This is a genomic window from Streptomyces sp. LMG1-1-1.1 (assembly GCF_040815545.1).
Taxonomy (GTDB): Bacteria; Actinomycetota; Actinomycetes; order Streptomycetales; family Streptomycetaceae; genus Streptomyces.
The window spans coordinates 56435-106303 of the sequence record NZ_JBFPNH010000016.1 but is presented as its reverse complement, the minus strand read 5'-3'; the positions used below and the strand labels follow the sequence as shown (position 1 = coordinate 106303).

52 protein-coding genes and 1 tRNA gene (1 of these 53 running past the window's edge) are annotated in these 49869 nt (G+C 69.6%); 43 read left to right on the top strand and 10 right to left on the bottom strand.

From position 1 onward, the window contains the following. The first annotated feature begins 642 nt into the window (after positions 1-642). A complete protein-coding gene (locus MRBLMG1_RS07785; RefSeq protein WP_367822079.1) occupies positions 643-1971 on the top strand; it encodes a Fic family protein in 1329 nt (442 codons plus the stop codon). 603 nt (positions 1972-2574) lie between these two features. Here the strand turns inward: MRBLMG1_RS07785 and MRBLMG1_RS07780 are convergent. From MRBLMG1_RS07780 to MRBLMG1_RS07770, 3 genes are all read right to left on the bottom strand, one after another. Beyond that, positions 2575-3336 carry an AbiV family abortive infection protein gene (locus tag MRBLMG1_RS07780; RefSeq protein ID WP_367822077.1) on the bottom strand — a complete coding sequence of 254 codons (762 nt, stop codon included), beginning with the start codon at positions 3334-3336 and terminating at the stop codon, positions 2575-2577. Positions 3337-3445: 109 nt separating this feature from the next. Next, positions 3446-4126, bottom strand: coding sequence for a YdcF family protein (locus MRBLMG1_RS07775; RefSeq protein ID WP_367822075.1), 681 nt, complete (start codon positions 4124-4126; stop codon positions 3446-3448). Beyond that, positions 4123-4917 (bottom strand): GntR family transcriptional regulator, encoded by a 795-nt coding sequence (locus tag MRBLMG1_RS07770; protein WP_367822073.1) that lies wholly within the window; start codon positions 4915-4917, stop codon positions 4123-4125. Before MRBLMG1_RS07770 ends, MRBLMG1_RS07775 begins: the two co-directional genes overlap by 4 nt. A gap of 153 nt (positions 4918-5070) precedes the next feature. Here MRBLMG1_RS07770 and MRBLMG1_RS07765 point away from each other — a divergent pair, with 153 nt between their 5' ends. From MRBLMG1_RS07765 to MRBLMG1_RS07710, 12 genes are all read left to right on the top strand, one after another. Continuing rightward, on the top strand, positions 5071-5403 hold the full coding sequence (locus MRBLMG1_RS07765; RefSeq protein WP_367822071.1) for a hypothetical protein: 333 nt from the start codon (positions 5071-5073) through the stop codon (positions 5401-5403). 2 nt (positions 5404-5405) lie between these two features. Next, entirely contained in the window at positions 5406-6752 is a 1347-nt protein-coding gene (locus MRBLMG1_RS07760) for an FtsK/SpoIIIE domain-containing protein (protein ID WP_367822069.1), read from the top strand. An 81-nt stretch (positions 6753-6833) separates the two neighbouring features. Next, the gene (locus tag MRBLMG1_RS07755) at positions 6834-7025 is read left to right on the top strand and encodes a hypothetical protein (protein WP_367822067.1); all 192 of its coding nucleotides are present in this window, start codon (positions 6834-6836) and stop codon (positions 7023-7025) included. Positions 7026-7045: 20 nt separating this feature from the next. Then, complete coding sequence (locus MRBLMG1_RS07750) at positions 7046-7723, top strand: DUF2637 domain-containing protein (protein ID WP_367822065.1); 678 nt, start codon at positions 7046-7048, stop codon at positions 7721-7723. 19 nt (positions 7724-7742) lie between these two features. Next, positions 7743-7931, top strand: a complete 189-nt coding sequence (locus MRBLMG1_RS07745; RefSeq protein ID WP_367822063.1) for a mobile element transfer protein — start codon at positions 7743-7745, stop codon at positions 7929-7931. 20 nt (positions 7932-7951) lie between these two features. Then, positions 7952-8107, top strand: coding sequence for a hypothetical protein (locus tag MRBLMG1_RS07740; protein WP_367822061.1), 156 nt, complete (start codon positions 7952-7954; stop codon positions 8105-8107). A gap of 11 nt (positions 8108-8118) precedes the next feature. Continuing rightward, positions 8119-8430: a SpdD-like protein gene (locus tag MRBLMG1_RS07735; RefSeq protein ID WP_367822059.1), complete on the top strand. Its 312-nt coding sequence runs from the start codon at positions 8119-8121 to the stop codon at positions 8428-8430. Positions 8431-8435: 5 nt separating this feature from the next. Continuing rightward, positions 8436-8981, top strand: a complete 546-nt coding sequence (locus MRBLMG1_RS07730) for a GGDEF domain-containing protein (RefSeq protein ID WP_367822057.1) — start codon at positions 8436-8438, stop codon at positions 8979-8981. Between the two features lie 94 nt (positions 8982-9075). Next, positions 9076-9255 carry a hypothetical protein gene (locus tag MRBLMG1_RS07725; protein WP_367822055.1) on the top strand — a complete coding sequence of 60 codons (180 nt, stop codon included), beginning with the start codon at positions 9076-9078 and terminating at the stop codon, positions 9253-9255. Positions 9256-9260: 5 nt separating this feature from the next. Then, on the top strand, positions 9261-10661 hold the full coding sequence (gene repSA / locus MRBLMG1_RS07720; RefSeq protein WP_367822053.1) for a replication initiator protein RepSA: 1401 nt from the start codon (positions 9261-9263) through the stop codon (positions 10659-10661). Then, positions 10658-10843 (top strand): helix-turn-helix transcriptional regulator, encoded by a 186-nt coding sequence (locus MRBLMG1_RS07715; protein ID WP_367822051.1) that lies wholly within the window; start codon positions 10658-10660, stop codon positions 10841-10843. The genes repSA and MRBLMG1_RS07715 overlap by 4 nt, the downstream gene beginning before the upstream one ends. Further along, positions 10840-12213 (top strand): tyrosine-type recombinase/integrase, encoded by a 1374-nt coding sequence (locus tag MRBLMG1_RS07710; protein ID WP_367822049.1) that lies wholly within the window; start codon positions 10840-10842, stop codon positions 12211-12213. The genes MRBLMG1_RS07715 and MRBLMG1_RS07710 overlap by 4 nt, the downstream gene beginning before the upstream one ends. Positions 12214-12872: 659 nt before the next feature. On the opposite strand, the gene MRBLMG1_RS07705 is transcribed toward MRBLMG1_RS07710, so the two are convergent. After that, positions 12873-12944 (bottom strand) — tRNA-Arg (locus tag MRBLMG1_RS07705). A 162-nt stretch (positions 12945-13106) separates the two neighbouring features. On the opposite strand from MRBLMG1_RS07705, the gene MRBLMG1_RS37290 reads away from it, so the two are divergent. From MRBLMG1_RS37290 to MRBLMG1_RS07580, 25 genes are all read left to right on the top strand, one after another. Next, positions 13107-13763, top strand: coding sequence for a response regulator (locus tag MRBLMG1_RS37290; RefSeq protein WP_414721508.1), 657 nt, complete (start codon positions 13107-13109; stop codon positions 13761-13763). Between the two features lie 222 nt (positions 13764-13985). Continuing rightward, positions 13986-15089 carry an ArgS-related anticodon-binding protein NrtL gene (nrtL, locus tag MRBLMG1_RS07695; RefSeq protein ID WP_367822047.1) on the top strand — a complete coding sequence of 368 codons (1104 nt, stop codon included), beginning with the start codon at positions 13986-13988 and terminating at the stop codon, positions 15087-15089. 10 nt (positions 15090-15099) lie between these two features. Continuing rightward, the gene (lysA, locus tag MRBLMG1_RS07690) at positions 15100-16491 is read left to right on the top strand and encodes a diaminopimelate decarboxylase (RefSeq protein WP_367822045.1); all 1392 of its coding nucleotides are present in this window, start codon (positions 15100-15102) and stop codon (positions 16489-16491) included. A gap of 140 nt (positions 16492-16631) precedes the next feature. Further along, positions 16632-17924, top strand: a complete 1293-nt coding sequence (locus tag MRBLMG1_RS07685; RefSeq protein WP_367822043.1) for a homoserine dehydrogenase — start codon at positions 16632-16634, stop codon at positions 17922-17924. A gap of 6 nt (positions 17925-17930) precedes the next feature. Next, positions 17931-19001: a threonine synthase gene (thrC, locus tag MRBLMG1_RS07680; RefSeq protein WP_367822041.1), complete on the top strand. Its 1071-nt coding sequence runs from the start codon at positions 17931-17933 to the stop codon at positions 18999-19001. Positions 19002-19303: 302 nt separating this feature from the next. Continuing rightward, a complete protein-coding gene (gene thrB / locus MRBLMG1_RS07675; RefSeq protein ID WP_367822039.1) occupies positions 19304-20221 on the top strand; it encodes a homoserine kinase in 918 nt (305 codons plus the stop codon). A gap of 430 nt (positions 20222-20651) precedes the next feature. After that, positions 20652-22700, top strand: a complete 2049-nt coding sequence (gene rho, locus MRBLMG1_RS07670; RefSeq protein ID WP_367822037.1) for a transcription termination factor Rho — start codon at positions 20652-20654, stop codon at positions 22698-22700. Positions 22701-22895: 195 nt separating this feature from the next. Continuing rightward, positions 22896-23987, top strand: coding sequence for an LCP family protein (locus MRBLMG1_RS07665; RefSeq protein ID WP_367822035.1), 1092 nt, complete (start codon positions 22896-22898; stop codon positions 23985-23987). A gap of 134 nt (positions 23988-24121) precedes the next feature. Then, positions 24122-24343: a 50S ribosomal protein L31 gene (gene rpmE, locus MRBLMG1_RS07660; RefSeq protein ID WP_367822033.1), complete on the top strand. Its 222-nt coding sequence runs from the start codon at positions 24122-24124 to the stop codon at positions 24341-24343. Between the two features lie 93 nt (positions 24344-24436). Further along, positions 24437-25513 (top strand): peptide chain release factor 1, encoded by a 1077-nt coding sequence (gene prfA, locus MRBLMG1_RS07655; RefSeq protein WP_367822031.1) that lies wholly within the window; start codon positions 24437-24439, stop codon positions 25511-25513. 37 nt (positions 25514-25550) lie between these two features. After that, positions 25551-26396 (top strand): peptide chain release factor N(5)-glutamine methyltransferase, encoded by an 846-nt coding sequence (prmC, locus tag MRBLMG1_RS07650; RefSeq protein ID WP_367822029.1) that lies wholly within the window; start codon positions 25551-25553, stop codon positions 26394-26396. A gap of 34 nt (positions 26397-26430) precedes the next feature. Continuing rightward, complete coding sequence (locus MRBLMG1_RS07645) at positions 26431-27078, top strand: L-threonylcarbamoyladenylate synthase (RefSeq protein ID WP_367822027.1); 648 nt, start codon at positions 26431-26433, stop codon at positions 27076-27078. Beyond that, positions 27075-27722 carry a protein-tyrosine-phosphatase gene (locus MRBLMG1_RS07640; RefSeq protein ID WP_367822025.1) on the top strand — a complete coding sequence of 216 codons (648 nt, stop codon included), beginning with the start codon at positions 27075-27077 and terminating at the stop codon, positions 27720-27722. The genes MRBLMG1_RS07645 and MRBLMG1_RS07640 overlap by 4 nt, the downstream gene beginning before the upstream one ends. Before the next feature lie 36 nt (positions 27723-27758). Further along, on the top strand, positions 27759-29006 hold the full coding sequence (gene glyA, locus MRBLMG1_RS07635) for a serine hydroxymethyltransferase (RefSeq protein WP_367822023.1): 1248 nt from the start codon (positions 27759-27761) through the stop codon (positions 29004-29006). Between the two features lie 107 nt (positions 29007-29113). Continuing rightward, positions 29114-30427 carry an MraY family glycosyltransferase gene (locus MRBLMG1_RS07630; RefSeq protein ID WP_367822021.1) on the top strand — a complete coding sequence of 438 codons (1314 nt, stop codon included), beginning with the start codon at positions 29114-29116 and terminating at the stop codon, positions 30425-30427. A 264-nt stretch (positions 30428-30691) separates the two neighbouring features. Then, on the top strand, positions 30692-31105 hold the full coding sequence (locus MRBLMG1_RS07625; RefSeq protein WP_367822019.1) for a hypothetical protein: 414 nt from the start codon (positions 30692-30694) through the stop codon (positions 31103-31105). Between the two features lie 222 nt (positions 31106-31327). Then, positions 31328-32137 carry a F0F1 ATP synthase subunit A gene (atpB, locus tag MRBLMG1_RS07620; protein WP_015036204.1) on the top strand — a complete coding sequence of 270 codons (810 nt, stop codon included), beginning with the start codon at positions 31328-31330 and terminating at the stop codon, positions 32135-32137. Between the two features lie 91 nt (positions 32138-32228). Further along, entirely contained in the window at positions 32229-32462 is a 234-nt protein-coding gene (gene atpE / locus MRBLMG1_RS07615) for an ATP synthase F0 subunit C (protein ID WP_010474382.1), read from the top strand. Between the two features lie 38 nt (positions 32463-32500). Next, positions 32501-33046 carry a F0F1 ATP synthase subunit B gene (locus MRBLMG1_RS07610; protein ID WP_367822016.1) on the top strand — a complete coding sequence of 182 codons (546 nt, stop codon included), beginning with the start codon at positions 32501-32503 and terminating at the stop codon, positions 33044-33046. Continuing rightward, entirely contained in the window at positions 33043-33858 is an 816-nt protein-coding gene (locus MRBLMG1_RS07605) for a F0F1 ATP synthase subunit delta (RefSeq protein WP_367822014.1), read from the top strand. Before MRBLMG1_RS07610 ends, MRBLMG1_RS07605 begins: the two co-directional genes overlap by 4 nt. Before the next feature lie 140 nt (positions 33859-33998). Then, positions 33999-35597, top strand: coding sequence for a F0F1 ATP synthase subunit alpha (gene atpA, locus MRBLMG1_RS07600; RefSeq protein ID WP_033206791.1), 1599 nt, complete (start codon positions 33999-34001; stop codon positions 35595-35597). Between the two features lie 20 nt (positions 35598-35617). Beyond that, positions 35618-36535: a F0F1 ATP synthase subunit gamma gene (locus MRBLMG1_RS07595; RefSeq protein WP_367822011.1), complete on the top strand. Its 918-nt coding sequence runs from the start codon at positions 35618-35620 to the stop codon at positions 36533-36535. Further along, positions 36535-37977: a F0F1 ATP synthase subunit beta gene (gene atpD / locus MRBLMG1_RS07590; RefSeq protein ID WP_367822009.1), complete on the top strand. Its 1443-nt coding sequence runs from the start codon at positions 36535-36537 to the stop codon at positions 37975-37977. The genes MRBLMG1_RS07595 and atpD overlap by 1 nt, the downstream gene beginning before the upstream one ends. A 112-nt stretch (positions 37978-38089) precedes the next feature. Next, the gene (locus tag MRBLMG1_RS07585; RefSeq protein ID WP_366307668.1) at positions 38090-38464 is read left to right on the top strand and encodes a F0F1 ATP synthase subunit epsilon; all 375 of its coding nucleotides are present in this window, start codon (positions 38090-38092) and stop codon (positions 38462-38464) included. A gap of 146 nt (positions 38465-38610) precedes the next feature. After that, a complete protein-coding gene (locus tag MRBLMG1_RS07580; protein ID WP_367822007.1) occupies positions 38611-39057 on the top strand; it encodes a DUF2550 domain-containing protein in 447 nt (148 codons plus the stop codon). A 190-nt stretch (positions 39058-39247) separates the two neighbouring features. Here the strand turns inward: MRBLMG1_RS07580 and MRBLMG1_RS07575 are convergent, their stop codons facing one another. From MRBLMG1_RS07575 to MRBLMG1_RS07565, 3 genes are all read right to left on the bottom strand, one after another. Next, the gene (locus MRBLMG1_RS07575) at positions 39248-41002 is read right to left on the bottom strand and encodes a glycosyl hydrolase family 18 protein (protein WP_367822168.1); all 1755 of its coding nucleotides are present in this window, start codon (positions 41000-41002) and stop codon (positions 39248-39250) included. Between the two features lie 210 nt (positions 41003-41212). Then, positions 41213-41866, bottom strand: coding sequence for a response regulator (locus MRBLMG1_RS07570; protein ID WP_367822005.1), 654 nt, complete (start codon positions 41864-41866; stop codon positions 41213-41215). Continuing rightward, complete coding sequence (locus tag MRBLMG1_RS07565; RefSeq protein WP_367822003.1) at positions 41863-43059, bottom strand: sensor histidine kinase; 1197 nt, start codon at positions 43057-43059, stop codon at positions 41863-41865. Before MRBLMG1_RS07565 ends, MRBLMG1_RS07570 begins: the two co-directional genes overlap by 4 nt. Positions 43060-43221: 162 nt before the next feature. Here MRBLMG1_RS07565 and MRBLMG1_RS07560 point away from each other — a divergent pair, with 162 nt between their 5' ends. Further along, positions 43222-43893 (top strand): hypothetical protein, encoded by a 672-nt coding sequence (locus tag MRBLMG1_RS07560; protein WP_367822001.1) that lies wholly within the window; start codon positions 43222-43224, stop codon positions 43891-43893. On the opposite strand, the gene MRBLMG1_RS07555 is transcribed toward MRBLMG1_RS07560, so the two are convergent. The 3 genes from MRBLMG1_RS07555 to MRBLMG1_RS07545 are packed head-to-tail and all read right to left on the bottom strand — an operon-like array spanning position 43810 to position 45927. After that, complete coding sequence (locus tag MRBLMG1_RS07555; protein WP_367822000.1) at positions 43810-44382, bottom strand: cob(I)yrinic acid a,c-diamide adenosyltransferase; 573 nt, start codon at positions 44380-44382, stop codon at positions 43810-43812. The two genes, MRBLMG1_RS07560 and MRBLMG1_RS07555, sit on opposite strands and share 84 nt — an antisense overlap. 13 nt (positions 44383-44395) lie before the next feature. Then, positions 44396-45145, bottom strand: coding sequence for an ABC transporter permease (locus MRBLMG1_RS07550; protein ID WP_367821998.1), 750 nt, complete (start codon positions 45143-45145; stop codon positions 44396-44398). Positions 45146-45153: 8 nt separating this feature from the next. After that, complete coding sequence (locus MRBLMG1_RS07545) at positions 45154-45927, bottom strand: ABC transporter ATP-binding protein (protein ID WP_367821996.1); 774 nt, start codon at positions 45925-45927, stop codon at positions 45154-45156. Positions 45928-46025: 98 nt separating this feature from the next. Here MRBLMG1_RS07545 and MRBLMG1_RS07540 point away from each other — a divergent pair, with 98 nt between their 5' ends. From MRBLMG1_RS07540 to MRBLMG1_RS07525, 4 genes are all read left to right on the top strand, one after another. Next, a complete protein-coding gene (locus MRBLMG1_RS07540) occupies positions 46026-46664 on the top strand; it encodes a TetR/AcrR family transcriptional regulator (protein WP_367821995.1) in 639 nt (212 codons plus the stop codon). Between the two features lie 139 nt (positions 46665-46803). After that, positions 46804-47652: a 3-hydroxyacyl-CoA dehydrogenase family protein gene (locus tag MRBLMG1_RS07535; RefSeq protein ID WP_366307683.1), complete on the top strand. Its 849-nt coding sequence runs from the start codon at positions 46804-46806 to the stop codon at positions 47650-47652. 126 nt (positions 47653-47778) lie between these two features. Then, on the top strand, positions 47779-48102 hold the full coding sequence (locus MRBLMG1_RS07530) for an STAS domain-containing protein (protein WP_030210572.1): 324 nt from the start codon (positions 47779-47781) through the stop codon (positions 48100-48102). Between the two features lie 196 nt (positions 48103-48298). Next, on the top strand, positions 48299-49869 hold the 5' portion of the coding sequence (locus MRBLMG1_RS07525) for an ATP-binding protein (protein ID WP_367821992.1). Its footprint extends 1072 nt past the window's final position; the window shows 1571 of its 2643 coding nt (coding positions 1-1571); it begins with the start codon at positions 48299-48301; the stop codon falls past the right edge of the window.

The window sequence follows — 49869 nt, the reverse complement described above, 5'->3', positions numbered from 1 at the left end:
AGTGCCGCGGTGAGGCGTGGGCTGTCTGGCTTGCGTGCCAGGGTGCAGGGGGCTTTGAGCTTGCTGGTGGTCGTCAGAGTCTTTGCGGCCATCCGTGTGCCGGCCTGTGTTGCAGTCAGGCTGACCTGCGTCGATGAGGCAACGATCTACTAGTCTGGGGGCTAGTAGTAGCTCGCTAGTAGTTCGGTCCCAGTCTTTGCGAGTGCCGCGGTGAGGCGTGGGCTGTCTGGCTTGCGTGCCAGGGTGCAGGGGGCTTTGAGCTTGCTGGTGGTCGTCAGAGTCTTTGCGGCCATCCGTGTGCCGGCCTGTGTTGCAGTCAGGCTGACCTACGTCGATGAGGCAACGATCTACTAGTCTGGGGGCTAGTAGTAGCTCGCTAGTAGTTTGGTCCCAGTCTTTGCGAGTGCTGCGGTCAGGCGGTCGGCCGTCAGGCTTGCACGCCAGGGCAGCCGCCTTGAAGCCCGTGGCTTCCAGTGTCGGCCTGCGGCGCGGCAGTGCTGACGCTCTTCCGTAACTTGCTCGGGAAGGCTGCACTAATGCGCCGAGTGTCCGTAGAGGTCATGCGTAAGGGCAGGGTAGCCCCTTAAGGAGCGGGAGATGCGTATGAGAAGGCCGATGCCACCTCCTCCATCGGAGGAAACTATGCAGCTCATTGTGAAGTCTGAATCTGGGAAGTTGGCGCGCATTCTGACCGCCCCTGGGGCGGGTCCTACTGACCCATATCTCCCATGGGACAAACTTCGTTATAAGAACCCACCGGAAGGTCTGACGCACGAAGAATGGTGGGCTGGAATCAAGCTCGCTCGCCGCCGAGTGCAGCGCATCCTGCCCCTGGTGGATACTGATGGAAATCCTTTTCGCTTCGCCCTCCCTGATGTTGTGCTTAAATCCTTGGAGGAGGTAACTCGGGATGCTAGTGGAAAGATCACCATTAGTGAGGAGGTGACTAACCCTGCTACCCGTGACCGCTACCTGATCAATTCTTTGATTGAGGAGGCGATCAACTCTAGTCAGCTCGAAGGCGCTTCGACGAGTCGCAAGGTCGCCAAGGAGATGATTCGCACTCAGCGTCAGCCCCGTGACCGCGACGAGCGAATGATCTACAACAACTACCAGGCGATGCGCATGGTGGGCGAGTTGCGAAATCAGCGACTAACGCCTGAAATGATTTGCGAGATTCATCGAGTGGTTACAGATGGGACCCTCGATAATCCTGATGCATCCGGCCGTTTCCAGCGTCCGGATGAGGATCGTGTGGCCGTCTGGCATGGGGAAATGCTTCTGCATGAGCCCCCACCTGCCGAATCACTCCCTGAGCGAGTGCAGAGATTGTGCGACTTCGCAAACGGTGAACTAGATGAGGTGTACGTGCCGCCTGTTCTGCGGGCGATCACGGTACATTTTATGATCGGATACGATCATCCATTCGAGGACGGCAATGGGAGAACCGCAAGGATCTTGTTCTACTGGCTGATGCTGAGGCAAGGGTATTGGCTGACTGAGTATGTAGCCATCTCGCCCATCCTTAAGAATGCGCCTTCCAAGTATGCTCACAGCTACCTGCATTCCGAGGATGATGAAAATGATCTCACGTACTTCCACCTGTATCAGCTAGGTGTCTTGCAGAGATCGATTTCTCAGCTGCATGACTATCTATTCAGGAAGGCGGAAGAGGTTCGCGAGCTGCAGCAGAGCATTTCGGGCGCACAGAAGGTCTTTAATCATCGGCAGATTGCCCTGCTTAATCACGCATTGAAGAACCCGGGTTCATCTGTTTCGGCCCAGTCGCATATGACGAGTCATATGATCGTCTATGAGACCGCGCGGCAAGATCTTATTGGCCTGGAGAAGTATGGCCTGCTTCAGAAAGGTAAATTGGGGCGGTCCTATGTATGGACGCCTGTTGATGACCTAGCGCAGCGGTTGCGTGGCATGAACGGTGAGGGTAGTGCTGGGATTGGCTCAGCCTGACTCTTCCAGTGGACCTGTGGCATCCCCTCTGGCCTGTGTCTCTCTGGGGTTACTGAGCTTCTTCGAAGGGTGCGCAAGCTGTATCGGGCGGCGAAGTGGCTTTGGGCGGGAGCTGTCGCATGACGCTCGCAATCTCAGCCCACCGCCGCCGCAACTCCCATCCCGTCTGCCGTCGACCCACACTCCGTGGAGCAGGCGCGGTGCCGGGCGTCCAGGTGGAGCGCGCCACTGTACGAACGACCTGGACGCCCGGTGCCGTGTCTGCTCGGCTCTGCCTGGGTCGACGGCAGACGGGATGGGAGTCCCCCACCGCCACACCCCACGGCCGGCACCCGCGCACGGGCCCCCTCCATCCCGGAGCCTGAGCGCCCCCGCCGGAGGCATCGTCCTGAGCCGCACTCGCGCACGGCCTCGGCCACGCCGTGGGTCCGTCACCCATCAACCCGAGCTGTCAGGCGTGCGGACGGCGGCCGGGCTGGAGCGGGGCGTAGACAGGAGCGCAGGCCCGGGCGACGGGCCGCGCGCGCCGCGCCGTGCGCGGCGGGTGCCTTGATGAGGTAGAGAAACCTGTAACACCTTGCTGTGGCCTCGTGCTCGGTACGCCTAGACGGGTTCCTTCTGATCATCGGATGCGGGCCCAACCGTCTGCATGGGGACGAGACCGTCCAGAAGCGCTCCTAGGCCGGTCGCCTTCAGCGCCTCCTGCGGGGACAGTTCGTCCCGGGCGATCGCTGATATGGCGGGCAGGATCTCGTCCATGCCTTCTGCCAGGTCCTGCCACACGTCTGCAGAGCCGTACGTGTCACGGAGCTGGCGGATGAAGGACAAGTAGATCTCGGGCTGCCCCATGGCGTCCTCGGCATCTGCGGAGAGGGTGAGGACCCTGTCAACGGTGGAAATCAGCTCGCTGGCCTGGGCCTTCGTGATGTCGCCGGGCCTGAGAAGGTGGCCAGTATTCTTGTAGTCCACGTACAGACCGCGGAACTTGTTCTTATTCGTGCGCTTCGCGTCCCGCTCGGCGCGCTTGAAGATCTGTTCCATGCCCTCGGTCGCGCCCTCCTCTGCGATCCGCAGGACGAGGTGCGCGGAGAAGGACTTGGCCTCATGGCTGGTGAACCTGTCGGGGAAAGCGTCGACTTCCGCCTGCCGCTGGGCGAGGGGCATAGGCAGAATCGCAGAGCAGAGCGCCGCCTTGCCGATCTCTTCCAGAGCGAGAGCCGCGTTGGCGTAGGCGACCGACCAGATCTCTGCGTCGAGGATCAGTCGGGCGGCATGCAGCAGGTCTCGGGCGTGCTTGAACGCCTCTCGCCCGATGCCTATCAGGATCCGGTCCGCCATCTCGGGATCGCTGGGCAGGGTGGTCATTGGATCACCTTGGCAGGGGGCGACGGCTCCTGCACGGGTTTTCGTTCTTCGAGGTCCGCGTGAAGGTTCGCCAGCCGCCACGACCGCGACGTGATCCAGCAGCCAGGCCCTAGTGGGAAGGCCGGAGGGGCTGTCCCTCCATGTCTCGGAGCAGGCGGCTCGTGAATCCACCTTGGCAGAGGCGTTCGTACGAGGCGAGCACGCCGGCAGGTACGTCCTGACTGATCATGAAGCCCTGTTCTGGGTAGACCAGTAGTCGTTGGAGAGCGCCTACAAGCATGTCGATGACCATGCGGGCGTCGCCGATCGAGTCGACATAGTCCTGGAGTGTCATCGGGCTCGAAGCGCTGACGATCTCGACTTCGGGCCATAGCTTCCGCGCCGTGGCGTAGGCCCGCCGCTCCTCGTAGGGCTTGCTGATCAGCAGGACTGAGGACACCTTGATGCCGGCCTCGGCGAGGAGGTCCCGTGAGAAGCGGATGTTCTCGCCCGTGTTCCGGGCCCGTGGCTCCACCATCACTGCCGAGCCGGGGACGCCGAGTTCGATCGCCCGCTCGCGGTAGTGCACGGCCTCGCCGCGGGGCATGCGTTCACGCGTCGTCGGGCTCGTTGCCCCGGTGAACACGAGGAGTGGGGCCATGCCGCGCTTGTACAGGTCGGCTGCGGCGTCGGCCACGCCCAAGTCGTGGCTGCCGAGTCCGATCGCCACTGAGCAGGGCCGCGGTGTGTGGCCCATCTGGTGGTAGTCCCACAGGCGCTGTGTGTCGGCCCAGTCCTGGGTGGAGATCACTGCTGGCCGTCCCTGTCCTTCGCCGAGTCCGGGACCTTGAAGTCGTACTCCCAGGCGAAACGGGAAGCGGCATGTACCCCGATGGCGAACTCGACCACTGTGCCGTCAGCCGTGTACGTCGTCCGATGCAGCTCGACCACGGGTTCGCCCGGGGGGAGCTGGAGGAGCTTCGCCTCGTCCGCTGTCGGAGTGCGGGCGAAGAGCGACTCCTTCATGTGGTCGATCTCGTAACCCGCGTCGTAGAGGACTCGGTAGCCGCCGCCTCGGCCGGCCGGACCGGGTGTGGGGTCGACGATCCGAGTGCCCTCGACGTGCTCGGGGCGGTAGTAGCTGGTCAGTGTGTGCGTCGGCTGGTCGCCTTCCTTCACCAGCCGGGCCCGGGCGTAGACCGGAGCTCCGGTTTCCAGGCCGTGGGCAGTTGCTACCGCCGGCGGGGCGTCGACGAGGCTCACCGTCTGCGTCTGTTCGTTGCGGCGGTACGCCCGCCCTGAGGCGACCCGGTCCGCGATGAACGCCACCTCGTCGCCGTCGCGCCACTTCGCCTTGTCGTACCGGGCGATGCCGAGTCGCTTGAGGGGCACTTGCTGACGTACGACAGTCCCATGGCCGCGCGTGGAGGTGACCAGACCCTCCGCCTCCAGGGCCTTGTACGCGGCATGGACGGTGGCCTTGGAGCCTTCGCCTGCATCGACCTGCGCTCTGATCTGCGGCAAGGCCTGGCCCGGCTCGTAGTCACCCCTCCTGATTTGCTCGGCCAGCTTGTCCGCCAGCTCCCGCCACTTGGGCGCCATCACGTACCCCTCTCGACAGGAACAAGTCAAACACAGTCCTAGGACTGTTGACAGTCCTAGGACTACGGGCCACTATCTACTCAGTCGCTCGCAGTCCTAGGACAGCGAGTTGGCAGTTCCAGTTCGGGCTGCCCAACAACGTAGGGAGTGCTGATGCCGTCCTTCAAGATCGACACGTCGACTGCTGTGGTGTTCGTGGCCACGGCCCCCGCCCCGAAGCTCGTCAGCAAGCAGACCGGTGAGCGCGCCATGGACCGGGAGACCGGTGCCGGGCTGTCCACGGTGGGTCTGCTGATCTCGGACGAGGGGGAGGGCAACCTCTACCAGGTGACCGTTCCGGAGACCGGTCTCCCCGACGGGCTCGCCCCGGGCATGCCGGTCTCGGTCATCGGCCTCAAGGCCCGGGACTGGGAGAACACGTTCAACGGCCAGACCCGTCACGGCATCTCGTTCCGCGCCGTCGCGATCACCCCGATGGGGGCCTGACCATGACCGACATCTCGACGTTATGGGAGGTCGGTCTCCCGCTCGCCGGTGCGGGCGGTGGCCTCGGATACGCGAAGGTCCGCGCGCCGCGCGTGTTCTGGTCGCTGGCCGGACTGCCGGTGGCGGCCACGCGGTTCGCGGTGACGTACCGCTCGACGATGGACGTGTGCGGGCTGACGGTGCAGCCCTCCCGCCTGCGGGCGTTCATGGTCCGCAACCTCGCCCGCCGCCCGGATGTTCAGCCGGTGCCGCCGAAGATCCGCCGGGTCCGGGTGTCCTCGACCGGGCTGCGGGTCACTCTGCGCCTCCCGGCCGGTCTGGAACCCGCCGACGTGATGGCGGCCTCCGAGCGGCTGCGGCACGCCTGGGGCGTCCACTCCGTCAACGTGATGGAGACCAAGCCCGGGTTCGTCGAGCTGCGCATGACCGGCTACGACGTTCTGCGGAAGGTGAAAATGCCCCGCAGCATTCCGGCCGGACCGATGGCCGTTGCGGTCGCGCTGCGGGAGGACGGCACCCCGTTCGTCCGGGACTACTTCAAGGTCCCGCACGCGCTGACGCTCGGCGCGAACCAGTCGGGCAAGTCCATGTACCAGCGCAACCTGATCGCCGGGCTCGCCCGGCTGCGGGTGGCCCTGGTCGGCATCGACTGCAAGCGGGGGGTCGAGCAGAAGGGATTCGCGCCCCGGCTGTCCGCCCTCGCCATCACCCCCGACGAAGCATCCGGGCTGCTGGACGCCCTGGTGGCGGAGATGGAAACCCGCTTCGACCTGCTGAGCAACCTGGGCGCCTCCGACGTGTGGGAACTGCCCGACAGCCTCCGCCCGGTACCGATCGTGCTCCTGGTGGACGAGGTCGCGGAACTCTTCCTCGTCGCCACGAAGAAGGACGAGGAGCGCCGGGACCGGATGGTCACCCAGTTGATCCGGCTCGGGCAGATGGCCCGCGCGGCCGGCATGTTCCTGGAGATCTGCGGACAGCGCTTCGGCTCCGACCTCGGCAAGGGCGCCACCGCGCTCCGCGCCCAGCTCACCGGCCGCGTCGTGCACCGCGTCAACGACAAGCAGACCGCGGAGATGGGTCTCGGCGACATCGCCCCGGACGCGGTCGTGGCCGTGACCGCGATCCCGCCCGACAAGCCGGGCCTCGCGGTGGCGGGTGACACCTCCGGCGGCTGGTCCCGCATCCGCACCCCGGAACTCGCCGCCGCCGAAGCCGCCGCCATCTGCGCCGAGCACGCACACCTCACCCCGGACATCCCGGCCCTCTCCCCGTACCGGCCGAACATCCCCACCCTCGCCGGGCCTGCGGCGCCCGTGCTGGTGAAGCCGGTTCCGGCAACGAGCTGACGCTCCTCTTCCCTCGGTCGGCGTGACCGTCTCACGCCAGGTCCCTACCCGACCCATGCCCGAAGCCGAAAGGGAACCGCCATGAGCACCGTGAAAAAGACGCCGGCTCCGCGCCGCCGCTTGCCCAAGCCCCCGCCCGTCCCGCCGCCCTGCGGCACCTGCGCCGGCACCGGCGAGACCACGACGACCGTGCTCGTCGGACGTAAGCACCGGGCGATCAACGCCACGCAGACCGGACTGTGCCCGGACTGCTTCGGCACCGGCACCACCTGACCCAGGAAGGAGACGACCTCGTGTTCCGCACCCTCCGCCTCGACGCCGTGCTCATCCAGGCCGTCATCGCCGGTGCCCTGTCCTTCGCCCACCTGCACGACCTGGCAGCCGCGGCCGGACAGGACGGCTGGAAGGCCTGGGCCTACCCGGTCAGCGTCGACCTGCTGCTGGTGGCCGCCTGGCGCCGGATGCGCAAAGACGGCGGCAACCGTGACGCCTGGCTCTGGTTCGCCATCGCCCTGATCGCATCCCTCGGCGCCAACGTCGCCACCGCCGGACTCCTCGACATGAACGACGTCCCCGACTGGCTGCGCATCCTCGTCGCCGGATGGCCCGCCCTCGCCTTCCTCGGCGGCACCCTCCTCGCCCACGCACCCGCCCCGACCCCCGCACCCCTGCCGGAACCCGAACCCGTCGAAGAACCCGAAGTCGCTTCGGAACTCACCGTGGAGCGCGTCCCCAACCCGGCGCCCGAGCTGCCGTCGGCCGAACCCGCTCCCGCCGGGACAGCGCCCCAGCCCGATCTCGTTCCCGCGCCGCCCGCCGTATCGGTGCCGCCCGCCCTGATGGCTCACGCCCAGAAGATCGCGGACGCCCATCGGGCTCAGACCGGCCAGCCGATCGACGCGGAAACCCTCCGCGCCCGCCACGGCATGCCCCCGGCCCTCGCGGACTCCATCGCCCTCCAACTCGCCTGACAAGAAAGGAGGCAGGCCCATGCGTCCGAACCGCTTCCACAACGTGACCCGGTTCGGCCCGGTGCAGGTCGGTACCCACCGCGACGGCCGGGGCCGCACCAAGCACACCGCCGTGTGCACCGCCCCGCGCTGCGAGTTCTCCGCGGACTACAACACCCGCGCCGCCGCCGAACTCGCCGCCAGCACCCACCGCTGCAACCCCCGCTGACCTTCAAGGAGACCCGCGCCATGGACGTTCCGCTCTCGCTCGCCCTGATCGTCGTCGGCGGCCTCGGCATCAAGCTCATCCGCCCGCCCTGGTGGCTCGTCGCCGTACTCCTCCTCGGCGGCTACCTCCTCGCCGACAGCCTCTTCGCCCCGCTCATCGACCAGATCGCCAAGTAGGGAGACCCGTCATGCTCCAGCCCCGCATCCCGGTCAACCCGCTCCCGACCGGCCACACCATCCCGATCCACAAGCCCGCCCCCGCGGCCGACATCGAGCCGACCCAGACCGCCGTCCCGGCGCCGGTCGCCACGCCCCGGACCACGGTTCAGCTCACCCCCGGCAGCGCGCTCGCCCTCGCCGCCGGCGGTGGCGCCGTCGTCCTGGTCGTTGGCGCCGTCCTGGTCTCGATGCTCCTCGCGGTCGCCATCACCGGGGTTTCCGTCGCCCTGATCGCCGTCGTCCTGCGCCTGGTCGTCCGCGACATGCAGAAGGGCCGGTGACCTCCATGGACACGCAGACGATCGCGGCGGCTGGCTTACCGGCTCTGGGCTGGGCCCTCCACGGCGGACTGCTCTGGCACCGCCTGGCCACCGCCCGCCGCGACCCGCTGACCGGCCTGCACACCCGCGCCGGATGGACCGCCCGCGCCGAACGCCTCATCGCCAAACACCCCACCGCGCTCGTCCTCCTGGTGGACCTGGACGACTTCAAGGCCGTCAACGACACCCACGGCCACGCCGCCGGGGACGCGGTACTCACCGCCACCGCACAGCGGTTGAACGACTGGTGCGGACGCCACGGCATCGCCGCCCGCCTCGGCGGAGACGAGTTCGCCGCCATCACCACCCTCGGTACCGCCGACCTCTTCGGCCTCCGCCTCGCCCTCGACGAACCGGTCACCCACGGCAGTCACGTCCTGCCGGTCTCGGCATCGGTCGGCCACTGCTACCCCGACCAACTGCCGGTCCCCACCCTCACCGACGCCCTCTCGGCCGCCGACGCCTCGATGTATGCGGCCAAGGGCCACGGCAGGCGCAACAACACACGCTGAGCGGCCCCCGGGACGGCCTCGGTCGCCAAACTTCCGCCGCCCCGGGCGCCTGAACACCCTCCAGATCCAACGGACCCGAAAGGGAGTACTCATCATGTCCCAGACCCCGGCCCAGCGCGTCTGCTCCCACTGCGACGGCTTCCCCGTCGTCCACATCACCACCGGAAACGTCACCCCCGAGGGACAGCGCCGCACCCTCGCCGCCACCTGCCCCCTCTGCCAGGGCACCGGCACCCGCACCGCCCCGGCCACCCTCGTCCGCGCCGGGAAGTGACCGCCTTGACCGACACCGCCACCGCGGCGGGCCTGGACCCGGCCACCCTGAGCGACCTGCTCCGGCTGGCCGGGTCCCCCGGCTTCGACCGCCTCACCGAACAAATCCGCCGCACCCAGGGCTGCACCGCCCCCATCCGCCTCACCGGCGGCACCAAAACCCTCGACCCCGCCACCAAGACCGTCCTGCACGCCTACAACACCGACGCCGAACCCGGCGGCGTCCTGCGCGTCGCCTGCGGCAACCGCCGCGCCTCCCGCTGCCCCTCCTGCGCCTGGACCTACGCCGGAGACACCTACCACCTCATCCGCGCCGGACTCATCGGCAACCCCGACAAGGGCACGCCGGAGACGATCCGGGATCACCCTCGCGTCTTCGCCACCCTCACGGCCCCGTCCTTCGGCCCGGTCCACAACCGGCCCGGCACCCGCCCCTGCCGTTGCGGGAAGCAGCACCAGGAGGACGCGCCCGAACTCGGAACCCCGCTCGACCCGTCCTCGTACGACTACGCGGGCGCGGTGCTGTGGAACAACCACGCCTCCGAGCTGTGGCGCTACTTCACGATCTACCTCCGCCGCGAGATCGCCGCCCGCGCCGGCCTCACCCAGAAAGCCGCCCGCGAACAGTCCCGGGTGTCCTTCGGCAAGGTCGCTGAGTACCAGAAGCGTGGAGCCGTCCACTTCCACGCCGTCATCCGCTTCGACGGCCCCCAAGGTCCCGTCACCCCGCCCCCGCGCTGGGCCACCCTCGACCTCCTCACCGACGCCATCCGCGCCGCCGCCGCCCGCGTCCGCGTCGTCGTCCCGGCCAACGAGGAGTACGGCTTCGTCAACGACTGGGTCCTCCAGTGGGGCACCCAGCTCGACGTTCAGCCCATCGGCGCCTTCGGTAACGGCGAGGAACTGACGGAACAGGCGGTCGCGGCCTACGTCGCCAAGTACGCCACCAAAGCCGCCGAGACGACCGGCTCCGTCGACCACCCTGTCGGCAACAAGGAGGCCCTGATCCTCCTCGACGTCCCGGACCACCCGCGGCGCTTGATGGAAGCCTGCATGGACCTCGATGCCGCCTACCCGGACCGGCGCCTGCGGGCCTGGGCTCACATGCTGGGCTTCCGCGGCCACTTCTCCACCAAATCCCGCCGCTACTCCACCACCCTCGGCGCCTTACGCCAGGTCCGCGCCGACTACCGCGCCGCCCAGCAACGCGCCGCCCTCGGCCTGCCCGACCCCGGCGACCACCCGGAAGCCACCGTTCTCGTCGTCGCCCACTGGTCCTACGCCGGCCACGGCGCGACACCGGGAGAGTCCTGGCTCGCTGCCAACATCCGCCGCGACATCCAGCACAGCCGCGAACACGCACGGGAACTGCGCGCCGAACTCGACCTGGAAGGAGAGCGGGCATGAGAGACGAGCTTATGACCACTCGTCAGATTCTGACCGAGCTGAACGGAGTTTCGCGGCGCACCTTCTATCGCTGGCGTGAGTTGGGGCAGGGGCCGGCTGCGTTCAAGCTTCCCAACGGAGAGCTTCGAGTGTGGCGGAGCGACTTCGACACCTGGCTCCGCGGATTGGAGACGGCCGCGTGAAGTCCCTCGATGTGAAGGTCTGGAGCGTCCGTAAGCGCGACACCAAGACGCCGTCGTACGGTGTCCGCTGGTCCGTGGCGGGCAACGTCTTCTCGGAGTCGTTCCGCACCAAAGCGCTCGCCGATCACTACCGCACGAAGCTCATGCGAGCGATGCGGGACGGCGAAGAGTTCGATACGGAATCCGGCCTCCCTGACTCGATGGAGGAGAAGAAGTCGGCCGTATCGTGGTACGACTTCGCCCTCACGTACCTCGCGATGAAGTGGCCCCATGCCGCTCCCAATACGCGAGACGGCATCAATGAATCGCTGACCAGCGTCACGGTTGAACTCCTTGGTGATCGCCCCGGGCGTCCGACCGACGAGTCGATCCGTAGAGCCCTACGGAACTGGGCCTTCGTGATTCCGGGGCCCGCAGAGCGAGAAGTGCCGGACGATGTGGAGAATGTCCTTCACTGGGTGTCCAAGGCATCTCGGCCACTCGCTGATCTTGCTGAGCCGGCAACGGCTCGTGCGGTGCTCGACTCTCTGAAACTGAAGCTCGACGGGACCGCGGCCGCTGCGGAAACCGTGCGGCGCAAGCGTCGGACCCTCGTCAACGCAGCGAACTATGCGTTGGACCTGGGGGAACTGCGGGAGAACCCGATCACGGCCGTCCGCTGGCAGAAGCCGAAGGTCTCCAACCAGGTCGACCCTCGCGTCGTCGCCAACCCGGAGCAGGCTCGCAACCTGCTGACGGCCGTTTCCTACATCGGTGGGTACCGGCGTGCTCGCGGTCGTCGCCTCGTCGGCTTCTTCGCGACGATGTACTTCGGTGGCCTTCGCCCGGCAGAAGCCGTCGGCCTGGTCGAGACGGACCTCACCCTCCCCGAGCAAGGCTGGGGCTCGGCACTCCTTCATCGGACTCGACCGACAGCCGGCAAGCAGTGGACTGATTCGGGGGAGACCCACGACGACCGCGGGCTGAAGAACCGGCCGACCGAGGACGTTCGGCGTGTGCCCATCCCGCCCCACCTGGTTGCCGTTCTCCGTGAGCACCTGAACACCTTCGGCACAGCGGACGACGGGCGCCTGTTCTTCAGCGAGAAGGGCTCGGTGGTTCCGTCCTCGACCTACTACCGCGTCTGGCAGGAGGCCCGGCTTCTCGCGCTTCCGCCGGCCGTTGCTGCCTCGCCGCTAGCGAGTCGGCCATACGATCTTCGGCACTCGGCGCTGTCGACCTGGCTCAACGCGGGTGTCGACCCGACTGAGGTGGCGGAGCGCGCCGGCAACAGCGTCGAGGTCCTGCTGACCCGCTACGCGAAGTGCCTCGACGGGCGCCAGGACGTCGCCAACCGGCGCATCGAGGACCTACTCCGCGAATACGAGTGAGCCGTCCGTCCCAGCACTGAGGCCCCAGGCGTGTCGTCTGGGGCCTTCCTCGTTTTGAGCCCTACTCGCGGTGGTGCTTCCTCACTTGCGCGGGCAGTTTCGCTTGTCATGCCCGCGGTAGTCACACACACTGCACTTCCCAGCGTTGGGAGAGACGTCGCACGACCGTCTGTCGTGCCCTCCCTCGCCGCACCAAGAGCAAGTGCGGGTCCCGCTCGCGCTCATTCTTGTCCTCCGTGTTGTCCGTCGCTGACCACCGTCGCGAGGGAGTCTAACGTTGCGAACCTTGTCAGTTCGGCACTTTGTCAGACGAACAACCATATGAGGCAGGCGAGTTAGCCGCTGCGCGAGTGTCCGCCCACCAGCCGCTTCAGTCCAACCCAAGATCCTCCCCTCGCGAGAGCGATCTTTTCGCGGCACGCCGGCGTTACCCGTATCGACGGCATCCACGGCCTGCCCGCCCGCCGGGGTTGCATGGCACTGCTAGGCCGTCACCGTCGCCTGTGCTCACCTGCGGCGATGCTGCAAGATCCCGTCCACGCCTCGTCCACAGACCTCGACATACGGCGGCTCAGCGCTGCACACGCCTGCACATACAACAAGACCCCGCGTCCAGCGTTTCCGCTGATCACGGGGTCTGTTTGGCACTTCTTGCGAAGTGCCCCCGGCAGGATTCGAACCTGCGCACACGGCTCCGGAGGCCGTTGCTCTATCCCCTGAGCTACGGGGGCGTTCGTCGCTGTGGTTGTGGCGACGGGTAGAACCCTACCAGCTTGGGGGGTGTGCCTGTGAACAGGGATTTCGGGGGTGTCATGGGGGGTGGGGTCCCTCGCACGGGTCAGAAGTGGGTAAAACCCGGACGCAGCTGGTGGGGGGGTCCTACTCTCGTGTGTGTGTCAGGCGTGTCCGGTCGGGTGCTCGTTGTCGATGACAACAAGGTGATCCGGCAGTTGATCAGGGTCAATCTCGAACTCGAGGGGTTCGAGGTCGTGACCGCGGCCGATGGTGCCGAATGTCTGGATGTCGTGCATCGGGTTTGTCCTGATGTCGTCACCCTGGACGTCGTCATGCCTCGTTTGGACGGGATCAAGACCGCGGAGCGGTTGCGGGCGGATCCGCGGACCAGTCATCTGCCTGTGGCGATCATCAGTGCGTGCGGGGAGCACGAGGTGGCCGGCGGGCCGGTTTCCGGTGTCGATGCCTTTCTCGCGAAGCCCTTCGAGCCATCCGAGCTCGTGCGCGTGGTGCGTCAGTTGATGCATCGCGAGCGACGGGAGCGGAGGGAGGCGAACGGGCAGGACGGGGGAGAGGAGCCGGCCGCAGCCGACGCACGACGGCAAGACTCGGTCGGTGTCCCGGACGGAGTGAATGTCCGGCAGGACCCCGGCGGTGGGCGGGAAGCCACTCACGTACGGCAGGACCCCGGCGGTGGGCGGGAAGCCACACACGGGCGGCAGGACTCCTGTGGTGGGCGTGAAGGTGCACGCGCACGGCAGGACTCCGGTGGGAGGCAGGACGCTGCCGGACTGATGGACAAGTTCGGGCGGTAGGGCTGGCCGGGGTGGGGTGAGTGAGGGTGACGCCCCGGGAGCCCGCGCCCCTACGTGGGTGACGCAGCCCGTTCCTCCCCCCCCGAGGTGGGCGCCACGCCCCCCGAGGTGGGCGCCATGCCCCCCGAGGTGGGGAGGGGAAGAGTGCTGGTCGTGGGTGTGGGTGACCGGATGGCGAAACCGGTTCGCGTGGGGACCCCCCTTCTCCCCTAGGCTTGGAGCGTGACCCCCGCGGACCTGTCCCTGACCGTGCTGCACGCCGTGCGGCGTGCGGTCGATGAGGGTGCGCTGCGGGTCGAGGTGCCGTCGCGGGTGAAGGTCGAGAGGGCGAGGCCTGGGGGTGCCGGGGAGTACGCGAGCAACATCGCGTTGACGCTGGCGCGGCCGGCCGGCCGGAGTGGGCTCGAGGTCGCCGGGATCATCGAGGAACGGCTGCGGGATGTGCCGGGGCTCGCGGGTGTGGAGATCACCGGGCCCGGGTTTTTGAACTTCACTCTTCGGGGCGATGTGGGGCGCGGGCTCGTCCGCGCGATCGTCGGTGCGGGGAGTGCGTACGGACATGGCACCGCCCTCGCGGGGACCCGTGTGCGCTTCGCCGAGGTGAGCGAGGCGCGGGCCGCGGTCGTCGTCGAGACCGTCGTGCGGCTGTTGAGCAGCCAGGGGGCGGAAGCCGCGTACGGCGGCGGCGACGAGCGGATGTACGTGCGTCCCGGGGTGTACGCGGTCGACGAGTTCGGGGTCGACGCCGCGCGGTGGTCGCTGCTGCGGGCCGCACCGCAGGACCGGCCCCTGGAGGGCGCGCCGCTGCTCGTCCAGCATGAGCGCAACGGTCTGTTCCGGGTGCGGTACGCGTACTCGCGCGTGCGGAGGCTCCTGGTCAACGGCGAGCAGCTCGGTGTCACCCCCGCGTACGAAGACGACATGCCCGGCGAGACGTCCGGCGGCACCACCCCCGTGCCGTCCGGCGGCACCACCCCCGTGCCGTCCGGCGGCACCACCCCCGTGCCGTCCGGCGGCACCACCCCCGCGCCGTCCGGCGGCACCACCCCCGCCCCGCCCCCCGAAGCCCGCGAGCTGGTTTCCGCGCTTGCCGACTACCCGCTCGTGTTGCTTGCCGCGGCGCGGCTCAGGGCTCCTGACCGGGTGGCGCGGCACCTGGAAGTGGTGGCGGACGGGTTGCTGGGGTTTCAGTACTCGGTGCTGCCGCTCGGAGGGGAGAAACCCTCGGCCGCCCATCGTTCCCGGCTGGCGGTTGCCGAAGCCGCCGGGGCGGTGCTTGCCGGTGGCCTGTCCGTGCTCGGCATCAGCGCACCCGATCGGATCTGAAAGAGCAGACATGAGCCGTTCCGCCCACCCCGCAGGACCCCGTCACGCCGATGTCCTTCCCGAGGGGCACTACTCCGCGCCGCCCGCCGACCTGAACGTCCTCGACCCGAAGGTGTGGTCGCGGACGGTCGCGAGGGACGAGCGGGGGGTGGCGACCGTCGGCGGGATCGGTGTCGACGCGCTTGCCGAGGAGTTCGGCACGCCCGCGTACTTCCTCGACGAGACCGACTTCCGGGCGCGGTGCCGGGCGTGGGCGGAGGCGTTCGGCAAGGACGCGGACGTGTTCTACGCGGGCAAGGCGTTCCTGTCCCGGGCCATCGTGCGGTGGCTGAAGGAGGAAGGGCTGAACCTGGACGTGTGTTCCGGTGGTGAGCTGACGACGGCGCTGTCCGCCGGGATGCCCGCCGAGCGCATCGCGTTCCACGGGAACAACAAGAGCGAGGAGGAGATCCGTACGGCCGTGGAGGTCGGGGTCGGGCGGATCGTGCTCGACTCGTTCCAGGAGATCGTGCGGGTCGCCCACGTCGCGCAGTCGCTGGGGAAGCGGCAGCGGGTGCAGATCCGGGTGACGGTCGGTGTGGAGGCGCACACGCACGAGTTCATCGCGACCGCGCACGAGGACCAGAAGTTCGGCATCGCGCTGGCCGGCGGGCAGGCGGCGGAGGCGGTGCGGCGGGCGCTGAAGCTGGACGGCCTCGAGCTGATCGGGATCCACTCGCACATCGGCTCGCAGATCTTCGACATGGCCGGCTTCGAGGTGTCCGCCCGCCGTGTGGTGCGGCTGCTGGCCGAGGTGCGGGACGAGCACGGGGTGGAGCTGCCGGAGATCGACCTCGGCGGCGGCCTGGGCATCGCGTACACCTCCGACGACGACCCGCGCGAGCCGCACGAGATCGCGAAGGCGCTGAACGAGATCGTGGCGAGGGAGTGCGAGGCCGCCGGGCTCGCGACGCCCCGGATCTCGGTGGAGCCGGGCCGCGCGATCGTCGGGCCGACGGCCTTCACGCTCTACCGGGTGGGCACGATCAAGCCGCTCGAAGGGCTGCGGACGTACGTGAGCGTCGACGGCGGCATGTCGGACAACATCCGGACCGCGCTGTACGACGCCGAGTACAGCGTCAGTCTCGTGTCGCGGACCAGTGAGGCCGAGCCGATGCTGGCCCGTGTGGTGGGCAAGCACTGCGAGAGCGGCGACATCGTGGTGCGGGACGCGTTCCTGCCCTCGGACGTGGCGCCCGGCGATCTGATCGCGGTGCCGGCCACGGGGGCGTACTGCCGGTCGATGGCCAGCAACTACAACCACGCGCTCCGGCCGCCCGTCGTCGCGGTCCGCGACGGTGAGGCGCGGGTGATCGTCAGGCGTGAGACGGAGGAAGATCTCCTGCGCCTTGACGTGGGCTGACGAAATAGTCGCGTGGTGAAATAGTCGAGTGATGAAATCGATGTCTCAGGATCCGGACGAGGGGCGGAAACCCCCGTCCGGTGAGTGAGACTGGTTCCCACCGTAGAGATACGCAACAGAAGTACGAGAAACGAGGTCGGATGATGCGTACGCGTCCGCTGAAGGTGGCGCTGCTGGGCTGTGGAGTGGTCGGCTCAGAGGTGGCGCGCATCATGACGACGCACGCCGACGACCTCGCCGCGCGCATCGGCGCCCCGGTCGAGCTCGCCGGCGTGGCGGTCCGCCGCCCGGACAAGGTCCGCGAGGGCATCCCCGCGGAGCTGATCACCACCGACGCCACCGCCCTGGTCAAACGCGGCGACATCGACGTCATCATCGAGGTCATCGGCGGCGTCGAGCCGGCCCGCACCCTCATCACCACCGCCTTCGAGCACGGCGCGTCCGTCGTCTCGGCGAACAAGGCGCTGCTCGCCCAGGACGGTGCCGCGCTGTACGCCGCCGCCGAGAAGAACGGCCAGGACCTCTACTACGAGGCCGCCGTCGCGGGTGCGATCCCGCTGATCAGGCCGCTGCGCGAGTCCCTCGCCGGCGACAAGATCAACCGGGTCATGGGCATCGTCAACGGCACGACGAACTTCATCCTCGACAAGATGGACACGTCGGGTGCCGGTTACTCCGAGGCGCTCGACGAGGCCACCGCCCTCGGGTACGCGGAGGCCGACCCGACCGCGGACGTCGAGGGCTTCGACGCCGCCGCCAAGGCCGCCATCCTCGCCGGGATCGCGTTCCACACGCGCGTGCGCCTCGACGACGTCTACCGCGAGGGCATGACCGAGGTCACCGCCGCCGACTTCGCGTCCGCCAAGCAGATGGGCTGCACCATCAAGCTGCTCGCGATCTGCGAGCGGGCCGCGGACGGCGGGTCCGTCACCGCGCGCGTGCACCCCGCGATGATCCCGCTCAGCCACCCGCTGGCCTCCGTCCGCGAGGCGTACAACGCGGTCTTCGTCGAGGCCGACGCCGCCGGGCAGCTCATGTTCTACGGCCCCGGCGCCGGCGGCGCTCCGACCGCGTCGGCCGTCCTCGGCGACCTCGTCGCCGTGTGCCGCAACAAGCTCAACGAGGCCAACGGCCCCGGCGAGTCCGCGTACACCCAGCTGCCCGTGAGCTCCATGGGCGAGGTCGTCACGCGGTACCACATCAGCCTCGACGTGGCCGACAAGCCGGGCGTCCTCGCCCAGGTCGCGACGGTCTTCGCCGAGCACGGCGTATCCATCGATACGGTGCGCCAGCAGGGCAAGGACGGCGAGGCCTCCCTCGTCGTCGTCACCCACCGCGCGCCCGACGCCGCCCTCTCCGGGACCGTCGAGGCGCTGCGCAAGCTCGACACCGTGCGCGGTGTCGCCAGCATCATGCGTGTTGAAGGGGAGTAAGGACCCATGACCGACAAGGGCACCCACCAGTGGCGCGGCATCATCGAGGAGTACCGGGACCGCCTTCCGGTCACGGACACGACGCCGGTCGTCACGCTCCGTGAGGGCGGCACGCCGCTCGTCCCCGCTCAGGTTCTCTCCGAGCGCACGGGCTGCGAGGTGCACCTCAAGGTCGAGGGCGCCAACCCCACCGGCTCCTTCAAGGACCGGGGCATGACCATGGCCATCTCCAAGGCCAAGGAGGAGGGGGCGCAGGCCGTCATCTGCGCCTCCACCGGCAACACCTCGGCGTCGGCCGCGGCCTACGCGGTCCGCGCCGGCATGGTGTCGGCCGTCCTGGTGCCCCAGGGCAAGATCGCGCTCGGCAAGATGGGCCAGGCCCTCGTGCACGGCGCGAAGATCCTCCAGGTCGACGGCAACTTCGACGACTGCCTGACGCTGGCCCGCTCGCTCTCCGAGAACTACCCGGTGGCGCTGGTCAATTCGGTCAACCCGGTCCGCATCGAGGGCCAGAAGACCGCCGCGTTCGAGATCGTCGACATGCTCGGCGACGCCCCCGACATCCATGTGCTCCCCGTGGGCAACGCTGGCAACATCACGGCGTACTGGAAGGGGTACCGCGAGTACGCCGAGGACGGTCTCGCGACGCACCGGCCGCGCATGTGGGGCTTCCAGGCCTCCGGCTCCGCGCCGCTCGTGCGCGGCGAGGTCGTCAAGGACCCGTCGACGATCGCCACCGCGATCCGCATCGGCAACCCGGCCTCGTGGGACTACGCGATCGCCGCGCGCGACGAGTCGGGCGGCTTCATCGACGAGGTGACGGACCGTGAGATCCTGCAGGCCTACCGCCTGTTGGCCGCACAGGAGGGCGTCTTCGTCGAGCCCGCGTCGGCCGCGTCGGTCGCCGGTCTGCTGAAGGCCGCCGCGCAGGGCAAGGTCGACCCGGGGCAGCGGATCGTCTGCACCGTGACCGGAAACGGCCTGAAGGACCCCGACTGGGCCGTGGCCGGTGCGCCGCAGCCGGTCACCGTCCCGGTCGACGCCGCGGCTGCCGCCGAGCGCCTCGGTCTGGCCTGATCTCACCCCTCCGTAAGGGGAAAGCCCTGATCGACAGCCGATCAGGAACGTACATAGGCGCACAGGTTGGCTCGCGACACGCATCGTGCGCCTCCTGTGCGCCCTATGTCGCCACAGAACCTTCCTTCGATAGGCTGTACCCAACCCGCCCCGACGCATATGCGCGGTGTCGTTGCCGTTGTCGCCTCCGTGGCCGAAACGGCCCCCGGGTCTCCGGGTGCGTCGCCTTCCGCACTCGTTGTGTGAAGCCCCACCCGCTGTTCGAAATGTCTGTTGCCGCAATCAAGGAGAGTCAACGAGCGATGGCCGGTCCAGCGTTCCGCGCCGCCGCCGTACGGGTGCGCGTCCCCGCCACCAGCGCCAACCTCGGCCCGGGCTTCGACGCCTTCGGCCTGTCGCTGGGCCTCTACGACGACGTCGTCGTCCGGGTCGCCGACTCCGGACTGCACATCGACATCGCCGGCGAGGGTGCCGACACGCTCCCGCGCGACGAGCGGCACCTGCTCGTACGCTCCCTGCGCACCGCCTTCGACCTGCTGGGCGGGCAGCCCCGCGGCCTCGAGGTCGTCTGCGCCAACCGCATCCCGCACGGCCGCGGCCTCGGCTCCTCCTCCGCCGCCATTTGCGCCGGCATCGTCGCCGCCCGCGCCGTGACCATAGGCGGGGACGCCAAGCTCGACGAGGCCGCCCTCCTCGAACTCGCCACCGAGATCGAGGGGCACCCCGACAATGTCGCCGCCTGTCTGCTCGGCGGATTCACGCTCGCCTGGACCGAGTCCGGCGCCGCGCGGGCGATCAGGATGGATCCCTCGGATTCCATCGTTCCGGTGGTTTTCGTCCCCGGGAAGCCCGTGCTCACCGAGACCGCCCGCGGACTGCTGCCGCGCACCGTCCCGCACGTGGACGCCGCGTCCAACGCCGGGCGCGCCGCCCTCCTCGTCGAGGCCCTGACCCGCCGCCCCGAGCTGCTGCTCTCGGCCACCGAGGACCGGCTGCACCAGGAGTACCGGGCCCCCGCGATGCCGGAGAGCATCGCCCTTGTGAACCGGCTGCGCGCGGACGGCGTCCCCGCGGTCATCTCCGGCGCGGGCCCCACGGTGCTCGCGCTGGCCGAACACGGGACGGCCGACAAGGTCGCCCTACTGGCGGGCGAGGGCTGGGCCGCGAACCGGCTCGACCTCGACGCGTCCGGAGCCGTCGTACTGCCGCTGGCGCCCTAGGGCGCAGCGGCGGGGGGCGCCGGGCAGCGTCCCCCGTGGTGCTCCGGACACGAGATTGCCGGTGAGGGAGAGGGGGAATGTTTGTTGGAGCCGGTAGTGTTAACCTCAAGTCTGCACCCGACCTCTTTGTGGAGCGGTGCGGAGAGTCCCCATCAGGGACCACCATTCTTCCGGGAGCCTCCTCAACTGCCTGAGCAGCCTGCCTGAGCAGTTTTGAGCACGCTCCGGAACCGGCACGACACCCCTCGCTCTTCTGCGTGAGGGCCGAGCAGGGGGCGCTCGGGCCGGACCCACAGCACGTTTTCTCCCTTCCGCCGTACCCGGCGGGACCACCGCCCCGGACACGGTCCACCAACACAGGACCGCTGCCGGACAGCACAACCGGTCGCCGAGCCAGATGGCCGACGTCCGCTCCAGGGAAGGACCCTTCGTGAGCGACACCACCGATCTGATGGGCGTGACTGCCGACAACAATGTCGACACCGCCGCGCCCGCCGCAGGTGCTGCCTCCGGCGGCACCGCACGGCGCCGCCGCTCCGGCACCGGCCTCGACGGCATGGTCCTGGCCGAGCTGCAGCAGGTCGCGTCGGGCCTCGGCATCAGGGGCACCGCGCGGATGCGCAAGAGCCAGCTGATCGAGGTCATCAAGGAGGCGCAGGCCGGGGGATCCCAGGCCGCCGCCCCGGCCAAGGCCGCCGAAGCGGCCGACACCAAGCCGAAGCGCCGCGCCACCTCCAAGGCCCGTACGGGCGACACCGCCACCGAGGCCGCCGCGCCCAAGGCGGAGCAGGCCGAGAAGGCCGTCGCCCAGCAGCAGATCGACATCCCGGGCCAGCCCGCCTCCGATGACCAGCCGACCGGTGAGCGCCGTCGTCGTCGTGCCACCGCCCCCGCCGGTTCGCCGGAGGGCGAGGCCAAGGCCGAGGCCGCCCAGGTCGTCAAGACCGAGACCCGTACCGAGGCCAAGGCCGACGCGCAGGCCGAGGCCGCCGTCGACGGCGCCGAGGGCCGCGGCCGTCGTGACCGTGGGGAGCGCGGCGAGCGTGCGGAGCGCGGCGAGCGCCGCGACCGCCGCGACCGTCAGCGCGACCGCGCCAAGGGCGACGAGCAGCAGGGCGGTGGCCAGGGCGGTCAGCGCCAGCGCCAGGGCGGCCAGGGCCAGGGTCAGGGCCAGCAGGTCCAGAGCCAGGGTCAGCAGGGCGGCCAGCAGGCCGGTCCGCAGGACGACTACGACGACGGCGAGGGCGGTCGCCGCGGGCGTCGCGGGCGCTACCGCGACCGTCGTGGCCGTCGTGGCCGTGACGACTTCCAGGCCGGCGAGCCGCAGGTCGCCGACGACGACGTCCTGATCCCCGTCGCGGGCATCCTCGACATCCTCGACAACTACGCGTTCATCCGGACCTCGGGCTACCTGCCCGGTCCGAACGACGTGTACGTCTCCCTCGCCCAGGTCCGCAAGAACGGCCTGCGCAAGGGCGACCACGTCACCGGTGCGGTGCGTCAGCCGAAGGAGGGCGAGCGCCGCGAGAAGTTCAACGCGCTGGTCCGCCTGGACTCCGCGAACGGCATGGCGGCGGACTCCGGCCGAGGCCGCCCGGAGTTCAACAAGCTGACCCCGCTCTACCCGCAGGACCGGCTCCGTCTGGAGACCGACCCGGGCGTGCTGACCACGCGGATCATCGACCTCGTGTCGCCGATCGGCAAGGGCCAGCGCGGTCTGATCGTGGCCCCGCCGAAGACCGGCAAGACCATGATCATGCAGGCCATCGCCAACGCGATCACGCACAACAACCCCGAGTGCCACCTGATGGTCGTCCTGGTCGACGAGCGTCCGGAAGAGGTCACCGACATGCAGCGGTCGGTCAAGGGCGAGGTCATCTCCTCGACCTTCGACCGTCCGGCCGAGGACCACACCACCGTCGCCGAGCTGGCCATCGAGCGCGCCAAGCGCCTCGTGGAGCTGGGTCACGACGTGGTCGTCCTGCTCGACTCGATCACCCGCCTGGGCCGCGCGTACAACCTCGCGGCGCCCGCCTCCGGCCGCATCCTGTCCGGTGGTGTCGACTCGACCGCGCTCTACCCGCCGAAGCGCTTCTTCGGTGCCGCGCGCAACATCGAGGACGGCGGCTCGCTGACCATCCTGGCCACCGCGCTGGTCGACACCGGCTCGCGGATGGACGAGGTGATCTTCGAGGAGTTCAAGGGCACCGGCAACATGGAGCTCAAGCTCGACCGGAAGCTCGCCGACAAGCGCATCTTCCCGGCGGTGGACGTCGACGCGTCCGGCACCCGCAAGGAAGAGATCCTGCTCGGCGCCGACGAGCTCGCCGTCACCTGGAAGCTGCGTCGGGTGCTGCACGCGCTCGACCAGCAGCAGGCGATCGAGCTGCTGCTGGACAAGATGAAGCAGACGAAGTCGAACGGCGAGTTCCTGCTCCAGATCCAGAAGACGACGCCGGGATCGAGCAACAACGACTGACGCGAGAGCTGCGTCACACGACGACAGCCGGGCCCCGCGCTCGTAACCCCGTCGTGACCTGCGTAAACCACCGCGCCCACCGTGCCCCGCACGGTGGGCGCGGTGCGTCGCCCATCGAAACCTCACAGGGAGCCGTGCAACCCTTTCGGGTGCCTCGCCGTCACAGAAGGTGAACCGAGGGCCCGAGGGGTGACGATGTCCGAGCAGAACGCCGGCGGCGGCAAACGCGGCGGCAGCGGCCGGCGCCGCAAGGCGCCCGCCAAGCGCCGCAAGGCGCCGATCCTGATATCCGGGGCCGCCGCGGTCCTCGTGCTCGGCGGCGCCGCACTCGGCTACGCGTACCTGAAGCTCGACGGCAACATCCAGGGCGTCGACATCAACGCCCAGCTGGGCACCGCCCGCCCCGAGAACGTCGACAACGGCTCCATGGACATCCTCGTCCTCGGCTCCGACTCCCGTTCCGGCGACAATGGCGCCTACGGCAAGGACGAGGGCGGCGCCCGCTCCGACACCGCGATGGTCGTCCACGTCTACGAGGGCCACAAGAAGGCGAGCGTGGTCTCCATACCCCGCGACACCCTCATCGACCGGCCGTCGTGCACCGACGGCCGGGGCGGCACCGCCGGCGGCGAGAAGCGGGCCATGTTCAACACCGCGTACGAGGTCGGCGGCCCCGCCTGTGCCGTGAAGACCGTCGAGGCGATGTCCGGCATCCGCATGGACCACTACATCGAGGTCGACTTCACCGGCTTCAAGAAGCTCATCGACGAGCTCGGCGGCGTGGAGATCACCACCACGCAGGCCATCAAGGACTCCAAGAGCCACCTCGACCTGGCCCCCGGCACCCACACCCTCGACGGCGAGCAGTCCCTCGGCCTCGTCCGCACCCGCAAGAGCGTCGGCGACGGCAGCGACCTCGGCCGCATCCAGCTCCAGCAGGCCTTCATGAAGGCCTTCATCGAGCAGGTCAAGGACGTCGGCGTCCTCACCAACCCGAAGAAGCTCCTCGACCTCGCCGACGCGGCCACCAAGGCCGTCACCCCGGACTCCGAACTCGACTCCGTCCAGGAGCTGATGGGGTTCGCCAAGGGCCTCTCCGGCATCGGTGCCCGGAACGTCCACATGATCACCCTGCCGGTCGAGTACGACCCCCGGGACCCCAACCGGGTGGTCCCGTTGGAGGCCGCCTCCCGGCAGGTCTGGACGGCGCTCAAGGGCGACCTGCCGATCCCCGCGGCGGCGACGAAGGACGCCGCCACCGGCGAGGCCGACGGCGTCGTGAAGTAGCCCGGGAATACCTTCGGCCCGACCCCCGTTTTGGGAGATGCGGCCGGTCCTGGCAGACTGGTACGTCGGTCCCGGTTCACGCTTGCCGCAACCCGCGGCGGCGACCCGGAGCCCTCCCGAAACTAGGAGACACCTTGAAGCGCGAGATCCACCCCGAGTACGTCGAGACCCAGGTCAGCTGCACCTGTGGCGCGTCGTTCACCACCCGTAGCACCCTGACCGACGGCACCATCCGTGCCGAGGTCTGCTCCGAGTGCCACCCGTTCTACACGGGCAAGCAGAAGATCCTCGACACCGGCGGCCGCGTCGCCCGCTTCGAGGCCCGCTTCGGCAAGGCCGCCGGCTCCGCCAAGTAGCGAGCCCCTGCGCCGGTCCACGGTCGCCCCGCGCGGGTGGCCGGGACCGGCGCTTTGCCGTCCCGTAGAACTGACGAAAACCAGGAGCCCCCGATGTTCGAGGCGGTCGAGGAACTGGTCGGCGAGCACGCCGACCTGGAGACGAAGCTCGCGGACCCCTCGGTCCACGCCGACCAGGCGAACGCGCGCAAGCTGAACAAGCGCTACGCCGAGCTGACCCCGATCGTCGGCACCTTCCGGGCCTGGAAGCGGACCGGTGAGGACATCGAGACCGCTCGTGAGTTCGCCCACGACGACCCCGACTTCGCCGCCGAGGTCAAGCAGCTGGAGAAGGACCGGGAGGAGCTCACGGAGAAGCTCCGCCTGCTCCTGGTCCCGCGCGACCCGAGCGACGACAAGGACGTCATCCTGGAGATCAAGGCGGGCGCCGGCGGCGACGAGTCCGCGCTCTTCGCCGGCGACCTGCTCCGCATGTACCTCCGGTACGCCGAGCGCGTCGGCTGGAAGACCGAGATCATCGACGCCACCGAGTCCGAGCTGGGCGGCTACAAGGACGTCCAGGTCGCCGTGAAGACCAAGGGCGGCAACGGCGCCACCGAGCCCGGCCAGGGCGTCTGGGCCCGCCTCAAGTACGAGGGCGGGGTGCACCGCGTGCAGCGCGTGCCCGCGACCGAGTCCGCCGGCCGCATCCACACCTCCGCCGCCGGTGTGCTCGTCACGCCCGAGGCCGAGGAGGTCGAGGTCGAGGTGCACGCCAACGACCTGCGCATCGACGTCTACCGCTCGTCCGGCCCCGGCGGCCAGTCGGTCAACACCACCGACTCCGCGGTCCGCATCACGCACCTGCCGACCGGCATCGTCGCCTCCTGCCAGAACGAGAAGAGCCAGCTCCAGAACAAGGAGCAGGCCATGCGCATCCTGCGCTCGCGGCTGCTCGCCGCGGCCCAGGAGGAGGCAGAGTCGAAGGCCGCGGACGCCCGCCGCAGCCAGGTCCGCACGGTCGACCGGTCCGAGAAGATCCGTACGTACAACTTCCCGGAGAACCGCATCTCGGACCACCGGGTCGGTTTCAAGGCGTACAACCTGGACCAGGTGCTCGACGGCGACCTGGACGCCATGATCCAGGCCTGTGTCGACGCCGACTCCGCCGCCAAGCTCGCCGCGGCCTAAGTTCCGTAAGCCCCACCCCGCACCACGGAGGACCAGCGTGAACCTGCTGCTTGCCGAGGTGGCCCAGGCCACCCAGCGGCTGGCCGACGCCGGCGTTCCCTCACCGCGTTTCGACGCCGAGGAGCTCGCCGCGTTCGTGCACGGCGTCAAGCGGGGGGAGCTGCACAACGTCAAGGACGCGGACTTCGACGCCCGCTACTGGGAAACCGTCGCCCGCCGCGAGGCGCGCGAACCGCTCCAGCACATCACCGGCCGGGCGTTCTTCCGCTACCTGGAGCTCCAGGTCGGCCCCGGCGTCTTCGTGCCCCGCCCCGAGACCGAGTCGGTCGTCGGCTGGGCCATAGACGCCGTCCGCGCCATGGACGTCGTCGAACCGCTGATCGTCGACCTGTGCACCGGCTCCGGCGCCATCGCCCTCGCCATGGCCCAGGAGGTCCCGCGCTCGCGCGTGCACGCCGTCGAGCTGTCCGACGACGCCCTCGTCTGGACCCGCAAGAACGCCCAGGACTCCCGCGTCACCGTCCACCAGGGCGACGCGCTCAGCGCGCTCCCCGAGCTGGACGGCCAGGTCGACCTGGTCATCTCCAACCCGCCGTACATCCCGCTCACCGAGTGGGAGTACGTCGCACCCGAGGCCCGCGACCACGACCCGGAGATGGCCCTCTTCTCCGGCGAGGACGGCCTCGACACCATCCGCGGCATCGAGCGCACCGCCCACCGCCTGCTGCGGCCCGGCGGCCTCGTCGTCATCGAGCACGCGGACACCCAGGGCGGGCAGGTGCCGTGGATCTTCAACGAAGAGGCCGGCTGGGCCGACGCCGCCGACCACCCGGACCTGAACAACCGGCCGCGCTTCGCGACCGCCCGCAAGGCAATGCCATGACCAAGCACCACGCGTACGAGGAGGCCGGGAACTGATGGCACGGCGATACGACTGCAACGAGGCGACCGACCGCGTGACCGGTCTGCGCGAAGCCGCGTCCGCCGTCCGCCGGGGCGAGCTGGTCGTGCTGCCCACCGACACCGTGTACGGGATCGGGGCGGACGCCTTCAGCAGCGAGGCCGTGGCGGACCTGCTCGCCGCCAAGGGCCGGGGCCGCAACATGCCCACGCCCGTGCTCATCGGCTCCCCGAACACCCTCCACGGCCTGGTCACCGACTTCTCCGAGCAGGCCTGGGAGCTCGTCGACGCCTTCTGGCCCGGCGCGCTCACCCTCGTCGCCCGGCACCAGCCGTCCCTCCAGTGGGACCTCGGCGACACCCGCGGGACCGTCGCGATCCGGATGCCGCTGCACCCGGTCGCCATCGAGCTGCTCACCGAGGTCGGCCCCATGGCCGTGTCCTCGGCCAACCTCACGGGACACCCGTCCCCGGAGGACTGCGACGCGGCCCAGCAGATGCTCGGCGACTCCGTCTCCGTGTACCTCGACGGCGGCCCGACCCCCGGCATCATCCCCTCGTCCATCGTCGACGTCACGGGCAAGGTGCCGGTGCTGCTGCGCGAGGGCGCGCTGTCCCCGGAGGAGCTCCGGAAGGTCGTACCCGACCTCGAGGTGGCCAGTTGACCGCCCCTGAGGGGCGTGGCATAGCGGGGTTCGACGACAGCAGCACCTTCCGCATCCTCCACGTCAGCACCGGCAACGTCTGCCGCTCGCCCATCACCGAGCGGCTGACCCGGCATGCCCTGTGCGACCGGCTCGGCGACCCCCTGGGCGGCGGCCTGATCGTGGAGAGCGCCGGCACCTGGGGCCACGAGGGCGCCCCCATGGAGGCCAACGCCGAACTGGTCCTCGCCGACTTCGGCGCCGACTACAGCGGCTTCGTGGGCCGCGAGCTCCTCGACGAGCACGTCATCCGCGCCGACCTCGTCCTCACCGCGACCCGCGACCACCGGGCCCAGGTCATCTCCATGGGCCATTCGGCGGGCCTGCGCACCTTCACCCTGAAGGAGTTCACCCGCCTGGTCCGGGCGATCGACCCCGCCACCCTGCCCGACCCCCGCGACGAGGGCATGGTCGAGCGCGCCCGTGCCCTGGTCCGCGCCGCCGCGGCTCTACGCGGGTGGCTCCTCGCCCCCTCCGTCGACGCCGACGAGGTCAACGACCCCTACGGCGCCCCCATCACCTTCTTCCGCTCCATCGGCGACGAGATCAACCAGGCCCTCGACCCCGTCGTCACCGCCCTGACGGGCGTCTCCGCCCGGCGCTGACGGGCGGGGCGGCGGGGGCGCGCCTACATTGGTGGCATGCCGGTCACCGCACCCCCCGATGAGGATCTGGACGTCCTGCGCCGGCAGGACCCGGAGATCGCCGACGTGCTGCTGGGGGAGGTGCGAAGGCAGGCGGACAGCCTGCAGCTGATCGCGGCGGAGAACTTCACGTCGCCGGCCGTGCTGGCGGCGCTGGGGTCGCCCCTCGCGAACAAGTACGCCGAGGGGTATCCGGGGGCACGCCACCACGGCGGTTGCGAGTACGCCGACGCGGCGGAGCGGATCGCCGTGGAACGGGCCACCGCGCTCTTCGGAGCCGACCACGCGAACGTCCAGGCACACTCGGGCTCCTCGGCCGTCCTGGCGGCGTACGCGGCCCTCCTGAGGCCCGGTGACACGGTCCTGGCCATGGGTCTCGACCACGGCGGGCACCTCACGCACGGTTCGCCCGCGAACTTCTCCGGCCGGTGGTTCGACTTCGTGCCGTACGGGGTCGACGCCGAGACGGGACTCATCGACTACGAGCAGGTCGCCGCGCTCGCCCGCCACCACCGCCCCAAGGCGATCGTCTGCGGCTCGATCTCCTACCCCCGCCACCTCGACTACGCGGTCTTCCGCGAGATCGCCGACGAGGTCGGCGCCTATCTGATCGCCGACGCGGCGCACCCCATCGGCCTGGTCGCCGGGGGAGCGGCCCCCAACCCCGTGCCGTACGCCGACGTGGTCTGCGCGACCACGCACAAGGTGCTGCGCGGCCCGCGCGGCGGAATGATCCTGTGCGGCGGGGAGCTGGCGGCCCGGATCGACCGCGCGGTGTTCCCGTTCACGCAGGGCGGCGCCCAGATGCACACGATCGCGGCGAAGGCGGTGGCCTTCGGCGAGGCGTCCACCCCGGCGTTCACCGCGTACGCCCATCAGGTGGTGGAACACGCGAAGGTGCTCGCCGCGGCGCTCGCCGCCGAGGGCTTCGCGGTGACCACGGGCGGCACGGACACCCACCTCATCACCGCCGATCCGTCCCCCCTCGGCATCGACGGCCGCACGGCCCGCGCCCGGCTCGCCGCCGCCGGCATGGTGCTCGACACCTGTGCCCTGCCGCACGGGGAGGGACGTGGGATCCGGCTCGGTACGGCCGCCGTCACCACGCAGGGGATGGGTGCCCCCGAGATGGCCAGGATCGCCGCCCTGTTCACCGTCGCCCTCCGGGATGACGCGGCGGAAACGGCTCGGGTACGGGCGGAGGTACGGCAGCTGACCGGCCGATTTCCCCCGTATGGAGGCTGACCGGAGACCGTCCGCAACCGTTCGGGCGGCCCCGGTGTCTCCAACCACATGGACGGCACGGCTAGGGTGTGGGGCTGAGATGGCCAGCGATTCCTGTGGGGCAGCCCGTGCGTGATTACCTGCTGACGCTCTGTGTCACGGCCGCGGTGACCTATCTGCTCACCGGTCCGGTGCGGAAGTTCGCCATCGCGACCGGGGCGATGCCGGAGATCCGCGCCCGCGACGTACACCGAGAACCGACTCCGCGGCTCGGTGGCATCGCCATGTTCTTCGGGCTGTGCGCGGGACTCCTCGTCGCCGCGCACCTGCAGAACCTCGGCAGCGTCTTCGAACTGTCCAACGAGCCCCGCGCGCTGCTCTCCGGCGCCGCTCTGATCTGGCTGATCGGCGTCCTCGACGACAAGTTCGAGCTGGACGCGCTGATCAAGCTCGGCGCGCAGATGATCTCCGCCGGTGTGATGGTCGCGCAGGGTCTGACGATCCTGTGGCTGCCGATCCCCGGCGTCGGCACGGTCGCCCTCACCCCGGGGCAGGGCACGCTCCTCACGGTCGCCCTGGTCGTCCTCACGATCAACGCGGTGAACTTCGTCGACGGCCTCGACGGTCTCGCCGCCGGCATGGTCTGCATCGCCGCCGCGGCCTTCTTCCTGTACGCGTACCGCCTCTGGTACGGCTACACGATCGAGGCGGCCGCGCCCGCGACGCTGTTCGCCGCCATCCTCATGGGCATGTGCCTGGGCTTCCTGCCGCACAACATGCACCCGGCGCGGATCTTCATGGGCGACTCGGGCTCGATGCTGATCGGCCTGATCCTGGCCGCCTCGGCCATCTCGATCACCGGGCAGGTCGACCCCGACGTGCTGAAGCTGTTCGAGGGCTCGACCCGTCAGGCCACGCACGCCGCCCTGCCCGTGTTCATCCCGCTGGTGCTGCCGCTGACGATCATCGCGATCCCGATGGCGGACCTGGTCCTGGCCATCGTGCGCCGGACCTGGAAGGGCCAGTCGCCGTTCGCTGCCGACCGCGGCCACCTGCACCACCGGCTCCTGGAGATCGGGCACTCGCACAGCCGGGCGGTGCTGATCATGTACTTCTGGTCCGCCCTGATCGCCTTCGGCACGCTGGCGTACTCGGTCCACTCGACGTCGATGTGGATCGTCCTCGGTGTCGTCGCGCTGAGCGCCATCGGCCTGGTGCTGCTCCTGCTGCCGCGGTTCGCACCGCGCGCGCCCCGCTGGGCCGAGTCGGTCGTGCCGCCCCGGTACCGCCGGCGCAAGCGGATTTCGGTGCCGGAGCCCCTCGCGGAGGCCCCGGCGGTCGAGGAGGAGCGCGTTCCGGTGCCCGCGGGGATCAACGGCGCCACCGCCATCGGCAACCGCGCGCGCTTCCCCGACCGGCGGAAGGCCGGAACGCCCAGTTGACGAAAGCCGCATTCGCGGCCATTACCAGACACGGCGCCCCCGTGTCGCGCACACACGCGCGCCGTAGCTCTCATGTGTGACGGTTGGCACACCTTATGGGTAAAGACCTATTCAAATAGTTTGTGATACCGTTCACGAGACCCGGCGACAGTGCCGAAAGACCGTAGTGCGACGGTCTGTTGGCCCCGAGACCCACCTCGGACCGGGCCTACGCTCGTCCATGACGACACCATCGCCCCCTCCATCACAAGCGGAGACACCGCCATGCCGTCCAACGACGCACGCACCCTGCTGCACACCGCCGTACCCACCGCTGCCGTCGGCGTCATCGCCACGGTCGTCAGCGGGGTGGTCGCCGGTGGCAAGGGTGCACTCGGCGCCGTCGCAGGCACCCTGGTCGTGCTCCTCTTCATGGGCGTGGGGCTCGTGGTGCTCCAGCGGACGGCGAAGTCGCTGCCGCAGCTGTTCCAGGCCATGGGGCTCATGCTCTACACGGCCCAACTGCTGCTGCTCTTCATCTTCTTGGCCTTGTTCAAGGACACGACGCTGTTCGACTTCAAGGCCTTCGCCTTCACGCTGCTGGCGACGACCGTGGTGTGGGTCGCCGCTCAGGCCCGGGCCTACATGAAGGCCAAGATCATGTACGTCGAGCCCGAGAAGTCGGGGTCGAAGCAGTGAAGGGTAGGGCCGGGATAAAGCCGCGTTCGGCTTCCTGCTATCGTCCGGTGCCAACTGCGGCACTGCGGGCGCGGGCATCCGAGACGCCTGTCCCAGCGCGAGGCTCGATGCCGAACCGCCGCCCCCTTATCCGTAAGACCAGTCCAGTGCCGACCCGCGGCTGCGTGCCGCGCCGACACAACGAGGTTGCCGTACCTATGCGCCACGCTGAAGGAGCCCGCGGTGAGTGCTGACCAGACGCTTGCCTTCGACCCGGATTGCCACATCTTCACCGGATGTGGCTTCCCGGCGCCGGGCCTGCACACGTTCATGTACGAGCCCATGTTCTCCGTGGGCGGCTTCGACTTCACCAAGCCGATGCTGCTCGCCATCCTGGGTTCGCTCGTGGTCGTCGGGTTCTTCTGGGCCGCCTTCAACAAGCCCAAGCTGATCCCCGGCAAGATGCAGATGGTCGGCGAGGCCGGGTACGACTTCGTGCGCCGCGGCATCGTCTACGAAATCATCGGCAAGAAGGACGGCGAGAAGTACGTCCCGCTGATGGTGTCGATGTTCTTCTTCGTGTGGATGCTGAACCTCTGGTCGATCATCCCGCTCGCCCAGTTCCCGGTCACGTCGCTGATCGCCTTCCCGGCCGCTCTCGCGCTGATCGTGTACGTCCTCTGGGTCTCGCTGACCTTCAAGAAGCACGGCTTCGTCGGCGGCTGGAAGAACATCGTCGGCTACGACAAGTCGCTCGGCCCGATCCTGCCGCTCGTCGTGGTGCTCGAGTTCTTCTCGAACCTGCTCATCCGGCCCTTCACGCACGCGGTCCGACTGTTCGCGAACATGTTCGCCGGTCACCTGCTCATCGTGATGTTCTCGCTTGCCACCTGGTACCTCATGAACGGCCTGGGCTTCGTCTACGCCGGCGCCTCGTTCGTGATGGTCCTCGTGATGACCGCCTTCGAGCTCTTCATCCAGGCCGTCCAGGCGTACGTCTTCGTCCTCCTGGCCTGCAGCTACGTCCAGGGCGCGCTCTCCGAGCACCACTGAGTCCGGCCCTGACCGGCAGCACCACCCCCAAACCAACAGTCGTCCGGTGGCCAACCCCCACCGGGTCCTTGAAAGAGAAGGAAGAACCGGCATGTCCGCTCTCGAGACTCTCGCCGCCGTCAACGGAAACGTCGCCTCCATCGGCTACGGCCTCGCGGCCATCGGCCCCGGCGTCGGCGTCGGCATCATCTTCGGTAACGGCACCCAGGCCCTCGCCCGTCAGCCCGAGGCGGCCGGCCTGATCCGCACCAACCAGATCATGGGTTTCGCGTTCTGTGAGGCGCTCGCCCTCATCGGCATCGTCATGGGCTTCGTCTACAAGTAAGCCGGACCGACAGCCCAACTTTTACGGAAGGCACTGATGTGAACGCTCTGCTTCTTGCGGAAGCGGCGGAGGAGCAGCCCCCGCTCATCCCGCATCTCGACGAGCTCGTCATCGGCCTGATCGCCTTCGTCATCGTCTTCGGTTTCCTCGCCAAGAAGCTCCTCCCGAACATCAACAAGGTTCTGGAGCAGCGCCGCGAGGCCATCGAGGGTGGCATCGAGAAGGCCGAGTCGGCCCAGATCGAGGCTCAGAGCGTGCTGGAGCAGTACAAGGCCCAGCTCGCCGAGGCCCGCCACGAGGCCGCGCGTCTTCGCCAGGAGGCGACGGAGCAGGGCACCGCGATCATCCAGGAGATGAAGGCGGAGGGCCAGCGCCAGCGCGAGGAGATCATCGCGGCCGGTCACACGCAGATCGAGGCTGACCGCAAGGCCGCGTCCGCGTCGCTGCGTCAGGACGTGGGCAAGCTCGCCACCGACCTGGCCGGCAAGCTGGTCGGCGAGTCCCTCGAGGACGTCGCCCGCCAGAGCCGCACGATCGACCGCTTCCTCGAAGAGCTTGAGGAGAAGGCCGAGGCCGTCCGATGAACGGAGCGAGCCGTGAGGCACTGGCTGCCGCCCGTGAGTCCCTCGACGCACTGACCGACAACACGTCGGTCGACGCGACGAAGCTCGCGGACGAGCTGGCCGCCGTCACCACGCTGCTCGACCGCGAGGTGTCGCTGCGCCGGGTCCTGACCGACCCCGCGCAGTCGGGTGAGGCGAAGGCCGAGCTCGCGCAGCGACTCCTGAGCGGTCAGGTGGGCGGCGAGACCGTCGACCTGGTCTCGGGCATGGTGCGTTCCCGCTGGTCGCGCTCGCGTGACCTGGTCGACGCGGCCGAGGTACTGGCGAACACCGCCGACCTCACCGCGGCGCAGAAGGCGGGCGCGCTCGACGACGTCGAGGACGAGCTGTTCCGCTTCGGCCGGATCGTGTCCTCCAGCAACGAGCTCCGCTCGGCGCTGACGGACAAGGCCGCCACGGCGACCGCCAAGGGCGAGCTGCTCCGCAGCCTGCTCGGCGGCAAGGCCCACGCATCGACCGAGCGACTGGTCGTCCGTCTGGTGACCCAGCCCCGGGGACGTAGCCTGGAAGCGGGACTCGAGTCCCTGTCCAAGCTCGCCGCGGCGCGCCGGGACCGGATGGTCGCCGTCGTCACCTCGGCCGTGCCGCTGTCCGACCAGCAGAAGCAGCGCCTCGGTGCCGTCCTGGCCAAGCTGTACGGCCGCCAGATGCACCTGAACCTGGACGTGGACCCCGCGGTCCTCGGCGGGATCACCGTGCAGGTCGGCGACGAGGTCATCAACGGCTCCATCGCGGAGCGTCTCGACGAGGCGACCCGCCGACTGGCCGGCTGACGACAGCCACCGCAGCACACAGATACACAGCATCACCAGCGGCCCGGTTGGGCCGTGCAGAGATTGCAGAAGATTCCTGGGGGTCGGCCCCCAGACCCCTTAAGAAACTTCGGGCCCAACAAGGAGAGCAGGGAACCCAGATGGCGGAGCTCACGATCCGGCCGGAGGAGATCCGGGACGCACTGGAGAACTTCGTCCAGTCGTACCAGCCGGACGCGGCCTCGCGCGAGGAGGTCGGCACGGTCAGCCTGGCCGGTGACGGTATCGCGAAGGTCGAGGGTCTTCCCTCGGCCATGGCGAACGAGCTGCTGAAGTTCGAGGACGGGACCCTGGGTCTCGCGCTGAACCTCGAAGAGCGCGAGATCGGTGCGATCGTCCTCGGCGAGTTCAGCGGTATCGAGGAGGGGCAGTCGGTGCAGCGCACCGGCGAGGTCCTCTCCGTCGGTGTCGGTGAGGGATACCTGGGTCGCGTCGTCGACCCGCTCGGCAACCCGATCGACGGTCTCGGCGAGATCGCGACCGAGGGCCGCCGCGCCCTCGAGCTGCAGGCCCCGGGCGTTATGGCCCGTAAGTCGGTGCACGAGCCGATGGAGACCGGCTACAAGGCCGTCGACGCCATGACGCCGGTCGGCCGCGGCCAGCGTCAGCTGATCATCGGCGACCGCCAGACCGGCAAGACCGCGCTGTGCATCGACACGATCATCAACCAGCGTGACAACTGGCGCTCGGGCGACGTGAACAAGCAGGTCCGCTGCATCTACGTCGCCGTCGGCCAGAAGGGCTCGACCATCGCGTCCGTGCGCGGCGCCCTGGAAGAGGCCGGTGCGCTCGAGTACACGACGATCGTCGCCGCCCCGGCGTCCGACCCGGCCGGCTTCAAGTACCTGGCGCCGTACACCGGCTCCGCCATCGGTCAGCACTGGATGTACCAGGGCAAGCACGTCCTGATCGTCTTCGACGACCTGTCGAAGCAGGCCGACGCCTACCGCGCCGTGTCGCTGCTGCTGCGCCGCCCGCCGGGCCGTGAGGCCTACCCGGGTGACGTCTTCTACCTGCACTCGCGTCTCCTCGAGCGCTGCGCGAAGCTCTCGGACGAGCTCGGTGCGGGTTCGATGACCGGTCTTCCGATCGTCGAGACCAAGGCGAACGACGTGTCGGCGTTCATCCCGACCAACGTCATCTCCATCACCGACGGCCAGTGCTTCCTGGAGTCCGACCTGTTCAACGCCGGCCAGCGTCCGGCCCTGAACGTCGGTATCTCGGTCTCGCGTGTCGGTGGCTCCGCCCAGCACAAGGCGATGAAGCAGATCTCCGGTCGCCTCCGTGTCGACCTGGCCCAGTTCCGTGAGCTGGAGGCGTTCGCCGCCTTCGGTTCCGACCTGGACGCCGCGTCGAAGGCGCAGCTGGAGCGCGGTCAGCGGATGGTCGAGCTGCTCAAGCAGGCTCAGTACCAGCCGATGCCCACCGAGAACCAGGTCGTCTCCGTCTGGGCCGGCACCACCGGCAAGATGGACGACGTCCCGGTCGCCGACATCCGTCGCTTCGAGGCCGAGCTGCTGGCGTACCTGCGCCAGAACCACTCGGGTCTCATGACCTCCATCCGTGAGGGCGGCAAGATGTCGGACGACACCCTGCAGTCCGTCGGTGACGCCATCGCGGAGTTCAAGAAGCAGTTCGAGACCTCTGACGGCAAGCTGCTGGGCGAGGACGCTCCTGCCGCCGTCAACGTCTCGAAGTGACGACGGAAGGGACCTGACTCATGGGAGCGCAGCTCCGGGTCTACAAGCGTCGCATCAAATCCGTCACCGCGACGAAGAAGATCACCAAGGCGATGGAGATGATCGCCGCCTCGCGCGTCGTCAAGGCGCAGCGCAAGGTGCAGGCGTCGACTCCGTACGCGACCGAGCTGACGCGCGCGGTCACGGCGGTGGCCACGGGTGCGAACGACAAGCACCCGCTGACCACCGAGGCGGAGAACCCCGTCCGCGCCGCGGTCCTGCTCCTCTCGAGCGACCGCGGTCTGGCCGGTGCCTTCAACTCCAACGCCATCAAGGCGGCGGAGAGGCTGACGGCGAAGCTGGAGAGCGAGGGCCGCGAGGTCACGATCTACGTCGTCGGCCGTCGTGGTATCGCGCACTACAACTTCCGTGAGCGGAAGCTGGCCGGCACGTGGACCGGGTTCACGGACCAGCCGTCGTACGGCGACGCCAAGACGATCGCGGCTCCGCTGATCGAGGCGATCGAGAAGGACACGGCGGAGGGTGGTGTGGACGAGCTCCACATCGTCTACACCGAGTTCGTCTCGATGATGACGCAGACGGCGGTCGAGGCCCGGCTGCTGCCCCTCAGCCTCGACGAGGTGGCGAAGGAGGCCGGCGACACGGACACGCTCCGTCCGCTGTACGACTTCGAGCCGTCGGCGGAGGACGTCCTCGACGCCCTGCTGCCCCGGTACGTCGAGAGCCGTATCTACAACGCGCTGCTCCAGTCGGCTGCCTCCAAGCACGCTGCCACGCGCCGCGCGATGAAGTCGGCGACCGACAACGCGGGAGACTTGATCAACAACCTCTCCCGACTTGCCAACGCGGCCCGCCAGGCCGAAATCACCCAGGAAATCAGCGAGATCGTCGGTGGCACCGCAGCCCTGGCCGACGCGACCGCGGGGAGTGACAAGTAATGACGACCACTGTTGAGACGGCCGCCGCCACGGGCCGCGTCGCCCGGGTCATCGGCCCGGTCGTCGACGTGGAGTTCCCCGTCGACGCGATGCCGGAGATCTACAACGCGCTGAACGTCGAGGTTCCGGACCCGGCCGAGGAGGGCGCGACCAAGACGCTGACCCTCGAGGTCGCCCAGCACCTCGGTGACGGCGTCGTCCGCACCATCTCCATGCAGCCCACCGACGGTCTGGTCCGCCAGGCCCCGGTGACCAACACGGGCACGGGCATCACCGTCCCGGTCGGTGACGCCACCAAGGGCCGCGTGTTCAACACGCTGGGCCAGGTGCTGAACGCCGACGAGTCCACCGTGGCCGACGCGCCGCGCTGGACGATCCACCGCAAGGCCCCGGCCTTCGACCAGCTCGAGTCCAAGACCGAGATGTTCGAGACCGGCCTGAAGGTCGTCGACCTCCTCACCCCGTACGTCAAGGGTGGAAAGATCGGTCTGTTCGGTGGTGCCGGTGTCGGCAAGACCGTTCTGATCCAGGAGATGATCGTCCGTGTGGCCAAGCTGCACGACGGTGTCTCCGTCTTCGCGGGCGTCGGCGAGCGCACCCGTGAGGGCAACGACCTCATGGTCGAGATGGAGGAGGCCGGCGTTCTCGACAAGACCGCGCTGGTCTTCGGCCAGATGGACGAGCCCCCGGGCACCCGTCTGCGCGTGGCCCTCGCCGGTCTGACCATGGCGGAGTACTTCCGCGATGTGCAGAAGCAGGACGTGCTGTTCTTCATCGACAACATCTTCCGCTTCACCCAGGCCGGTTCCGAGGTCTCCACGCTGCTCGGCCGCATGCCCTCCGCGGTGGGTTACCAGCCGAACCTGGCCGACGAGATGGGTCTCCTCCAGGAGCGCATCACGTCGACCCGTGGTCACTCGATCACCTCGATGCAGGCGATCTACGTCCCCGCGGACGACCTGACCGACCCGGCCCCGGCCACCACCTTCGCCCACCTCGACGCGACGACGGTTCTCTCCCGTCCGATCTCCGAGAAGGGCATCTACCCGGCCGTGGACCCGCTGGACTCCACGTCCCGGATCCTGGACCCGCGCTACATCGCGCAGGACCACTACGACGCCGCCACGCGCGTCAAGGGAATCCTGCAGAAGTACAAGGACCTCCAGGACATCATCGCGATCCTCGGTATCGACGAGCTGAGCGAGGAGGACAAGCTCGTTGTCCACCGCGCCCGCCGTGTCGAGCGCTTCCTGTCCCAGAACACCCACGCGGCGAAGCAGTTCACCGGTGTGGACGGTTCGGACGTTCCGCTCGACGAGTCGATCGCCGCGTTCAACGCGATCTGCGACGGTGAGTACGACCACTTCCCCGAGCAGGCGTTCTTCATGTGCGGTGGTCTTGAGGACCTCAAGAACAACGCCAAGGAGCTCGGCGTCTCCTGAGCCCCGTGCTCACCCGAGGGGGGTGGGATCCGTCCCGCCCCCCTCATCACGCCCCCTAGAATTGACCCCAACACCCGGCACGACCGCCGGGTGGTGACCCGAGGAGCCACCCTTGGCAGCTGAGCTGCACGTCGAGCTGGTCGCCGCGGACCGGAGTGTCTGGTCCGGCGAGGCCACCTTGGTCATCGCGCGTACCACCTCCGGCGACATCGGCGTCATGCCCGGCCACCAGCCGCTGCTCGGTGTGCTGGAGTCGGGCCCGGTGACCATCCGTACGAGCGAGGGCGGCACTGTCGTCGCCGCCGTCCACGGCGGATTCATCTCGTTCGCCGACGACAAGCTGTCTCTGCTCGCGGAGATCTGCGAGCTGGCGGACGAGATCGACGCCCAGCGCGCCGAGCGTGCGCTGGAGCGTGCGAAGACGGACGAGGACGGCGCCGCCGAGCGCCGCGCCGAGGTCCGGCTGCGCGCGGTGTCGGTCCGCTGACGGTCCGCGCCGACTGGTAGTGCCCTCAGCCGCGGCACGGTCCGGAATTTTCCGGACCGTGCCGCGGCTGAGGCGATGCATATGCAGGTTGTATTCGGTTCGGCCGGCCGTGTCGGCCACGGGACGCAGCGAGGAGGTCGGTGAAGATGTTCCTCGCTCTGCTCGTGTGCGGCCTGGTCGTCGCACTGGTGGTGATCGGGCTCTTCGTCTTCGGCTTGCGCCGGAGACTGATCCAGCGTGCCGGCGGCACCTTCGACTGCTCCCTGCGCTGGGACGTGCCCGACGAACCGGATCTGACCGGCAAGGGCTGGGTGTACGGCGTCGCCCGCTACAGCGGTGACGAGATCGCCTGGTTCCGTGTCTTCTCGTACGCGCCCCGTCCGCGCCGTGTCCTGGAGCGTTCGTCCATCGTGGCGCTGGAGCGCCGGATGCCGGAGGGCGAGGAGGAGCTCGCGCTGCTCTCCGACGCGGTGATCCAGCCCTGTATGTACGAGGGCGTGCGTCTGGAGCTCGCGATGAGCGAGGACGCCCGGACCGGTTTCATGGCCTGGCTGGAGGCGGCGCCTCCAGGGCAACGGGTGAATGTCGCTTAGATTCCCCTCCCGTTGAATGGGGGTCCCCCCGGACGGAGTCTGGGGGAGGGTGAATGTCGCTTAGATTCCCCTCCCGTTGAATGGGGGTCCCCCCGGACGGAGTCTGGGGGAGGGTGAATGTCGCTTAGTGCGAGTGAAGCGGGGGACGGTGTGTTGCACCGTCCCCCGCTTCGGCGTTTCCCGGGAGGGGCTAGTTCAGGCCGGTGTTGATGGCGCCGACGAGTTCGCCGTTGCCGGTGTCACCGCTGAACTCCCAGAAGAAGGCGCCGCCGAGGCCCTGGTTCTTGGCCCAGCTCATCTTCGAGTTCACGGTGGCGGGGGTGTCGTAGCTCCACCAGTTGGTGCCGCAGTGGGCGTACGCCGTGCCCGCGACGGTGCCGTTGGCCGGGCAGGAGTTCTTGAGGACCTTGTAGTCCTCGATGCCCTGCTCGTACGTGCCCTGCGCCGGGCCGGTGGCCGTGCCGCCGGGGGCGGACTGGGTGACGCCGGTCCAGCCGCGGCCGTAGAAGCCGATGCCGAGGAGGAGCTTGCTCGCGGGGACGCCCTTCGCCTTGAACTTGGCGATCGCCTCGGCGGAGTTGAAGCCCGCCTGCGGGATGCCGGCGTACGAGGTGAGCGGGGAGTGCGGGGCCGTCGGACCCTTCGCCGCCCAGGCGCCGAAGAAGTCGTACGTCATGACGTTGAACCAGTTCATGTACGGTGCGGCGCCCGCGTAGTCGGCGGCGTCGATCTTGCCGCCGGTGGAGGCGTCGGCCGTGACGGCCGCGGTGACCAGGTTGTTGGCACCGAACTTGGCGCGCATGGCCTGCATCATGCTCTTGAAGGAGGCGGCGCCGCTGGTGTCGCAGGAGAGACCGCAGGCGTTCGGGTACTCCCAGTCCAGGTCGATGCCGTCGAAGACGTCGGCCCAGCGCGGGTCCTCGACCAGGTCGTAGCAGGACTGGGCGAAGGCGGTCGGGTTCTGCACGGCCTGGCCGAAGCCGCCGGACCAGGTCCAGCCGCCGAAGGACCACAGGACCTTGATGTTCGGGTACGCCTTCTTCAGCTTGCGGAGCTGGTTGAAGTTGCCGCGCAGCGGCTGGTCCCAGGTGTCGGCGACGCCGTCGACGGACTGGTCGGCGGTGTAGGCCTTGTCGTAGTCGGCGTAGGCGTCACCGATGGTGCACTTGCCGCCCTGGACGTTGCCGAACGCGTAGTTGATGTGGGTGATCTTGGACGCGGAGCCCGAGGTCACGATGTTCTTCACGTGGTAGTTGCGCCCGTAGACGCCCCAGTTGGTGAAGTAGCCCATCTTCACGTGGGGGCCGGGGTCGCCGCCCCCGCCGCCGGTGGTGTGGACCGGGGTCGGTCCGGCGGCCGGGCCGATCTGGTCGATGGTGTCGTGGGCGACGACCGTGTAGTTGTAGTCGGTGCCCGCGGTCAGACCCTGGTCGGTGTAGGTCAGGCCGGTCGTGCTGGTGACCTTGGTGCCGTCGCGCAGGACGTCGTAGTTCTTGATGCCCTTGTCGTCGGTGGCGGGGGTCCAGGTCAGCTTCACCGAGGTGTCGGTGATGTTCGAGGCGACCGGGGTGCCGGGGGCCGACGGCGGCAGGTCGCCGGGCTGGCTGCCGTCGCACTGGGCGCCGTTGATCTTACAGCCGGTGGGTGCGCCAGGGCCCGCGCCGTTGTAGCCGAAGGAGACGGAGGCGCCGGGCGCGAGGGTGCCGTTCCAGCCGACGTTCTTGGCGGTCCAGTGGGTGCCGGCGCTGGTGACGGTGGCGTCCCAGGCGGAGGTGACCGAGGTGCCGGTGGGGTAGTCCCACTCGACGGTCCAGGAGCTGATGGTGGTGGTGCCGGTGTTCTTGATGGTCCAGTTGGCGCCGAAGCCGGTGCCCCAGTCGGACGTCTTCGTGTAGGTCGCCGTGGCCGAGGTGGCCGCTTCGGCGGGGGTGGCGAGGCCGACCATGGCGGCCAGCGGCAGGATCAGGGCGGTCAGGCCGGCGGCGGTCCGGCGTCTGAACCCTGATCTGCGCGTCGGTGCTTGAGTGCTCAACGGTGCTCCTCAAGTTGCGGACGGACAAGGTGGGGGTGGTCCGTGAAGATGCGCGCGCCCCGCGAGCGTAGGAAGGTCTGGACCAATCGTCAAGAGGTCCAGACCAACGTCGGCAATCTCCCTCTAGACGCCCAACTCCTGTGCTAGGACGGCCGCTTGGACCCTGCTCCGCAGCTCCAGCTTCCCGAGCACCTTGCTGACGTGCGTCTTGACCGTCGCCTCCGCCATGTCGAGCCGTACCGCGATCTCCGCGTTCGACAAGCCGCCGCCCAGCGCCGAGAGCACCTCCCGCTCCCGGGGCGTCAACGCGTCGAGGACGGCCGGGTCGGTGCCCCGCGACGCCCGCGCCGGGCGGCCGGACGCGGCGAACTCCGCGAGGAGCCGCCGGGTCACCGCCGGGGCGATCAGGCCCTCGCCGCGCGCCACCGTCCTTACCGCCTCGATCAGTTCGCGCGCGTCCGCGTTCTTCAGCAGGAAGCCGGCCGCCCCCGCGCGCAGCGCCCCGAACACGTACTCGTCCAGATCGAAGGTCGTCAGGACCAGGACGTCCGCCAGGCCCTCCGCCACCACGATCCCGGTCGCCGTCACCCCGTCCATCCGGGGCATCTGCACGTCCATGAGGACCAGGTCGGGGCGCAGCTCACGCGCCAGCTCGACCGCCCGCTCGCCGTCCGCCGCCTCCCCGACCACCTCGATGTCCGGGGCGCTGCCCAGGATGAGCACGAGCCCCGCCCGTACCGCCGACTGGTCCTCGGCGACCACCACCCGCACCGTCACACCCGCTCCTCGTCGCTCGCGGCCACCGGCAGTTCCGCCCGTACCCGCCATCGTTCGCTTCCCTCGTCGTCCGTCGCCGGACCCGCCTCGAAGACCCCGCCGAGCAGGACCACCCGTTCCCGCATCCCCACCAGGCCGGCCCCGGAGCCCGGCGCGGTCGGACCCGGGCGCTCCCCGCGCGGGCTCGTCACCTCGACCGTCAGCGCCGCGGGCTCCCGCGCGAGGGAGACCCGGACCTCGCCCGGCGCCGCGTGCTTGAGGGCGTTCGTCAGGGACTCCTGCACGATCCGGTACGCGGCCAGCTCCACCGGCGCCGGCAGCGCGGTCGTGCTCTCCCGGGTGTCGACCAGGGCGAACGCCAGGCCGCTCGGCCCGCCGTTGGCGCGCGCCTGGGCGATCAGGGCGTCCACCCCGGCGAGCGTGGGCGCGGCGGCCGGCTCGGTGTCCCCGCTGCTGTCCCGGAGCAGGCCGATCAGCCGCCGCATCTCCGCCAGACCCGCCACGCTGTTCTCCCGGATCACGGTCAGGGCCTGCCGGGTGGTGGCCGGCTCGTCGAGCGAGAGCGCCGCCGTGGAGTGGATGGCGATGGCCGAGAGGTGGTTCGCCACCATGTCGTGGAGCTCGCGTGCCATCCGGGCCCGCTCGGCCACCACCGCCTGGGCCCGGTCCATCTCGGCGAGCAGCGCCGTCTGTCCGGCCCGCAGCCGGGCGGCCTCCGCCGCGTCCCGGTGGTTGCGGACGACGGCGCCGGTCACGGCGGGCAGGAAGGAGACCATGCCCGTGATCACGCCGACGAGGAGGGCGATCGCGTTCTGCCACCAGACGAGGAAGCCGACCGTCACGCCGATGGTGACGAGCGCCGTGGTGTACGGGATGCGGCGGGCGGAGGCGGGCGTGCCGTACACCACGGCCGCGTAGACCACGTCCGTGAACATCAGGACCGTGGCCAGGTTCCCGTGGGTGAACTGGTCCGCCGCGATGGCGAGCGTGCCGACGTTCAGCGCGGTCATCGGCAGCGTCCGGCGCACCGCCTCCATCGCGGCCATCACCACGAGCGGGACCAGCGGGGCCCACCGCGCGTCGAAGAGGCGGTCGCCCGTCGTGTAGAGACCGAACGACCACAGCAGCAGCCCGCAGGCGAGCCCCGCGAGGGCGATGAGCAGGTCGGTGCGGTGCGGGCGGGGGAGCGTCACGTACTCATCCAACACGCCTGCGGCGGCCGGGACCTCCTCGTCAGGGCCGATCCGTGGCGGCGCCGGACTCCGTCGAAGGATGTAGACGGACTTCGTCACCGGCGACGACGAAGCGGGCCCGGTCCCACGGGACGCTGAAGGGGAACCGAAAGGGGAACCGTCGTGATCGTCACGCTGATCGTCGTCTGCGAGGTCGGTTTCTGGGTTCTGCTGGCCGCCGGCCTCGCCACCCGCTACCTCCTGAGGATGCCCCGGACGGGCATGGCGCTGCTCCTGTGCGAGCCGCTCCTGGAGGTGCTGCTCCTGGTCGTCACCGCCGTCGACCTCAAGAACGGCGCCGACCCCAGCTGGAAGCACGGCCTCGCCGCCCTCTACATCGGCTACACCGTCGGCCACGGCCACCGGACCGTGAAGTGGCTCGACGGCCACGCCGCCCACCGCTTCGGCGGTGCCCCGCCGCCCGCCGGGCCCCCGCGGTACGGCATGGCGCGCGCCCGCCACGAGGGCCGGGTCTGGCTGGGCTCGGTCGTCGCCGCGGCCGTCGCCTCCGGCCTGCTGCTCCTCGCGATCGGGTACGTCGGCGGTGACGGGAGCACCGAGTCGCTGCGGAGCTGGATCTTCGTCGCCTGGCGGGCGGTCGGCATCCACGGCCTGATCGCGCTCAGCTACGCGATCTGGCCGAAGAAGGACCCGGGAAGGGAGCCGGGAAAGGACCCGGGAAAGGACCGGGGGGACGGTGCGGACAGCGGCTCAGCGGTCCCCGCCCGGGACCCAGAGCACGTCCCCGACCTCCTTGTTCGCGGTCCGCGCGAGGATGAAGAGCAGATCCGATAGCCGGTTGAGGTAGGTCGCGGTCAGGGCGTTCATCGTCTCGCCGTGGACTTCGAGGGCCGCCCAGGTGGAGCGCTCCGCCCGCCGGACCACCGTGCACGCCTGGTGCAGCAGCGCCGCACCGGGCGTGCCGCCCGGCAGGATGAAGGAGCGCAGCTTCTCCAGGTCCTCGAGGAAGAGGTCGCAGTCGGCCTCCAGCTTGTCGACGTACGACTGCTCGACGCGGAGCGGCGGGTACTTCGGGTCCTCCACCACCGGGGTGCAGAGGTCCGCGCCGACGTCGAAGAGGTCGTTCTGGACGCGGACGAGGACCTTCACGACGGCTTCGTCGAGCTGCCCGAGGGCGACGGCCGTGCCGATGGCGGCGTTGGCCTCGTTGGCGTCCGCGTACGCCGAGATCCGCAGATCCGTCTTGGCGGTCCTGCTCATGTCGCCGAGGGCCGTGGTGCCCTGGTCGCCGGTACGGGTGTAGATGCGCGTCAGATTGACCATGCGACCAGCCTAGTTAGCCGCCGGCGCTCCGGAACGTCCGTGTGCCGACCGTCACGGCGAGCGCCGTCACGGCGAGGGCGACGAACACCCCGTTCAGCATGGTCGGCGTCGTGTAGTGGCCGATGTACGCCTCCCGGACCGCGTCCACCAGATAGCGGAACGGCATCAGGCGGGAGAGCACGTCCAGCCACCCGGGGGCGAGGGCCATCGGCAGCATCAGGCCCGACAGCAGCATCGCGGGCATGGCGAGCGTGTTGACCGCGGGGCCGAACTCCTGCGGGCTGGGGAGCTTCAGCGCCAGCGTGTACGAGAGCGAGGCGAGCGCCGCGGACAGCAGGGCCACGAAGCCGAAGCCGATCAGGACCCCGGCGACCGGCGCCCGCAGGCCCATCGGGACGGCGGCCAGGACGAGCAGGACCGCCTGGAAGACGAAGAGCGCGGCGTCCCGCAGGACCCGGCCGAGGAGCAGGGCGAGTCGGCTCACCGGGGTGACCCGCATCCGGTCGAAGACCCCCCAGCCCTTCTCCATGATGATCGAGAATCCGGCGAACGAGGCTCCGAACAGGCCCAGTTGGAGCAACAGGCCGGGGACGAGGATCTGCCAGGAGTCGCCCTCGCGGCCCAGCGGGAGACCGGTGAGCAGCGGCCCGAAGAAGAGGAGGTAGAGCAGCGGCATCAGCACGCCGAAGAAGATCTGGAACGGGGAGCGCAGGGTCTGGCGCGCGTAGCGCCCGAAGACGAGCGCGGTGTCGTGGAGAAGCATCAGGGGTCCTAGACGGCTACGGGGGTGGTGTCGACGGGGGCCGGGCCGCGCCCGGTGACGGCGAGGAACGCCTCCTGGAGGGTGGTCGCGCCGTGCGCGGCCTTGAGGGCGGCGGGGCTGCCCTCGGCGACGACCGTGCCCCGGTCGACGATCACGAGCCGGTCGGCGAGGGCGTCCGCCTCGTCCAGGTAGTGGGTGGTGAGCACGACGGTGGTGCCGTGCGCGTCGCGCAGCCGCCGGACCAGCGCCCACAGGTCGGTGCGGCTGCCGGGGTCGAGACCGGTCGTCGGCTCGTCGAGGAAGAGGAGCTCCGGCCGGTGGGTGAGGCCCATCGCGAGGTCGAGCCGGCGGCGCTGACCGCCGGAGAGCGCCGGGGTCCGCCGGTCGAGGAGCTCGGTGAGGCCGAGGTCCGCCGCGAGCTCCTCGGCGCGTGCCGCCGCGCGTGCCCGGGGCATCCCGTACAGCCGGGCCTGGGTGACGAGCTCGGAGCGGACGGTCTCCTGGGGGTCGAGGCCGCCGGACTGGGCGACGTACCCGATGCGGCGGCGTACGGCGGCGGGGTCCTTCAGGAGGTCGTGGCCGGCGACGGTGGCGGCTCCGCCGGTGGGTGCGAGGAGTGTCGTGAGCATGCGCAGGGTGGTCGTCTTGCCGGCGCCGTTGGGGCCGAGCAGTCCGACGATCTCGCCGGGCCGGACGGTCAGGTCGATGCCGCGGACGGCCTCGACGGGGCCGCTCTTGGAGGGGAAGGTCCGGGCGAGCCCGGCCGTGCTGATGATGGGCATGCCGACCAGAAAAACAGAGTCACTGCATTTTTGCAACGCCACCAAAAATTCAGTGGCTCCGAAATTTCAGGGATCCTAGGATTGCCTAGGATGGGGGCATGGCCGAGGGACTCAGAGAACGCAAGAAGCGCGAGACGAAGCAGCGCATCTCGGACATCGCGACGGGGCTCTTCCTGGAGCACGGCTTCGTGAGCGTCACCGTCGCCGACATCGCCGAGGCGGCGGACGTCTCCGTCAACACCGTCTACAACTACTTTCCGGCCAAGGAGGACCTCTTCCTCGACCGGCTGGACGGCGTCACCCAGCGCCTCGCCCGGATGATCCGCGGCCGCGACCGGGGGGAGTCGGCCGCCCAGGCCGTCCTGCGCGCACTCCGCCAGGACATCGGGGCCGTCTCGCCCGCCTACGGACTCATGGACGGCTTCGACGCCTTCATGAACGTCATCGAGCACGCGCCCACCCTCAAGGCCCGCCTCTTCCACCTGCGGGACCAGGTCCAGGACGCCGTCGTGACCACCCTGCGGGACGAGACCGGCGCGGCCCCCGACGACCCGCTGCCGCTGCTCGTCGGGGGCCAGCTCGCCTGGATCGAGAACACCGTCGTCGGCTACATCACCGGCGAGATGACCGCCGGACGCAAGGCGACCACCGTCTCCCGCGAAGCCCTCGTCCTCCTCGACGAGATCGAGGACGTGCTGAGCGACAAGGTCCTGACGTACGCCGTGCGGGAGGCCTGACGCCCCGTAAGGGGTGTCGCGAGTGTGACGTCCGTCAAAGAGGGCGTGACGCGCATTACTTAGCGGTCACATGACGCCCCGCGACCGCTAATCTCCGCCGAAGAGCCAGACGTGAACAGGTGTTGAGGGGTGGAAGATCGTGGCCAGGAAGCTCGCCGTCATCGGGGCCGGACTCATGGGATCCGGCATCGCGCAGGTCTCGGCACAGGCCGGGTGGGACGTCGTCCTGCGTGACGTCACCGACGCCGCGCTGACCCGCGGTACCGACGGCATCAAGGCGTCGTACGACCGGTTCGTCGCCAAGGGCAAGCTGGACGCCGCCGACGCCGAGGCCGCCCTCGGCCGGATCACCGCCACCACCGAGCTCGAAGCCGTCGCCGACGCCGACATCGTCGTCGAGGCCGTCTTCGAGAACCTCGACGTCAAGCACGAGATCTTCCGCTCGCTCGACAAGGTCGCCAAGGACGGCGCCGTCCTCGCCTCCAACACCTCCGCGATCCCGATCACCAAGATCGCCGCGGTGACCGAGCGCCCCGAGGCCGTCGTCGGCACCCACTTCTTCTCGCCCGTCCCGATGATGCAGCTCTGCGAGCTCGTCCGCGGCTACAAGACGAGCGACGCCACCCTCGCCACCGCGCGCGAGTTCGCCGAGTCCGTCGGCAAGACCTGCATCGTCGTCAACCGCGACGTCGCCGGCTTCGTCACCACCCGGCTCATCGCCGCCCTCGTCGTCGAGGCCGCCAAGCTCCACGAGTCGGGCGTCGCCTCCGCCGAGGACATCGACATCGCCTGCAAGCTCGGCTTCGGCCACGCCATGGGCCCGCTCACCACCGCCGACCTCACCGGCATCGACATCCTGGTGAACGCGGCCAACAACATCTACACGGAGTCCCAGGACGAGAAGTTCGCGCCGCCGGAGCTGATGCGCCGGATGGTGGACGCGGGTGACATCGGCCGCAAGAGCGGGCAGGGCTTCTACAAGTACTGAGCGGGACCCGCCACCCCGTCTCACCCCGTGGGGTGAATTTCGGTGTCGGTTCGCTGACAAGGCGCAACGTATCTGCCGGTGCGGCAGTCAGTTGTTGCGAAGACGGAGCACTCTCGGGGAGCGCATATGCACATCAGGGGCGACCATGTCGAGCTGGTCGTCGGGGGCCGCCTCGACGTCCGCAGCGCGGCGGACGCCCGTACGGTCCTGCACTCGGCGGTCGACGACGGAGTCGGCGACCTGGTGCTGGACCTGACCGGCCTCGACTCCTGGGACGCGACCGGGCTCGGCGTCATCATGGGCGCCCACCGGCGGGCCGGCCGCTGCGGCCGGCGGCTCGTCCTGCGCGGTGTGCCGCCCCAGATGCAGCGGCTCCTCGTCGCCACCCGACTGCACCGCATCCTCGCCATCGAGGGCGGCCTCGCCCTGGAGTCCCTGCCCCGGGTGTGATCCCGGGGCCGCCCCCGCTGTGAAGCAGCTGTGTGAACCAGGCGTCACGCTCAATCCTCACAAGACCGTGACGTCTTGGTCTCCGGGGCACCCCGCCTGTTCCCGAGCGCCTGACCACGGTCTAGGGTTCGGTCGCCTGCACATTGACGGACCCATCCGGCGGGCAACCGGACACCGCTTCTTGGGGGCTTGCACCATGGACCCGATCAACCGTGGGTCGGAGGAGTACGGGCACGACACCGAGGGTGACGAGACCCGCCAGGGCCGCGGCGTGCCCGCGCCCGCGCCCGCCCCCGCGCGCGCCCGCGTCGTCCAGCTCGTCTCCGGCGGACTGCTCCTCACCGTCAACCCCGTCGACGGCAGCGAGATCGAACCCTGCCCGCCGGGACGCGAACCCGCGACCCCCCGTCCCCGCACCGCCGAGGAGCGCGCCGAGGCCGCCCGCGCCGCCGCCCCGCCCGTCCCGGCCGGCCCCGCAGCACCCGCACTGCCCCTGCTCGAACGGCGGGAGCAGCGCGAACAGCTCACCGGGATCATCACCCGAGGCCGCTCCGCCCGGCTCACCGGCCCCGCGGGATCCGGCCGCACCGCCCTCCTCGACGCGGTCGCCGCCGACTGCGCGGAGCTCGCCCCCGACGGCGTCGTGCGGCTCTCCGGCCGCCACCGCACCGCCACCGAACTCCTCCACGAGCTCTTCACCGCCGTCCGGTACGCCCCCGACCAGCGGCCCGACCGGGACACCCTCCGCGACCTGGTCCGCGACATCGGCGCCGTCGTCGTCGTGGACGACCTGGAGTTCGGCGGCGCCGCCCTCGACGAGCTCCTCGACGCGGCCCCCGAATGCGCCTTCCTGTTCGCCGCGGGACCCGACGCGCCCGCCCCCACGGCCGACGCCCCCATCGAGGAACTCCACCTCGACGGCCTCGGCCGCGGCGCCGCCCTCAAGCTCCTGGAGAGCGCCACCGGCCGCACCCTCACCGACGACGAGGCCAACTGGGCCGGCGACCTGTGGTTCGAGTCCGAGGGACTGCCCCTGCGCTTCGTCCAGGCCGGCGCCCTCCTGCGGCAGCGCGACCGGCTGCGGGTCACCCCGGCCGAGTTCGACGCCTTCGGCGCCCTCGAAGAGGCCTTCGGGCCCACCGACCCCGAAGCGGCCGCGGCCGTCGCCGCCGCGGCCTTCGACGGCATCGACGACCCCGACGTCGAACTGCGCGACATACCTCTGCCGAGCCTCGGCGAGGGCGCCGCCCCCGCGGCCCTCCTCGCCTCCCGCCTCAGCCGCTCCGCCCAGGCCACCCTGCGGTTCGCCGTCGCCCTCGGCGGCGAGCTCCCGCACCAGGCCCACCTGCCCGCCCTCGTCGGCGACACCCACGCCGACGCCGCCCTCGGCGAACTCGTCGCCTGCGGCCTGCTCTCCCCGGTCGGCCCCCGCTACCGGCTCGCCGCCGGCGTCCTCACCCAGCTCCTCGCCCACGGGTACGAGCACGGGGCCGCCGACCGCGCCCACACCGCCGCCCAGCACTACGCCTGGTGGGCCGCCCACCCCTCGGTCACCCCCGACCGCGCCGCCGCCGAGTCCGACGCGCTGCTCGCCGCCCTCACCGCCCTCGTCTCCGGCACGGCCTCCGGCACCGGCGCGGCTTCCGGCACCGGCGCGGCTTCCGGCACCACCGACGACGCGGAGCGCCGGGCCACCGCCGTCCTCCTCGCCCGCGCCGCCGCGCCCGCCTTCGCCGCCGGGCTGCACTGGGGCGCCTGGGAGCGGGC

Bases quoted from the DNA above. Each gene is read 5' to 3' on its own strand.
- MRBLMG1_RS07785 (WP_367822079.1), top strand. From the start codon at position 643: ATGCAGCTCATTGTGAAGTCTGAATCTGGGAAGTTGGCGCGCATTCTG.
- MRBLMG1_RS07780 (WP_367822077.1), bottom strand. From the start codon at position 3,336: ATGACCACCCTGCCCAGCGATCCCGAGATGGCGGACCGGATCCTGATA.
- MRBLMG1_RS07770 (WP_367822073.1), bottom strand. From the start codon at position 4,917: ATGGCGCCCAAGTGGCGGGAGCTGGCGGACAAGCTGGCCGAGCAAATC.
- MRBLMG1_RS07765 (WP_367822071.1), top strand. From the start codon at position 5,071: ATGCCGTCCTTCAAGATCGACACGTCGACTGCTGTGGTGTTCGTGGCC.
- MRBLMG1_RS07760 (WP_367822069.1), top strand. From the start codon at position 5,406: ATGACCGACATCTCGACGTTATGGGAGGTCGGTCTCCCGCTCGCCGGT.
- MRBLMG1_RS07755 (WP_367822067.1), top strand. From the start codon at position 6,834: ATGAGCACCGTGAAAAAGACGCCGGCTCCGCGCCGCCGCTTGCCCAAG.
- MRBLMG1_RS07745 (WP_367822063.1), top strand. From the start codon at position 7,743: ATGCGTCCGAACCGCTTCCACAACGTGACCCGGTTCGGCCCGGTGCAG.
- MRBLMG1_RS07740 (WP_367822061.1), top strand. From the start codon at position 7,952: ATGGACGTTCCGCTCTCGCTCGCCCTGATCGTCGTCGGCGGCCTCGGC.
- MRBLMG1_RS07735 (WP_367822059.1), top strand. From the start codon at position 8,119: ATGCTCCAGCCCCGCATCCCGGTCAACCCGCTCCCGACCGGCCACACC.
- MRBLMG1_RS07730 (WP_367822057.1), top strand. From the start codon at position 8,436: ATGGACACGCAGACGATCGCGGCGGCTGGCTTACCGGCTCTGGGCTGG.
- MRBLMG1_RS07725 (WP_367822055.1), top strand. From the start codon at position 9,076: ATGTCCCAGACCCCGGCCCAGCGCGTCTGCTCCCACTGCGACGGCTTC.
- MRBLMG1_RS07715 (WP_367822051.1), top strand. From the start codon at position 10,658: ATGAGAGACGAGCTTATGACCACTCGTCAGATTCTGACCGAGCTGAAC.
- lysA (WP_367822045.1), top strand. From the start codon at position 15,100: ATGAGCCGTTCCGCCCACCCCGCAGGACCCCGTCACGCCGATGTCCTT.
- MRBLMG1_RS07685 (WP_367822043.1), top strand. From the start codon at position 16,632: ATGATGCGTACGCGTCCGCTGAAGGTGGCGCTGCTGGGCTGTGGAGTG.
- thrC (WP_367822041.1), top strand. From the start codon at position 17,931: ATGACCGACAAGGGCACCCACCAGTGGCGCGGCATCATCGAGGAGTAC.
- thrB (WP_367822039.1), top strand. From the start codon at position 19,304: ATGGCCGGTCCAGCGTTCCGCGCCGCCGCCGTACGGGTGCGCGTCCCC.
- MRBLMG1_RS07665 (WP_367822035.1), top strand. From the start codon at position 22,896: ATGTCCGAGCAGAACGCCGGCGGCGGCAAACGCGGCGGCAGCGGCCGG.
- prfA (WP_367822031.1), top strand. From the start codon at position 24,437: ATGTTCGAGGCGGTCGAGGAACTGGTCGGCGAGCACGCCGACCTGGAG.
- MRBLMG1_RS07645 (WP_367822027.1), top strand. From the start codon at position 26,431: ATGGCACGGCGATACGACTGCAACGAGGCGACCGACCGCGTGACCGGT.
- glyA (WP_367822023.1), top strand. From the start codon at position 27,759: ATGCCGGTCACCGCACCCCCCGATGAGGATCTGGACGTCCTGCGCCGG.
- MRBLMG1_RS07625 (WP_367822019.1), top strand. From the start codon at position 30,692: ATGCCGTCCAACGACGCACGCACCCTGCTGCACACCGCCGTACCCACC.
- atpE (WP_010474382.1), top strand. From the start codon at position 32,229: ATGTCCGCTCTCGAGACTCTCGCCGCCGTCAACGGAAACGTCGCCTCC.
- MRBLMG1_RS07605 (WP_367822014.1), top strand. From the start codon at position 33,043: ATGAACGGAGCGAGCCGTGAGGCACTGGCTGCCGCCCGTGAGTCCCTC.
- atpA (WP_033206791.1), top strand. From the start codon at position 33,999: ATGGCGGAGCTCACGATCCGGCCGGAGGAGATCCGGGACGCACTGGAG.
- MRBLMG1_RS07595 (WP_367822011.1), top strand. From the start codon at position 35,618: ATGGGAGCGCAGCTCCGGGTCTACAAGCGTCGCATCAAATCCGTCACC.
- atpD (WP_367822009.1), top strand. From the start codon at position 36,535: ATGACGACCACTGTTGAGACGGCCGCCGCCACGGGCCGCGTCGCCCGG.
- MRBLMG1_RS07580 (WP_367822007.1), top strand. From the start codon at position 38,611: ATGTTCCTCGCTCTGCTCGTGTGCGGCCTGGTCGTCGCACTGGTGGTG.
- MRBLMG1_RS07575 (WP_367822168.1), bottom strand. From the start codon at position 41,002: ATGGTCGGCCTCGCCACCCCCGCCGAAGCGGCCACCTCGGCCACGGCG.
- MRBLMG1_RS07555 (WP_367822000.1), bottom strand. From the start codon at position 44,382: ATGGTCAATCTGACGCGCATCTACACCCGTACCGGCGACCAGGGCACC.
- MRBLMG1_RS07550 (WP_367821998.1), bottom strand. From the start codon at position 45,145: ATGCTTCTCCACGACACCGCGCTCGTCTTCGGGCGCTACGCGCGCCAG.
- MRBLMG1_RS07545 (WP_367821996.1), bottom strand. From the start codon at position 45,927: ATGCCCATCATCAGCACGGCCGGGCTCGCCCGGACCTTCCCCTCCAAG.
- MRBLMG1_RS07540 (WP_367821995.1), top strand. From the start codon at position 46,026: ATGGCCGAGGGACTCAGAGAACGCAAGAAGCGCGAGACGAAGCAGCGC.
- MRBLMG1_RS07530 (WP_030210572.1), top strand. From the start codon at position 47,779: ATGCACATCAGGGGCGACCATGTCGAGCTGGTCGTCGGGGGCCGCCTC.